This window comes from Actinophytocola sp. (genome assembly GCF_036402745.1).
Classification (GTDB): domain Bacteria; phylum Actinomycetota; class Actinomycetes; order Mycobacteriales; family Pseudonocardiaceae; genus Actinophytocola.
Genome location: NZ_DASWSJ010000078.1, coordinates 57,672 through 102,587 on the forward strand (window position 1 = coordinate 57,672; position 44,916 = coordinate 102,587).

At 71.8% G+C, this 44,916-nt stretch carries 51 protein-coding genes (1 of these 51 cut by a window edge); 19 read left to right on the top strand and 32 right to left on the bottom strand.

The features are described from left to right. Positions 1–779 carry the 3' end of an LCP family protein gene (locus VGD70_RS07610; RefSeq protein WP_331079523.1) on the top strand. 2,488 nt of this gene lie to the left of the window's left edge, so only the last 779 of its 3,267 coding nucleotides appear in the window; the start codon falls outside the window, past its left edge; the stop codon is at positions 777–779. A gap of 84 nt (positions 780–863) precedes the next feature. Next, positions 864–1,529, top strand: a complete 666-nt coding sequence (phoU, locus tag VGD70_RS07615) for a phosphate signaling complex protein PhoU (RefSeq protein WP_331079525.1) — start codon at positions 864–866, stop codon at positions 1,527–1,529. Between the two features lie 56 nt (positions 1,530–1,585). Here the strand turns inward: phoU and VGD70_RS07620 are convergent, their stop codons facing one another. The 11 genes from VGD70_RS07620 to VGD70_RS07670 form a co-directional block, all read right to left on the bottom strand. Continuing rightward, entirely contained in the window at positions 1,586–2,380 is a 795-nt protein-coding gene (locus VGD70_RS07620; RefSeq protein ID WP_331079527.1) for an ESX secretion-associated protein EspG, read from the bottom strand. Then, on the bottom strand, positions 2,380–4,005 hold the full coding sequence (locus VGD70_RS07625; protein ID WP_331079529.1) for a hypothetical protein: 1,626 nt from the start codon (positions 4,003–4,005) through the stop codon (positions 2,380–2,382). The genes VGD70_RS07620 and VGD70_RS07625 overlap by 1 nt, the downstream gene beginning before the upstream one ends. A gap of 20 nt (positions 4,006–4,025) precedes the next feature. Next, positions 4,026–4,595, bottom strand: coding sequence for a DUF3558 domain-containing protein (locus VGD70_RS07630; RefSeq protein ID WP_331079531.1), 570 nt, complete (start codon positions 4,593–4,595; stop codon positions 4,026–4,028). 12 nt (positions 4,596–4,607) lie between these two features. Further along, on the bottom strand, positions 4,608–4,979 hold the full coding sequence (locus VGD70_RS07635) for a hypothetical protein (RefSeq protein WP_331079533.1): 372 nt from the start codon (positions 4,977–4,979) through the stop codon (positions 4,608–4,610). A 146-nt stretch (positions 4,980–5,125) separates the two neighbouring features. Then, on the bottom strand, positions 5,126–6,253 hold the full coding sequence (locus tag VGD70_RS07640; RefSeq protein WP_331079535.1) for a hypothetical protein: 1,128 nt from the start codon (positions 6,251–6,253) through the stop codon (positions 5,126–5,128). 109 nt (positions 6,254–6,362) lie between these two features. Further along, entirely contained in the window at positions 6,363–7,142 is a 780-nt protein-coding gene (gene pstB, locus VGD70_RS07645) for a phosphate ABC transporter ATP-binding protein PstB (RefSeq protein WP_331079537.1), read from the bottom strand. A gap of 22 nt (positions 7,143–7,164) precedes the next feature. Beyond that, positions 7,165–8,250 carry a phosphate ABC transporter permease PstA gene (gene pstA / locus VGD70_RS07650; RefSeq protein ID WP_331079538.1) on the bottom strand — a complete coding sequence of 362 codons (1,086 nt, stop codon included), beginning with the start codon at positions 8,248–8,250 and terminating at the stop codon, positions 7,165–7,167. Continuing rightward, a complete protein-coding gene (gene pstC / locus VGD70_RS07655) occupies positions 8,250–9,158 on the bottom strand; it encodes a phosphate ABC transporter permease subunit PstC (RefSeq protein ID WP_331079540.1) in 909 nt (302 codons plus the stop codon). Before pstC ends, pstA begins: the two co-directional genes overlap by 1 nt. Before the next feature lie 193 nt (positions 9,159–9,351). Continuing rightward, the gene (pstS, locus tag VGD70_RS07660) at positions 9,352–10,461 is read right to left on the bottom strand and encodes a phosphate ABC transporter substrate-binding protein PstS (protein ID WP_331079542.1); all 1,110 of its coding nucleotides are present in this window, start codon (positions 10,459–10,461) and stop codon (positions 9,352–9,354) included. A 219-nt stretch (positions 10,462–10,680) separates the two neighbouring features. Beyond that, the gene (mshD, locus tag VGD70_RS07665; protein WP_331079544.1) at positions 10,681–11,547 is read right to left on the bottom strand and encodes a mycothiol synthase; all 867 of its coding nucleotides are present in this window, start codon (positions 11,545–11,547) and stop codon (positions 10,681–10,683) included. 15 nt (positions 11,548–11,562) lie between these two features. Then, a complete protein-coding gene (locus VGD70_RS07670; protein WP_331079545.1) occupies positions 11,563–12,294 on the bottom strand; it encodes a response regulator transcription factor in 732 nt (243 codons plus the stop codon). Positions 12,295–12,467: 173 nt separating this feature from the next. On the opposite strand from VGD70_RS07670, the gene VGD70_RS07675 reads away from it, so the two are divergent. The 7 genes from VGD70_RS07675 (at position 12,468) to VGD70_RS07705 (ending at position 17,126) form a co-directional block, all read left to right on the top strand. Then, a complete protein-coding gene (locus tag VGD70_RS07675) occupies positions 12,468–13,160 on the top strand; it encodes an alpha/beta hydrolase (RefSeq protein ID WP_331079547.1) in 693 nt (230 codons plus the stop codon). Positions 13,161–13,177: 17 nt separating this feature from the next. Then, the gene (locus tag VGD70_RS07680) at positions 13,178–14,068 is read left to right on the top strand and encodes a DUF2993 domain-containing protein (protein ID WP_331079549.1); all 891 of its coding nucleotides are present in this window, start codon (positions 13,178–13,180) and stop codon (positions 14,066–14,068) included. Then, positions 14,065–14,490, top strand: coding sequence for a thioredoxin family protein (locus VGD70_RS07685; RefSeq protein ID WP_331079551.1), 426 nt, complete (start codon positions 14,065–14,067; stop codon positions 14,488–14,490). Before VGD70_RS07680 ends, VGD70_RS07685 begins: the two co-directional genes overlap by 4 nt. Before the next feature lie 212 nt (positions 14,491–14,702). After that, positions 14,703–15,146 carry a DUF4395 domain-containing protein gene (locus tag VGD70_RS07690; protein ID WP_331079552.1) on the top strand — a complete coding sequence of 148 codons (444 nt, stop codon included), beginning with the start codon at positions 14,703–14,705 and terminating at the stop codon, positions 15,144–15,146. Then, positions 15,143–15,985: a sulfurtransferase gene (locus VGD70_RS07695; protein ID WP_331079554.1), complete on the top strand. Its 843-nt coding sequence runs from the start codon at positions 15,143–15,145 to the stop codon at positions 15,983–15,985. Before VGD70_RS07690 ends, VGD70_RS07695 begins: the two co-directional genes overlap by 4 nt. A gap of 27 nt (positions 15,986–16,012) precedes the next feature. Beyond that, positions 16,013–16,324, top strand: coding sequence for a DUF1416 domain-containing protein (locus tag VGD70_RS07700; RefSeq protein WP_331079556.1), 312 nt, complete (start codon positions 16,013–16,015; stop codon positions 16,322–16,324). A gap of 163 nt (positions 16,325–16,487) precedes the next feature. Further along, positions 16,488–17,126: an FABP family protein gene (locus tag VGD70_RS07705; RefSeq protein WP_331079558.1), complete on the top strand. Its 639-nt coding sequence runs from the start codon at positions 16,488–16,490 to the stop codon at positions 17,124–17,126. Positions 17,127–17,335: 209 nt separating this feature from the next. On the opposite strand, the gene VGD70_RS07710 is transcribed toward VGD70_RS07705, so the two are convergent. Together VGD70_RS07710 and VGD70_RS07715 are read right to left on the bottom strand one after the other, a co-directional pair. Next, positions 17,336–17,959: a maleylpyruvate isomerase N-terminal domain-containing protein gene (locus VGD70_RS07710; protein WP_331079560.1), complete on the bottom strand. Its 624-nt coding sequence runs from the start codon at positions 17,957–17,959 to the stop codon at positions 17,336–17,338. Continuing rightward, positions 17,956–18,801, bottom strand: coding sequence for an aminodeoxychorismate lyase (locus VGD70_RS07715; RefSeq protein WP_331079562.1), 846 nt, complete (start codon positions 18,799–18,801; stop codon positions 17,956–17,958). Before VGD70_RS07715 ends, VGD70_RS07710 begins: the two co-directional genes overlap by 4 nt. 111 nt (positions 18,802–18,912) lie before the next feature. Here VGD70_RS07715 and VGD70_RS07720 point away from each other — a divergent pair, with 111 nt between their 5' ends. Genes VGD70_RS07720 through VGD70_RS07735 form a run of 4 tightly spaced genes read left to right on the top strand, consistent with a single transcriptional unit; the run spans position 18,913 to position 21,897 of the window. Beyond that, positions 18,913–19,293, top strand: coding sequence for a transcriptional repressor (locus tag VGD70_RS07720; protein ID WP_331079615.1), 381 nt, complete (start codon positions 18,913–18,915; stop codon positions 19,291–19,293). Continuing rightward, complete coding sequence (locus VGD70_RS07725; RefSeq protein WP_331079564.1) at positions 19,290–20,396, top strand: folate-binding protein; 1,107 nt, start codon at positions 19,290–19,292, stop codon at positions 20,394–20,396. Before VGD70_RS07720 ends, VGD70_RS07725 begins: the two co-directional genes overlap by 4 nt. A 15-nt stretch (positions 20,397–20,411) precedes the next feature. Further along, positions 20,412–21,263, top strand: a complete 852-nt coding sequence (locus VGD70_RS07730) for a 3-keto-5-aminohexanoate cleavage protein (RefSeq protein WP_331079566.1) — start codon at positions 20,412–20,414, stop codon at positions 21,261–21,263. 58 nt (positions 21,264–21,321) lie between these two features. Beyond that, a complete protein-coding gene (locus tag VGD70_RS07735; protein WP_331079568.1) occupies positions 21,322–21,897 on the top strand; it encodes an aerial mycelium formation protein in 576 nt (191 codons plus the stop codon). Here VGD70_RS07735 and VGD70_RS07740 read toward each other — a convergent pair. Next, positions 21,894–22,784, bottom strand: coding sequence for a hypothetical protein (locus VGD70_RS07740; RefSeq protein WP_331079569.1), 891 nt, complete (start codon positions 22,782–22,784; stop codon positions 21,894–21,896). The two genes, VGD70_RS07735 and VGD70_RS07740, sit on opposite strands and share 4 nt — an antisense overlap. Before the next feature lie 220 nt (positions 22,785–23,004). Here VGD70_RS07740 and VGD70_RS07745 point away from each other — a divergent pair, with 220 nt between their 5' ends. Then, positions 23,005–23,184: a DUF3073 domain-containing protein gene (locus VGD70_RS07745; protein WP_331079571.1), complete on the top strand. Its 180-nt coding sequence runs from the start codon at positions 23,005–23,007 to the stop codon at positions 23,182–23,184. Positions 23,185–23,192: 8 nt separating this feature from the next. Here VGD70_RS07745 and iolD read toward each other — a convergent pair whose 3' ends face one another. The 6 genes from iolD to VGD70_RS07775 all read right to left on the bottom strand — a co-directional run bounded on the left by iolD (position 23,193) and on the right by VGD70_RS07775 (position 29,881). After that, positions 23,193–25,076: a 3D-(3,5/4)-trihydroxycyclohexane-1,2-dione acylhydrolase (decyclizing) gene (gene iolD, locus VGD70_RS07750; RefSeq protein ID WP_331079573.1), complete on the bottom strand. Its 1,884-nt coding sequence runs from the start codon at positions 25,074–25,076 to the stop codon at positions 23,193–23,195. After that, on the bottom strand, positions 25,073–25,855 hold the full coding sequence (locus tag VGD70_RS07755) for an ATP-binding cassette domain-containing protein (RefSeq protein WP_331079575.1): 783 nt from the start codon (positions 25,853–25,855) through the stop codon (positions 25,073–25,075). The genes iolD and VGD70_RS07755 overlap by 4 nt, the downstream gene beginning before the upstream one ends. After that, positions 25,852–26,919: an ABC transporter permease gene (locus tag VGD70_RS07760; RefSeq protein ID WP_331079577.1), complete on the bottom strand. Its 1,068-nt coding sequence runs from the start codon at positions 26,917–26,919 to the stop codon at positions 25,852–25,854. The genes VGD70_RS07755 and VGD70_RS07760 overlap by 4 nt, the downstream gene beginning before the upstream one ends. Positions 26,920–26,929: 10 nt before the next feature. Next, entirely contained in the window at positions 26,930–27,940 is a 1,011-nt protein-coding gene (locus tag VGD70_RS07765) for a sugar ABC transporter substrate-binding protein (RefSeq protein ID WP_331079578.1), read from the bottom strand. Between the two features lie 70 nt (positions 27,941–28,010). Beyond that, the gene (locus VGD70_RS07770) at positions 28,011–28,880 is read right to left on the bottom strand and encodes a TIM barrel protein (RefSeq protein ID WP_331079580.1); all 870 of its coding nucleotides are present in this window, start codon (positions 28,878–28,880) and stop codon (positions 28,011–28,013) included. Beyond that, positions 28,877–29,881 carry a Gfo/Idh/MocA family protein gene (locus VGD70_RS07775; protein WP_331079582.1) on the bottom strand — a complete coding sequence of 335 codons (1,005 nt, stop codon included), beginning with the start codon at positions 29,879–29,881 and terminating at the stop codon, positions 28,877–28,879. The genes VGD70_RS07770 and VGD70_RS07775 overlap by 4 nt, the downstream gene beginning before the upstream one ends. A gap of 79 nt (positions 29,882–29,960) precedes the next feature. Between VGD70_RS07775 and VGD70_RS07780 the strand changes: the two genes are divergently transcribed. Together VGD70_RS07780 and VGD70_RS07785 are read left to right on the top strand one after the other, a co-directional pair. Further along, complete coding sequence (locus VGD70_RS07780; protein WP_331079584.1) at positions 29,961–30,950, top strand: LacI family DNA-binding transcriptional regulator; 990 nt, start codon at positions 29,961–29,963, stop codon at positions 30,948–30,950. A 233-nt stretch (positions 30,951–31,183) separates the two neighbouring features. Then, positions 31,184–31,858 (top strand): response regulator, encoded by a 675-nt coding sequence (locus VGD70_RS07785; protein WP_331079586.1) that lies wholly within the window; start codon positions 31,184–31,186, stop codon positions 31,856–31,858. Between the two features lie 201 nt (positions 31,859–32,059). Here the strand turns inward: VGD70_RS07785 and arfB are convergent, their stop codons facing one another. From arfB to VGD70_RS07815, 6 genes are all read right to left on the bottom strand, one after another. Then, positions 32,060–32,485 carry an alternative ribosome rescue aminoacyl-tRNA hydrolase ArfB gene (gene arfB / locus VGD70_RS07790; protein WP_331079588.1) on the bottom strand — a complete coding sequence of 142 codons (426 nt, stop codon included), beginning with the start codon at positions 32,483–32,485 and terminating at the stop codon, positions 32,060–32,062. A gap of 5 nt (positions 32,486–32,490) precedes the next feature. Further along, complete coding sequence (locus VGD70_RS07795; protein ID WP_331079589.1) at positions 32,491–33,321, bottom strand: hypothetical protein; 831 nt, start codon at positions 33,319–33,321, stop codon at positions 32,491–32,493. Continuing rightward, positions 33,318–33,833, bottom strand: a complete 516-nt coding sequence (locus tag VGD70_RS07800; RefSeq protein ID WP_331079590.1) for a SigE family RNA polymerase sigma factor — start codon at positions 33,831–33,833, stop codon at positions 33,318–33,320. The genes VGD70_RS07795 and VGD70_RS07800 overlap by 4 nt, the downstream gene beginning before the upstream one ends. Positions 33,834–33,889: 56 nt before the next feature. Further along, complete coding sequence (gene purM / locus VGD70_RS07805) at positions 33,890–34,969, bottom strand: phosphoribosylformylglycinamidine cyclo-ligase (RefSeq protein WP_331079592.1); 1,080 nt, start codon at positions 34,967–34,969, stop codon at positions 33,890–33,892. Positions 34,970–34,979: 10 nt separating this feature from the next. Continuing rightward, positions 34,980–36,479: an amidophosphoribosyltransferase gene (purF, locus tag VGD70_RS07810; protein ID WP_331079616.1), complete on the bottom strand. Its 1,500-nt coding sequence runs from the start codon at positions 36,477–36,479 to the stop codon at positions 34,980–34,982. Positions 36,480–36,589: 110 nt separating this feature from the next. Next, a complete protein-coding gene (locus VGD70_RS07815; RefSeq protein ID WP_331079593.1) occupies positions 36,590–37,318 on the bottom strand; it encodes a maleylpyruvate isomerase N-terminal domain-containing protein in 729 nt (242 codons plus the stop codon). Between the two features lie 108 nt (positions 37,319–37,426). On the opposite strand from VGD70_RS07815, the gene VGD70_RS07820 reads away from it, so the two are divergent. Together VGD70_RS07820 and VGD70_RS07825 are read left to right on the top strand one after the other, a co-directional pair. Beyond that, positions 37,427–37,744: a hypothetical protein gene (locus VGD70_RS07820; RefSeq protein ID WP_331079595.1), complete on the top strand. Its 318-nt coding sequence runs from the start codon at positions 37,427–37,429 to the stop codon at positions 37,742–37,744. Beyond that, the gene (locus tag VGD70_RS07825) at positions 37,741–39,708 is read left to right on the top strand and encodes an alpha/beta hydrolase (protein ID WP_331079597.1); all 1,968 of its coding nucleotides are present in this window, start codon (positions 37,741–37,743) and stop codon (positions 39,706–39,708) included. Before VGD70_RS07820 ends, VGD70_RS07825 begins: the two co-directional genes overlap by 4 nt. Positions 39,709–39,978: 270 nt before the next feature. On the opposite strand, the gene VGD70_RS07830 is transcribed toward VGD70_RS07825, so the two are convergent. From VGD70_RS07830 to VGD70_RS07850, 5 genes are all read right to left on the bottom strand, one after another. After that, positions 39,979–40,356 carry a sterol carrier family protein gene (locus tag VGD70_RS07830; RefSeq protein WP_414637909.1) on the bottom strand — a complete coding sequence of 126 codons (378 nt, stop codon included), beginning with the start codon at positions 40,354–40,356 and terminating at the stop codon, positions 39,979–39,981. Beyond that, positions 40,353–41,165 carry an ESX secretion-associated protein EspG gene (locus tag VGD70_RS07835; protein WP_331079601.1) on the bottom strand — a complete coding sequence of 271 codons (813 nt, stop codon included), beginning with the start codon at positions 41,163–41,165 and terminating at the stop codon, positions 40,353–40,355. Before VGD70_RS07835 ends, VGD70_RS07830 begins: the two co-directional genes overlap by 4 nt. Before the next feature lie 72 nt (positions 41,166–41,237). After that, positions 41,238–42,602: a hypothetical protein gene (locus VGD70_RS07840; protein ID WP_331079603.1), complete on the bottom strand. Its 1,365-nt coding sequence runs from the start codon at positions 42,600–42,602 to the stop codon at positions 41,238–41,240. Positions 42,603–42,638: 36 nt separating this feature from the next. After that, positions 42,639–43,013 carry a hypothetical protein gene (locus tag VGD70_RS07845; RefSeq protein WP_331079605.1) on the bottom strand — a complete coding sequence of 125 codons (375 nt, stop codon included), beginning with the start codon at positions 43,011–43,013 and terminating at the stop codon, positions 42,639–42,641. 133 nt (positions 43,014–43,146) lie between these two features. After that, a complete protein-coding gene (locus VGD70_RS07850; protein WP_331079607.1) occupies positions 43,147–43,755 on the bottom strand; it encodes a DUF3558 family protein in 609 nt (202 codons plus the stop codon). Between the two features lie 47 nt (positions 43,756–43,802). Between VGD70_RS07850 and VGD70_RS07855 the strand changes: the two genes are divergently transcribed. Continuing rightward, positions 43,803–44,363 carry a type VII secretion system-associated protein gene (locus tag VGD70_RS07855; protein WP_331079609.1) on the top strand — a complete coding sequence of 187 codons (561 nt, stop codon included), beginning with the start codon at positions 43,803–43,805 and terminating at the stop codon, positions 44,361–44,363. 279 nt (positions 44,364–44,642) lie between these two features. Here the strand turns inward: VGD70_RS07855 and VGD70_RS07860 are convergent. Next, the coding region (locus tag VGD70_RS07860; protein WP_331079611.1) for an EAL domain-containing protein at positions 44,643–44,916 on the bottom strand (274 nt) is incomplete at its 5' end.

Here is a 44,916-nt window from a genome sequence, read left to right on the forward strand (position 1 = left end):
CACTCAACTTCGTGCGTGCCAGGCACGTGCAGGGCGACCTCACCTCCGACTACGGCCGGATCAAGCGCCAGCAGCGGTTCCTGTCCTCGTTGCTGCGCAAGGCGATGTCGACCGAGGTGCTGCTGGATCCGGGCAAGCTCACCGGTTTCGTCAACGCGTTCTCCAAGTCGACCTTCGGCGACAACATCGGCGTGGACCAGCTGATGGTGCTCGGCCAGTCGATGCAGGGCATCGAGGCCGGCCGGGTCACGTTCATCACCGTGCCCACCGTCGGCGAGGCCAACGCGAACGGCAACGAGGACCTGGTGGTGGAGGACAACAACGCGTTGTTCACCGCGATCCGCGAAGACAGCCCGCTGCCCGGCGAGGCGCCGGCGAAGCAGGTGCAGGCGGGACTGCGGCAGCAACCGGTCGACCCCAGCACGGTCAAGCTCCAGGTCCTCAACGGCGGCAACCCGACCGGGGGCATCGCCGGTGACACCGCACGCGCGCTCGGCGACCTTGGCTTCAAGATCGTCTGGGTGGACGCTGCGCCGGAGAAGGTGGACCACACGATCATCAAGTACGCCAAGGAAGGCGCGGCCGCGGCGGGCACCGTGAAGGCCGCCGTGCCGGGCGCGGAGCTGGTCGAGGACCCGTCGATGGGCAACGCGGTGCAGCTGGTCATCGGCCCTGGTTTCGACGGGAAGGTGGTCGCGCCCAAGGGTGGCGCCGCGCCACCGCCGAAGCTGCCGAAGAACCTGTCGACGATCAACGCGGGCGACGTCTCCTGCGCGTGACCAGGCATCAATTGTGGCCTTGGGTTCACCCCGGATTCACTTATCGATGCGGTGCGTGAACGGCGGCGCCCGTAGGCTTGCGCCATGCGTGAGGCCTACCAAGTCGAACTCGGTCAGCTCGCCGACGAGCTCGCCGGCATGTGCTCGATGGTCGCGACGGCGATGGAGCTCGCCACGCGATCGCTGCTCGACGCGGACCTCGGCCTGGCCGAACAGGTCATCGGCGACGACGCGAAGGTCGACGACGCACGGTCGGCGTGCGAGGAGCACGCGTACGCGCTGCTGGCCCTGCAGGCGCCGGTGGCCACGGATCTTCGCAGTGTGCTCGCCGCCATCCACGCGGCCGAGAGCCTCGAGCGGATGGGCGACCTGGCGCTGCACGTGGCCAAGGCGGCGCGGCGGCGGCACCCGCAGCCGGTGCTGCCCGAGCAGGTGCGCCCGTACTTCGCGGAGATGGGCCGGGTCGCGGTCGAGCTGGCCCGCGAGGCCGAGCAGGTCATCCTCAGCAAGGACGTCCAGCAGGCCCACTCCCTCGAGCAGGCCGACGACGAGATGGACGACCTCCACCGCCACCTGTTCTCGGTGATCATGGACCGCGACTGGCCGCACGGCGTCGCCGCCGCGGTGGACGTCACGCTGCTGGGCCGGTTCTACGAGCGCTTCGCCGACCACGCGGTCTCCGTGGCGAAGCGAGTGGTCTTCGTGGTGACGGGCCGCATGCCCGGCGCAAGCCACGACGAGGTCGTCTGACTGTCGTTGGTCCTGACGGCCCGCGCCACCCACCACCCGATCGTCTGACCCCGCCGCTACCGGCGGGGGGCGACCGACTCGATCATCTCGCCCAGCTGGTGGGTCAGGCGGGTCGAGTCGGCCGGGGAGATCGTGCTGCGGATCGAGCCGTCCTCGGCCGGCGGGTGGGACAGGTTCAGGTAGCGGCCCGCGTCGGTGTCGAGCCACATCAGGCCGCCCGCACGGGTCTCGCGGCCAGACGACCGGTCGCGGCCGCTCACCGCGAAGAAGCCCGTACCCGTGCGCGGTCGCGCGAGGTAGCTCTCCGCGATCCGCAACTGCTGGTCCGACGAGCCCCGCAGGGACCGCACCGGGCCGAACAGGTTCTGCTGCTCCTCGTCGCCGCGGCGGTGCCGGCCCGTGGGCTGGCCCTGGCTGGTGATCGTGACCGACTGACCCGGGCCCGCCTGCGCCTTGGGCAGCAGGCCCACCAGGGTGAGCGCGAGCGAGGTCGGGCGGATCAGCTCGAAGCGCAGGCTCTGCGCCTCCTTGACCGCCAGCACGCCGGTGTCCCCGGTGGCCGACGCCCGCGCGTAGATCTCCTTGTCCTTCGCCACCGTGCCCATCACGGCGATCGCGATCACGTGGTCCGACAGCGTCCGCATCGCGAGCTCGAGCTCGGGGTCAACCGTGCCGTCGTGGATCAGGCCCCGCCTGGCCAGGTCGAGGAACACCGCGCGGGCGATGCGCACCCGGTCCTCCTGCAGCTGGCCCACGCTCGGGATCTCGAACGGGAACAGCCGGATGTTCACTCCGAGCAGCTGCGCCACGATGTCCGCGGCGGCCAGCGAGAGCGAGAACGACCGCGCCATCACTCACCGATCACGGGCGGAGCCGTCATCTGGTCGGTGCCGAACACCGCGTCCGGGTCGCCCTCGACCAGGAACGACGGCCGCTGGTGCTCCTCGTCCTCCGACCCCTCGCCGCGCTGGCCGCCCATGCCACCCATGCCGCCGGCACCCCGACCGCCCGCCGCGCCGCCACGCATCGCCGCGCTCTCCGCCGCGAGCGCACCGGTGCCGCCGGCGCCCATGCCGCCGGCCGGCCCCATGCCGCCGCGACCGCCCACGCCGCTGCCCCCGGCGCCGCTACCGCCGCCGTAGCCGCCGGAGCCACCGCCCGAGCCGAACCCGGAGCCGCCCGGCCCGAACCCGCGCCCGCCGCCGAAGCCGCGGCCACCGCGCTCCAGGTCACTCGCCCCCGGCATGCCGCCCATGCCGATCGGCATCGGCGCGCCACCGGGGATGTTCGAGCTGCCGCCGGGGCCCTGGCCGCCACCACCAGGGCCGGAGCCGGGTGGCGGCGGGAACGAGCCGCCCGGGAAGTCGCCGCCGCCGCTGGGGTTCGTGCCGCCGGGACCGCCCGGGATGGGCACGTTCGGGTTGCCCCCGGTGCCGCTCCCGTTCCCGTTGCCGCCGCCCGGCACGTTGCCGTCCGGGTTGCCCGGCGGCGGGTTCGTGATCTGCGGGTTGTTCGGGTTGTTGGTGGTGCCCGGGTTCCGCGTCTGGTTGATGGTGCCGTTCGTCCCGTTGGGGTTGAGGTTCTGGTTGCGCTCCAGCGAGCTGATCCGGTCGATGCCGATGGGGTTGATCTTGCCGCTCCCGCCGCCCATCTGCGGCGGCGGCGCGAACGCGGGCATCGTGCTGGCCGTAGCGAGGTTGCTGTCGTAGGTGGTGACCACGCGCGCGGCCTGCTCGTGAGCGTTCTGCTGCGCGTTGTACTGCACCATGTAGTTGGCGTACTTGGTCGCCGCCAGCATCGGGTTGGTGGTGGACTGCAGGTCCCGGTTCGCCGCGGCCACGTCGAACTGGACCGGCTCGGGCATCGCGCGGCGGGCCTCGGCCAGCGCGGCGGCCTGGATGTTGGTCTGGGTGCCGGCGAGCTGCGCGCTCTGGCCGGCGCCGCCCACCCAGTTGCCGACGTCGGCCATGAACGTGCGCGCCGCGTTGCCGGCGGTGCCCTGCCACTCGGACTCGCTCTTGTTGATGGCCGTCGCGACGCCGGTCTGGAAGCGGGTCATCGCGTTGCCCGCCTCGATCCAGGTGTCGCCCATCTCGCCGACGCCGTCCGGGTTGACGCCGTCGGTGACCATGGTCTTGAGCTCGGGATGCGGGTTGGCCATGTAGTTGGAGCACATCATCATCGGCGGCTGCCGGGTGTCCACACCCTGCGCGAGCTCGGTGGCCTGCGCGTTGAGCTCCTGGTTGTAGGCCTGGTTGACCCGGCCCTCCCGGGTGAACTTCGCGATCAGCTGCTCGAGCCAGTTCCCGCCGGCCTCCTCGGCGTCGGCGTTCTGCTCGGCGTTCTGCTGGACCTCGTCGCCGGTGTCGGAGGTCTCGCCACGGTCGATGTAGTAGCGGCTGTTCGGGTCACGGGTCGGGTCGTAGTGCCCGTCCGAGCCGTGGTCCGACGGGTGGGTCAGGCTTCGCCGTGTCATCGCGTGCTACTCCCGGTACCTCAGGGCAGTTTCGGTTCGACGAGTCGTGCGGCCTGGTTGGCGACCGCACAGCCGCGGGTCATGTCTCCATTGGCCACGCCGGAGACATCCACCCTGGACGTTTCAGAGACCGCAAGGGCGATCGAGCAGGTGCTCACGCCGCCGGTGTACTGCACGGCGTCGTGCGAGCCGATGGTCAACGGCTGGGCGCCGCTCTTCGACTGCACGTCGGCGAGACCGAGGTCGTCGAAGATCGAGACACCGACCGTGTGGCTGCCGGAGGCCTGCCACATGCACACCCGCGCGGAGCCGATCGTGTCCTCCTGGCCCGGCCCGAGCTGCAGGCCGGCCTGCTCCTGCTGGGTGAGCAGGTCACAGGGCTGCAGCGGCTGGGTGCCGTCGCCACCGCCGGCCCCGGTGCTCGACTGGGTCGGGTCGGTCGGCTCGGCGCCGTCAGTGGGGATCGACGGTGCGCTCGTGTTCTGACCCTGGGGAGTGGGCGTGGCGTCGCCGGGAGTCTTCTCCGAGCAGCCGACGAGCCCCGCCAACAGCACGGCCATCACCGGGACGAGCAGAACCGAACGCCTCACTGTGTGCCTTTCTCACGCCTGTCCGTATCGGGTGGCGATGCCGGTGTCCGTGCCCTTGTAGTTCGCCATCGCGTCGTTGATGCCCTTCTCGGCATCGTTGAGCGACAGGCGGAACTGGCGCAGCATCGTGATGAAGCCCTGCTGGTCGTCGGCCACCTGTTTCAGGTACGGCTTCATGGTGGCGGCACCGTGGCTGGACCCGAGCGGCGCCTCCTGCTGCAGCACGTTCAGCCGGAAGTCCTGGGAGTCGATCCAGTCGCGCATCTCCGTGATGGCCTGCAGTAATGCCTGGCCACCGCGCTCGCTGACCGCGAACGACCCCTCCGAAGCAGCTTTGGCGAAGCTCCTGGCCCCGGCCACGATCCCCGTGACCGCGGCGTGCATTGCGGCTCCGCCCCCGCCTCCCGCGTCGAGCATGATTTCGGCCCCTGTTCTTACCGCCCACACCTCACCCGCACGGTACCAATGGGCATCCGTGCGGGACCTCATTGTGACGCAAGTTGGACCATGTGGGTTCCCACTTGTGAACGCTAGCCGGTCACCGGGAGCAACTTCTCCGCCAGCCCGCGCAGCTTCTCCCCGGCGGCGGCCTCCCGCACCTCCAGTACGACGTGCGGCGCGCCGTCCTCGGCCGGCAGCATCCGCAGCTCGACGGTGATCCGGTCGTCGACCACGTGCGCGGGGTGGCCGGCCAGCGCGGGCTGCCCCGGCGGGACGGCGTCGGGCACCTGCCGGATCCGGGCGCTCGTGAGCCGGTGGCTCTTCGGATTGCTCAGGGTGCAACCACCGTCGTCGCCGATCACGACGTGACCGGGATCGGCCGCACCATGGAACGCGCGGGCCAGCGCCGTGCACAGGACCAGTCCCTGCACCGGACGGGGCAGGTCCGGCAGCGGCACGCCGGCGACGGGCTCGGTCGGGACGTAGGGCACGAAGCCGTCCGCGCCCGGCACCGGGGTGGGCGGCCCGTCCGTTGTGAGCTTGGGCACCAACGAGCCGAGGATCCGCCGGATCGTCGTGTCCAGATCCGGCCGGACATCGGTTCGCGGGGTCAGCGCGGCGAACAGCAACGGGTGGGGCTTCGCGTCTGTCGCTGCGGCGGGCAGCACCGCCACCACCGCGCTGGCCGACCCCTTCTGGACGGCCATCGCCGCGGGCCGGCCACCGACCGTGTCGGTGTAGGAGAGGTCGTTGGACGACTTGTTCCCCATCGACAGCGTCAGCCCCAGCGTCTCGCTGTCCACGACGCAGGTGGAGCCGAGCTCATCACTCTGGATCCGGCGGCCGACCTCGCCGCCGAGGGCCTCACGCCATTGTTGCGGAGTGAGCGCCTGGCACAGCGCCTGCGCAGAGGTCTCCCACGGGACGTAGCCGATGCCGTCGCCGTAGGTGATTCGCACCGGCCGCAATCCCGAGTCGGCCGGGACGGGTGCCGGGGCGGACGTCCGGGGCGGGCTGGTCCGTGAGGGCGGCGCGGGGTCGCCGCCGGTGCAGCCACTGAGCAGAGTGGCAGCGAGCGCCAGGCCGGTCGCGCGGCGGACGGTGCCGAAGACCGCGACGGGTGGCCGGAGTGCGGCCGCGACCTGCGGCAGCGTCGTGTTGGCGATCTTGTCGAGGTCCCCTACCGAGGTCGCGAAACCGGGTCCTGGCTGTGTCATCTCGAATCCCCTCAGTTGCCCGAATCCAAGGGGGTTCGACGGGGAGCACGCGCGGTCGGTGCCTTCGCGGGTGCACACCACCCGATCGCAGCAGGGCGGTGCGGGCGGGTCAGCCGAAACGGCCGGAGATGTAGTCCTCCGTCGCCTTCTGGGTGGGGTTCGAGAAGATCTTCTCGGTCGCGTCCATCTCGACCAGTTTGCCGGGCTGGCCCACGCCGGCGAGGTTGAAGAACGCCGTCTGGTCGCTCACCCGCGCCGCCTGCTGCATGTTGTGGGTGACGATGACGATCGTGTAGTCCTTCTTCAGCTCGCCGATCAGGTCCTCGATCGCCAGGGTGGAGATGGGGTCCAGCGCCGAGCACGGCTCGTCCATCAGCAGGACGTCGGGCTGGACGGCGATGGCGCGCGCGATGCACAGGCGCTGCTGTTGCCCGCCGGACAACGACGAGCCCGGCTTGTTCAGGCGGTCCTTGACCTCGTTCCACAGGTTGGCACCACGCAGCGAACCCTCGACGACCTCGTCGGCGGTCTTCTTCGACATGCGCCGGTTGTTGAGCCGCATGCCCGCGATCACGTTGGCGTGGATGGACATCGTGGGGAACGGGTTGGGCCGCTGGAACACCATGCCGATGTTGCGCCGGACCTGCACCGGGTCGACCGCGTTGCCGTAGAGGTCCTCGCCGTCGAGCGCGATGCGGCCCTCGATGCGGGCGCCGGGGATGACCTCGTGCATCCGGTTGAGCGAGCGGATCACCGTGGACTTGCCGCACCCGGACGGGCCGATGAAGGCGGTGACCGCGCGCGGCTCGATGCCCATCGAGACGCCCTCGACCGCGAGGAAGTCGCTGTAGTAGATGTTCAGGTTCGAGATGTCGAGTCGCTTCGCCATCGTCCTTGTCGCGTCTTCCTCGTTAACGGCCGGTCTTCGGCGCGAAGATCCGGGAGATGAGCCGGGCGATCAGGTTGAGCAGCATGACGATGATGATGAGCGTCAGCGCCGCGGCCCAGGCCCGGTCGTAGTTGATCGTGGTGATGCCGTTGGGCGCGAGACCCTGGCTGTACTGGCGGAACACGTACACCGGCAGCGTCATCATCCGGCCGTCGAACAGGTCGTAGTTGATCGAGTCGACTACCCCGACCGTGATCAGCAGCGGCGCGGTCTCGCCGATGACCCGGGCGATCGACAGCATGACACCGGTGACGATGCCGGCCGCCGCCGTGCGCAGCACGACCTTCGTGATCGTGAGCCACTTCGGCACGCCCAGCGCGTAGGCCGCCTCCCGCAGCTCGTTCGGCACCAGCTTGAGCATCTCCTCCGACGCCCGCACGACGACCGGGATCATCAGCACCGACAACGCGATCGAGCCGACCACCCCCATCCGCACGCCGGGGCCGAAGAAGATCGCGAACAGCGCGTAGGCGAACAGGCCGGCCACGATCGAGGGGATGCCGGTCATGACGTCGACGAAGAACGTGATGCCGCGGCCCAGCCGGGTCGGCCCGTACTCCACGAGGTAGACCGCGGTGAGCAGGCCGATCGGGACGGAGATCAGCGTGGCGAACAAGGTGATCTCGAGCGTACCGATGATCGCGTGGTACGCCCCGCCCGCGTCCATGCCGCCGAACACGCCGCGCATGGTGTAGGAGAGGAAGTAGCCGTCGAACCGCTTGAGGCCGTACTGCAGCACCGTCAACAGCAGACTGATCAACGGGATGACGGCGAGCCCGAACGCGCTGTACATCAACGTCGTGGCCAACCGGTCGCGAGCCGCCCGGCTTCCCTCGACGGCGCCGGCGACCACGAGGATCACCACCGCGAAGAGGATCACACCGAGGAACGCGGCGAGCGGGATGCTGAACGCGGCGAAGAGCGCCAGGAGCCCGGACATGGCCGCCAGCGACAGCACGAGCAGGGCGAGCGGGGCGAGCTTCGGCAGCTTGCCGTGGCTCAGCTTCTTGGAGCCGGCGAGGTCCGGCGGATCCTGCAGGGTGGTCATCAGTTGGCCCCCGAGAACTCGCGCCGCCGCGACACGATCCATCGCGCGATCATGTTGACGACGAGCGTGATGACGAACAGCACCAGGCCGGTGAAGATCAGCACGTTGACGCCGATGCTGGTCGCCTCCGGGAACTTCAGCGCGATGTTGGCGGCGATGTTCTGCTGCTGGCCGGCCTGCAGGAGGAAGACCGAGTAGGCGAGACCGGGCGAGAGAACCATGGCGACGGCCATCGTCTCGCCGAGCGCGCGGCCGAGGCCGAGCATCGTGGCGCTGATGATGCCGGAGCGCCCGAACGGGAACACCGACAGCCGGATCATCTCCCAGCGGGTGGCGCCCAGCGCGAGCGCCGCCTCCTGGTGCAGCAACGGGGTCTGGAGGAACACCTCACGAGACACCGCGGTGATGATCGGCAGGATCATCACCGCGAGCACGATGCCCGCCGTGAGGATCGTGCGCGGCGGGCTCGCCACGGGACCCGCGAAGAGCGGGATGAAGCCGAGGTTGTCGCTCAGCCACTGGAAGACCGGGAACATCTTCGGCATGAGCCACAAGGCGCCCCACAGGCCGTAGACCACGCTGGGGATGGCCGCGAGCAGGTCGATCACGTAGCCGAAGACCTGGGCCAGGCGGCGCGGCGCGTAGTGGGAGATGAACAGCGCGACCCCGATGGCGATCGGGGTCGCGATGAGCAGTGCGATGAGGGCGGCCAGCACGGTGCCGAAGACCAGTGGGCCGACGTAGCCGAGGAGCGAGACCCCCTGATCGATGAACGGGACCTTCGCGGCGAGCTCGTCGGCCGGCGTGCTGATCGCCGGCCACGCTTGGACGACGAGGAACGCGGCGACCAGAGCGAGGATGACGAGGATGAGCGTGCCGGCTGCCCGGGCGGCGCCCGAGAAGATCACATCGCCGGGCCGCCGCGGTGCTCGTTGTTTGGGAGCCGGTCGCGGCGGCGTTTCACGCTTGGCGGCAGGTTCGCCCGTTGTGGTCACGAGGCAGACTCCGTGGACGGGAAGGGACGGGCGGCGCTGGATGGGCGACCGCTCGTGAGCGGCCGCCCATCCGGCGAGTGAACCGTAACAAGGTGCTGGTCTTGCCTCAGCCGCCGTTGCCGACGGTCTGGAGCGAGGCCTCGACCTCGGTCCGGATCTTGCTCGAGATGGGTGCCGAGCCGGCCGCGTCGGCGGCGGCCTTCTGGCCGGCATCGCTCGCGATGTAGCCCACGAACGCCTTGATCAGGTCGGCCTTGCCGGCGTCGGAGTACTTCTGGCAGATGATCGTGTAGGTGACCAGCAGCAGCGGGTAGGCGCCCGCGGTGGTGGTGTCCCGCTTGATCTTGATGGCCAGGTCGCCCGCCGGGACGCCGGCCTCCTTCGGGGACTCCTCGACGACCTTCGCCGCGCCCTCCGCGGACGGCGCGACCCACTGGTCGCCGACCTTGATCTTGGCGACGCCGAGGCTGCCGGCCTTGCTGTGGTCGGCGTAGCCGATCGTGCCCTGGCCACCCTGGACGGTCTGGACGACACCCGAGGTGCCCTGCGCGGACTGGCCACCCTTGAGCGGCCACGTGCCACTCGCCTTGTGCGGCCACGCCGCCCCGGCGGTGACGGACAGGTAGTCGGTGAAGTTCTTGGTGGTCCCGGACTCGTCGGACCGGCTGACCGGCGTGATCTGCGTGTCGGGCAGGTTGGCGCTCGGGTTGTCCGCCTTGATCTTCGGGTCGTTCCACTTGGTGATCTTGCGGTCGAAGATGCCCGCGATCGTGGCCGGCGCGAGCTGCAGGTCGGACACGCCCTGGAGGTTGTAGATCACCGCGATGGGGCTGATGTACAGCGGGAGGTTGAGCGCGTCGCTGCCACACCGCGTCTTGGCGGTGGCGCGCTCCTCCGCGGTCAGCGCCGCGTCCGAACCGGCGAAGTCGATCGCTCCCTCACCGAACTGGGTGCGGCCGGCGCCGGAGCCCGCCGGGTCATAGCTGACGGTGACGTCCGGGTTCGCCGAGCCGAAGCCGGCGATCCAGGCCTGCACGGCGGATTCCTGGGCGCTCGAGCCGGCGCCGGCGAGCTTGCCGGACAGGTTGCTCTGCGTCTGCGAGCCGCCGTTGCCCCCGGTACTGGACGAACCGGCAGGGTCGTTGCCGCACGCGGTCAGTGCCAGTGCACTGGCAGCGACGATGGCCGCGATGCGGCCGTAGCGGATGCGCTTCACTGGGTCCTCTCGAGGTAGGTCGATGTCACGAGATCGGTACGCCCGCCGCGGGATTCCCGGGCGGCACGGAACTCACGTGCGCTGCTGAATGGCGGCACAAGCGCGGACGCTAGGGAAGAGGGGTGGACAGACCCGGGTGTTCAGGTGAACAGCAGGTGAACAACACCGGATTGTGACTTTTGTTGCGTTGAGTAACGGTCACGCGCGTCACGCGGTCAATCACCGCTGGTAGGCAACGTCCGTCTCGGCCACGGTGAACCCCAGTCGGGTGTACAGCGCGACGGCCGCGGAATTGTCCGACTCGACGTACAGGATCGTCTCGCCGAGACGCTGTTCCCGCAGGTGATGCAGGCCCACGAGGGTGAGCGCCCGGCCCAGCCCGCCACCCTGGGCGGCCGGGTCGACGCCCACGACGTAGACCTCGCCCACCCCGCCCGGGTGAACCTTGGTCCAGTGGAAGCCGACGACGTTCTTGCTCTCGTCGACGGCGAGGAAGAAGCCCTCCGGGTCGAACCAGCCCTCCCGCTCGGTGGCGGTGAGCTCGTCGACGGTGAGCTGACTCTGCTCGGGATGCCAGTCGAAGGCGCGGCCGTTGACCGCGACCATCTCGGCCTCGTCCTGGCCGGGGACGAAGGTGCGCACGGTGACGCCGGCGGCCCACTCCGGCTCCGGCAGCGCGACCGCGTTGTCGAGCCGCATCCTCAGCAGCTCCCGCACCCGGGCCAGGCCCGTGCGCTCGGCGATCCGGACCGCCGCCGGGTGGTCGCCGTGCGACCAGATGCGCAGCTTCTCGCCGGCCCGCTCGAGGACCGCGTCGACCATGCGGGTGCCGTGGCCGCGGCGCCGGTGCGCGGGATGCACGATGAGCTCGGCGACCTGGTTGCCGAACGCGTCACCGGCGGTGTCGAGGTGCGCGTAACCGACGAGCTCGCCGTCCTCGTGCGCATAGAGGTGGAGGCCGTCGCGGAACTCCCTGGGCAGCGGCCCGTCCTCGTCGACCTCCGGCCGGCCGTCCTGCGCCATCGCCGCGCGGAGCAACGCCCGGACGTCGTCCCCGGGGTCGGACTCCTGCCAGCTGATCCGCACGCCACCGACCCTACGTCAGAGCGCGTTGACCGAGTCCTCCTCGACGGCCAGCGACTCGGGGTGGCCGGCGGTCGGCTTCGGGGGCTGGACGAACTTGTAGCCCACGTTGCGCACGGTGCCGATCATCTGCTCGTGCTCGGTGCCGAGCTTCGCGCGCAGCCGCCGCACGTGCACGTCCACGGTCCGGGTGCCGCCGAAGAAGTCGTAGCCCCACACCTCCTGCAGCAGCTGCGCCCGGGTGAACACCCGGCCGGCGTGCTGCGCGAGGTACTTGAGGAGCTCGAACTCCTTGTACGTCAGGTCCAGCGGCCGGCCGCGCAGCCGGGCCATGTAGGTCGCCTCGTCGATCACCAGTTCGCCGAGGCGCAGCGCGCCGTCGGCGCCGGGGGCGCCGGCCGGGCCGCGCGAGGTGAGCAGCCGCAGGCGGGCGTCCACCTCGGCCGGACCGGCGGTGGGCAGGAGGATGTCGTCCACCCGCCACTCCGGGTTGACCGCGACGAGGCCGCCCTCGTTGACGACGGCGACCACCGGCACGCTGTCGCCGCCGCTCGTGAGCAGCCGGCACAGGCTCTTGGCCGCCGCGAGGTCGACGCGCGCGTCGACCAGGACGACGTCCCGTGACCCCGCGTCGAGCAGTGCCGTCACCTCGGGCGCCTGGGTGCGCACGTGATGGGGCAGCAACATGAGGGACGGCACGACCGAGCCCGGCGTCGGGTCCGCGGTGAGCAGCAGCAGGTCGAGGCTCATGGGGGGCCCGCCTCTCTGGGTACGCTCCGTGGCTTTCCCGGAGAATAACCGGTGTGCCTGTGAAATGTCCTGGTCGTGACGCATGTGTCACACGAGTGCACCAGCGGACCAGCGACGATGTGAGGCTGACGGGACTCCTGTTGCGTCGGAAACATTCCCGTAACGAGACCGCGGTGGTCGTGGGACACGGCTTCACCAACCACGTCCGCAAGCCGTTCGTCGAGCGGATCCTGCACCGGCTCGCCCGGCGACACACGGTGGTCGCGCTCGACTTCCGCGGGCACGGCCGCTCGGGCGGGCGGTCCACCGCCGGGCCGGCCGAGGTCCTCGACCTGGACGCGGCGGTCCGGCTGGCCCGCGAGCTCGGCCATCCCCGCGTCGCCACGCTCGGCTTCTCGATGGGCGGCTCGGTCGCCTTGCTGCACGCGGCCACCGGCGCCCACCGGCCGGACGCGGTGGTCGCGGTCAGCGCCGCGGCCCGCTGGTGGACCCGCGACACCGACGCCATGCGCCGGCTGTTCTGGCTGGCCGAGCTGCCGCACGGGCGGCTCGCGATGCGTGCCGTGCGGGTGCGGCTGGCCCCGCCGAGAATGGGGATGACAATGGGGATACCGGCGAGCCCCATCGAGGTGGCGCACCGGATCGCCCCCACCCCCTTACTGCTGGTGCACGGCGACCGGGATCATTACGTGGGCGTGGACCATCCGCTGGCAGTGCAACGGGCCACCGGTCAGCACGCGGAGCTGTGGCTCGAGCGCGGCATGCGACACGCGGAGACCGCGACGAGCCCGGAACTGGTCGACCGGATCGCGGCCTGGCTGGCCCGCGAGAGCCGAACGAAGGAATCGGAGCGAACGGCGGCATGACACCGAGGACGGCAGAGATGGCGGCACCCGGCCAGCCCAGCGCGCCCAAGCGGCGACGGCGGACCCGCAGGATCGTCATCAGCCTCGTGGTGCTGATCGCGTTGCTGGTCGCCGCCGACTTCGGCGCCGCGGCGGTGTTCGAGTACCAGGTGTCCAAGCGCGCCCGCGAGCAGTTCCACCTCACCGACGACCCGTCGGTGAAGGTGCACGGCTTCTCCTTCCTGGCCCAGGCGATCTCCGGCGAGTACGGCCACGTGGCGATCGACGCCAAGGGCGTGCCGGTCCAGGACACGCTGCGCGACCTCGAGGTGCACGTCGACCTGATGGGCGTCATCGCGCCGCTCGGTGACCTCGTGTCCGGCAAGCTCCAGGGTGTGCGGGTGCGCGAGGTCGAGGGCCAGGTCCGGGTCAAGGCCTCCGACATCACCCGGGCGCTCCTGCAGAACGAGAACCCGCTGGTCTCCTCGATCACCAACCTCACGATCGATCCCATCAGCGAGCAGGACGCGCAGACCGACCCCGACAAGCGCACCGACGCGGAGCAGGCCGCCGCCGAGCGGGCCGCGGAGCTCGAGACCGACAACGACACCAAGGCCGGCGCGCGGATCTGCGCCACCGCGGACCTGGGCGGCGAGGAGACCGACTTCTGCGCCTACGGCCTGATCACGCTGGTGGAGGCCAAGGCGCACTTCGTGCCGTCCCGGCTGGAGCTGACCAACAGCGTGCTCGGCACGGGCCAGCTCCCCGACGCGTTCGAGGCCGGTATCACGGGGTGGCTCAAGCAGCTCTCGCTCGACCCGGGCCAGCTCCCGTTCACCGTCACACCCACGGCCGTGAACGTCGAACCGGGCGTACTGTCGGTGAAGGGCAAGGCCTTCGACGTGGTTCTCGGCGGGAGTGGTGGATGACCGGTGCGCTGGTGCTGATCGGCACGCTCGTGCTCGCGAGCGCGCTGGGTCTGGCATTGCGTGCCCGCAACGGCCGGATCAGGACCGCCGGTCCCGCCGAGGTCACCACCGGGCTCCCCGAGGACATCCGCAACGCACTCGCCCCGAACGCCGCGGTCACCCTCGTGCAGCTGTCCACCACGTTCTGCGCGCCGTGCCGGCAGGCCCGGGTGCTGCTGGCCGATCTGGCGGCCCGCACCGACGGGCTGCACCACACCGAGCTCGACCTCACCGACCGGCCGGACCTGGCCCGGGAGCTGTCGGTCCTACGCACGCCCACCACGCTCGCCATCGACGGGCGCGGCACCGAGCTGCTGCGGGTCGGCGGCGTGCCGAGGCGGGACGCGCTGCTCGAGGCGCTTCGACCGCATTTGTCCGAATGACCGTCATCCCATCTGGTGGACGTTCCGCCCAGCACCAGAGATGCGCCGGTAGTGTGCTGGTCGTGTACACCTTGCTGACCAGGCGTCGCGCGGTCGACTACTGCCGCGTCGACTCGAGCCTGTGTTTGGCAGCTGACTGACCGGGCGGACCCCTTTCTCGGCCTTCCGCCCGTGCTGGTTCCCCAACCCAGCCGTGCAGTCAGGAGGCCGTCGTGTCCGCAGGTCCCTCGTCCGTCGATCCCCGAGGTCCGCGCTTCGCCGCGTGGGTCACCACCGTCGTGCTCGCCGTCGCGCTGCTCACGGGCTGGTGGCCGCTGCTCGCCGCGCAGGCCGTCGTGTTCGCGATCGGCGCGTTCGCCGGGTTCGGCGTGGCGCCGTACTCGCTCGTCTACCGCCACCTGGTCGCGCCCCGGCTCGCGCCGACCGACGAGCGTGAGGACACGGCCCCGCTGCGGTTCGCCCAGGGCGTCGGGTTCGGCTTCGCGGTGGTGGGCACCCTCGGTTATGTCACCGGGCTCACCACCCTCGGCATCGTGGCCACCGCGTGCGCGCTGGCGGCGGCGTTCCTCAACGCAGCGTTCGCGTTCTGTCTCGGCTGCGAGACGTATCTGTTGATCCGCCGATTCATCCCAACGAAGGAGAGAGCGCTCCAATGAGCCGCGAAGACGTGTTGGTCACGGCCGAGTGGGCCGAAGAGAACCTCGGGACCGCCGGGGTGGTGTTCGTCGAGGTCGACGAGGACACCTCCGCGTACGGCGGCGGCCACATCCCTGGTGCGGTGAAGATCGACTGGAAGACCGAGCTGCAGGACCCGGTGCGCCGGGACTTCGTCGACCGCGCCGGCTTCGAGAAGCTCCTGTCCGCCAAGGGGATCGCCAACTCCGACCGCGTGATCCTCTACGGCGGCAACAACAACTGGTTCGCCGCCTACGCGTACTGGTACTTCAAGCTCTACGGCCACGACGCGGTGCAGCTGCTCGACGGCGGCCGCAAGAAGTGGGAGCTCGACGGCCGTGCGCTGTCCTCCGACGCGGTGACCCGCGACGAGACCAGCTACACCGCGCAGGAGCAGAACCCGGCGATCCGGGCGTTCCGCGACGAGGTCATCGAGGCCATCCACAACAAGAACCTCGTGGACGTGCGGTCGCCGGACGAGTTCTCCGGCAAGCTGCTCGCGCCGGCCCACCTGCCGCAGGAGCAGGCGCAGCGCGGCGGGCACATCCCGTCGGCGATCAACGTGCCGTGGAGCAAGGCGGCCAACGAGGACGGCACGTTCAAGTCCTCCGACGAGCTGCGCGACCTCTACAAGGAGGCCGGCATCGACGAGGGCAAGGCCACCATCGCCTACTGCCGCATCGGTGAGCGGTCCTCGCACACGTGGTTCGCGCTGCACGAGCTCCTCGGGTACCCGGACGTGAAGAACTACGACGGCTCGTGGACGGAGTACGGCTCGCTGGTCGGCGTGCCGGTCGAGATCGGCCCCGGCGCCCACTGACGTCCGGCTTTCGGCGAAGGAGAAGGAATGAGCAACGACGGCTGCGGCGCTCCGGAGCAAGGTCTGGAGCTGCCGCCCGGCATCGATCTCGCCAAGGAGATCGTGCTCGGCGGCAAGGTGACCGCCGACGGCGCCCCGGTGAGTGGCGCGTACGTGCGGCTGCTGGACGCCAGCGGTGAGTTCACCGCCGAGGTGGTGTCCTCAAAGGACGGTGACTTCCGGTTCTTCGCCGCGCCGGGCCAGTGGACGGTGCGCGCGCTGCACCGCGGTGGCAACGGCGAGACCCGGGTGACCGCGGACGGGCCGGGGCTGCATCCGGTCGCGGTGGCGGTCGGCTGAGACCCATCACCAGAACGCGGGGCGGTCGTGCATTCGGCCGTCCCGCGTTCGCATATCCTCGCCGGGTGGAACTGTTCTGGACCGCCCTGCTGATCATCACGGCTCTCGCCGGCACCGCACTCCTGGGCCGCACGGCCTACCGTCTGCACACGGGGTCGGGCCGATGACCGACGCGGAAGGCAACCCGATTCCCGGCAGCGGTGACGCGGCGCTGCGGGCGGCGGCCGAGCGGGCCGCGACCACGCGTGAGCGCAACCTCCCACAGTGGGAGGACCTCCCGATCCCGAACGACACGGCCAACCTCCGCGACGGCGCGAACCTCAACGACGCCCTGCTGCCGATCCTGCCGCTCATCGGTGTCTGGCGCGGCGAGGGCGAGGTCGTGTACCCGACGATCGAGCCCCAGCACTTCGGCCAGCAGATCACCTTCGCCCACGACGGCCGGCCGTTCGCCTTCTACGAGTCCCGCGCGTGGCTGCTGGACGCGGACGGCAAGGTCATCCGCCCGGCGGCACGCGAGGTCGGCTGGTGGCGCCCGCGGGCCGACGAGACCATCGAGGTCCTCCTCGCCCACGCGACGGGCATCGTGGAGATCTTCTACGGCGAGCCGCGCACGCAGACGTCCTGGGAGCTGGCGACCGACGTGACGATGCGCACGTCCTCGGCGAAGGACGTCTCGGGGGCGAAGCGCCTGTACGGCCTGGTGAACAACGGCGACCTGGCCTACGTCGAGGAACGCGCGATGGTGGGCCAGCCGCTACAGCCCCACACGTCGGCGTACCTGCGCCGCATCGCCGGCTGACGGAACTCGGCTGCCCCCGGGCGACCTCTCATCGGGGCGGGCTCGGCGAGTGCTATCGCAAACACCGAAGGATATGGGTGTCCGCCTTCGCCTGGGGGTCCCCTGGTTTCACACTACCCGCGAGGACCGACAGGTTCGGCTGGTCGGGGCTTGGCTGTGGACAACCTCGCGCACTGTGGACAACTCCGGGCCCAGCGGAGCGGCGAAGATCAGGGGCGCGGTTCGCCGTACCAGCGCCACTTCGTCAGGCCGTCGTGGCCAGGGAGGTCGCCGCGGCCCGTGGCCCACAGCAGGGTCGGCCACGGGTCGGTGTCCGTCGGCGCGTTCGGGAACAGGCGGGTCAGTACGCGGGCGCAGAGGCCGGCCGGCGGGGTCCATGCCAGGCCTAGGCCGTCGGCCAGGTCGTGGGTGTGGGCCAGGGTCTCGACGATGCCCATCGCGGCGAAGCCCTCGGGGTCGGAGATCCCGAAGCCGTGGTGCGCGCGGACCGACGGCGGGCGGGTGGCCACCATCGCCACCAGCAGCGCGCCGCACGCCTCCAGCACCTGCAGCAGCCCCGCCGGCCCCGCCGACCGGTCGGCGCGCACCGCGTTGTGCGGGCCTCCCGGACGACGGGCCTCCCAGAGGAACGGCACGTCACCGGTGAGTGGGGGCGTGCGCGGGGCCAGCAGGACGGCGTACTGGAACAGGTCATCGGCGAGGTGCTCGACGGTCTCCCAGCACGTCCACTCCAGCGAGCCGGCCTTGCCGTCCCAGTCCGCCGAGGACGCCCGCAGCAGGGTGGCGATGGAGAGCTGGACCGCGTGGTCGAGGTCCCCGGCGGTGACGGTCACCGGTATTCGGACTCGTAGAGCGCGTTCAGCTCCCCGTGCAGCCGCGTGGCGTCGGGCAGGGCCACGCCGTCGAGCGTGTGCACCCGGGTGATCTTGCGGACGCTCGACGCGAGGAACAGCCCGTCCGCCTCGGCCAGCTCGGCGACGGCCAGCGGCTCGACCTTGGTGACCCAGCCGGCCTGCTCGGCCGCCCGGAACAGCGCACCCTGCGTGGTGCCGCGCAGGACCCCGCTCGAGGGCGGCGTGGTCCGCAGCGTCCGACCCTGGGCGATGACCACCGTCGAGGTGGGGCCCTCCAGCACCGACCCGTCCGCCGCGACGAAGATCGCCTCCTCGGCGTCGTGTGCCTCGGCGTAGCGGATGGCGGCCATGTTCACCGCGTAGGACAACGACTTCGCACCCAGCAGCAGCCACGGCGCCCGCGCCACGATCTCCGGCTCGTACCCGCGGTCCAGCGTCACCGCGCGCACCCCGGTCTCCCGGTTGCGCAGCGTCTTCTCGCCGATCGGCAGGCCCAGCGCGAACCCGGTCGGCGTGCCGTCGCCGAACTCCGGGCCACGCGTGTAGACGAGCTTGAGCGCCATCTCCGAGCCGCCCTGCCACGCGTCGAGCACCGCCCGCACGCACCGCTCCCACGCCGCGCGGTCCAGCGGCGGCAGCTCCAGCATCGCGGCCGAGTGTGCGAGCCGGTCCAGGTGCGGACCCAGCTCGCGCGGTTTGCCGTCCACCACCAGAATCGTCTCGAAGATCCCGTCCCCGCGGATCAGGCCCAGGTCGTCGACCCGGATGTGCCGTCCGTCGGGGTCGGCCAGCGTTCCGTCCAGCATCGCAAGCACCCGCATACGGGCAGCCTACTCAGCCGCGCGCCTACGATTTACGGCGTGGAGACCGCGAGCGTGCGCAACATCGAGGCGGAACGGGCCCAGCTCCGGGACACCCTGCACCGCCGCGGCATGCGCATGACCCCGCAGCGCCAGCTCGTCCTCGACGCGCTGCTCGAGCTCGAGCACGCCACGCCCGAGCAGGTCTGCCAGCGGGTCCAGCGCAGCACCCCGACGGTCAACATCACCACGATCTACCGCACGCTCGAGCTGCTGGAGAGCCTCGGCATCGTGCGGCACACCCACCTCGGCCACGGCGCGCCCAACTACTCGGTCCACGAGCATCGGCACGTCCATCTGGTCTGCCACCACTGCGGCAACGTGATCGAGACACCGTGCGAGGTCATGGAGGAGCTGCGCGGAACACTGCGTGCCCGCCACGGGTTCGAACTGGATGCCAGCCATCTCGCGCTGTCCGGCCTCTGCCGCAACTGCTCCGGGGAGAACTCGTGACCGACTCGCCCATCCTCGACGTCCCCGGCGCGGTGCCGGCCCCGGACGGTTCGCCGGACCAGGGCGTGCCGTGGCACTTCGGCGACCCGTTCGCCGAGCAGCGGGCCGCGGCACGCAAGGTCGCGGTCGTCGACCGGTCGCACCGCGAGCTCATCGCGGTCACCGGCCCGGAACGGCTGGCGTGGCTGCACCTCGTCATCTCCCAGCACGTCACCGAGCTCGCCGACGGCGCCGGCACCGAGGCCCTGGTGCTGGACAGCCAGGGCCGGGTCGACGCGCACATGGTGCTCGCCCACCTCGACGAGACCGTGTGGCTCGACACGGAGGCGGGTGCCCACGCCACCGGCGCCCGCGGTGGGCGGCAGTCGCTGCTCGAGTACCTCGAGTCGATGGTCTTCTGGTCCAAGGTGGAGCTGCGGGACGCGACGGCCGAGCGCGCGGTGCTGTCCCTGGTCGGCCCGGACACCGACGACCTGCTGACCCGGACGGGGCTGCCGGCGCCGGCCGGGCCCTACGCGGTGGCCGGCGCCGAGGGCGTCATCGTCCGCCGCATGCCGGTGGGTGTCGACCTGCTCGTGCCGCGCGACTCGCTCACCGGCTGGTGGGACCGCCTCACGTCCGAGGGCGCCCGCCCGATGGGCAGCTGGGGCTACGAGGCGCTGCGGGTCGAGGCCATCCGCCCCCGGATGGAGCTCGACACCGACGACCGCACCATCCCGCACGAGGTCGGCTGGGTCCACGTCGCCGCGCACGTGGCCAAGGGCTGCTACCGCGGCCAGGAGACCGTGTCGAAGGTGCACAACGTGGGCCGGCCGCCGCGCCGGATGCTGCTGCTGCACCTCGACGGCTCGCCCGAGGTGCAGCCGGAGACCGGCGACCCGGTGCTGCTCGGCGAGCGGACCGTGGGCCGGGTCGGCTCGGTCGCCCGGCACCACGAGCTCGGCCCGATCGCGCTGGCGCTGGTCAAGTCCTCCGTGCCGCTCGACGCCGAGCTGCACGCCGGCGCCGAGGACCGGGTGGTGCAGGCCGCCATCGACCCCGACTCCGTGCCCGAGGCCACCCCGGGCCTGGGTCGAGAGGCCGCCCGGCGGCTGCGCGGCTGACTACCATCTGGGGCCATGGCAGCAGCGAAGCGCCCCGGTGGGCACGGCACCCTGATCACGGTCGCGCCGACGGGCGCCGAGCACACCAAGGCCGACGTGCCCAACCTGCCGGTCACGCTGGAGGAGCTGGTCGCCGAGGCCGTCGCGTGCGAGGCCGCCGGCGCCGCGATGATCCACGTGCACATCCGCGGCGCGGACACCACGCCGACGCTGGACCCGCAGCGGCTCAAGGACACGGTCGCGGCGTTGCGCGAGCAGACCGACCTCGTCGTGCAGCTGTCGACAGGCGGCGCCGTGGCCGACCCCGAGGAGGACCGGCTGCGCGTGCTCGACGCCATGCCGGACTCGGCCTCCTGCACGATGGGCACGGTCAACTTCGGCGACGACGTGTTCCTCAACCGCTGGGAGTTCGTGGTCGAGCTGCACAAGCGGATGCGGGAGCGGCGGATCGTGCCGGAGTACGAGATCTTCGACATCGGCCAGCTCGCGAGCCTGGCCCGGCTGCTGGACCAGCACGGCCTGCCGGCGGGCGGGCACGTGCACGTCGACCTGGTGATGGGCGTGCCCGGCGGCATGCCCGGCGACACCGAGACCCTGGCCGCGGCGCTGCGCGCGATCCCCGCGGGCGCCACGTTCTCGGCCACGGGCGTCGGGCGCACGTCGTTGCCGGTGATGCTGGCCTCGCTGTCCGCGGGCGGGCACCTGCGGGTCGGCATGGAGGACACGGTCTCCTACGCGCGCGGGGAGCGGGTGCGGGACAACGCGCAGCTGGTCGAGCGGGCCGCGCAGCTCGCGTCGGTGGCCCAGCGACCGCCACTGTCGGCAGCCGAGGTGCGGACGCTCATCGGGGTTGCGCAAAGCAACTGACTCGCGGTTGAGACATCCAGGTTGGCGACAGACCCCTCCGTACCGGAGGATGGACGGCGTGATCGAAGTCCGACCAGGTGGTCGCAGGCGTATCGACCGGGTGCTCGCGCCGGACTACGTGGCCCACCTGACGCAGCTCGACCTGACCGAGGTACGCGCGCGCCGCGACGACGCCGCGCAGGAGGAGACCGACCTTTCCTACCTGCGCAGGCTGCTGCACGGGCGGATCGACATCGTGAAGGCGGAGCAGAAGCGCCGCGAAGAGGGCGGCTCGAGCTCGGTGGTGGAGCGGCTGGTGGAGATCCTCTCGGACAACGCGGTCGGCCGGGCGCCGGTCGGTTCGGGCCGCCACCAGCCGCTGGAGCCCTCCCGCGCGGAGGCCCACCGGCGCCACGTCGAGGCACTCGTGTCCGACGCGGACCTGTCCGACGTCAGCTCGCTGCCGGACGAGCGGCTGGACCTGGCGCTGCGGACCTACTCGGCGGAGGAGGCGTCGGTGTCCCAACGCCGGCGCGAGGTGCAGAAGGTCGTGGACCTGCTCAACGACGAGATCGGTGGCCGCTACCGCGCGGGCAGCGCCTCGGTGGACCGCCTCTTGGCCGCCGAGCGCGGCGAGGACCCCGACGACCGTTAGTTGAACCGCTCGCGCACGGCGAGGTCGCTCCAGAAGTCACGCAGGCTCTCGAAGCGGGCGGCGATCTCCTCGACGTCCTCGCGCTCCAGCGCCTCCACGATCGCGTTCACGTCCGCGGCCGACGTGTCCTCCACCAGCTCCTCGTCGTCGAGCAGCTGGACGAGGCCGCCGTAGTCGAGCTCCACCGCCGAGTGCGGGTGGAAGTGCTCCAGCCACCGCCCGGTGTCCTCGAGGACCTTCGTCGGCCCCTGGTCGCCCAGCACCCGCTCGGCCAGCGAGTGCGCCTTCGCCACCCGCCGCCGGGCGTCGGCCATCGCCACCCGCCAGCAGACCTGCCGGCGCGGGTCCTCGCGGGTCGCGACCACGATGTGCCGGTGCTGCGGGTCGACGAGGGTGAACCACGGCAACGGCACCGTCCACGTCGTCGACACGATGTGCACCGCCCCGCCCGGCAAGTCCGACAGGACCGCGGCCGCCTTCTCCCGCACGCTGTCCGTCGACGCGGTCAGCGCCACCGCCCGCAGCGCGGGATGCGACGAGGTGAGGAAACCGACCAGCGCGGCGGCCGAGCGGGCCCGCACGTCGAGCGGGCACACGAGCGGCCCCGGCCCGACGGTCGCCTGGTCGATCGGGACCTCCGCCGGGTCGAGCACCAGCACGTCCCGCAGCGCGCGGGGCGAGGGCTCGCCGTTGGCGAGCTCACCGGGCAGAAGCGTGGGCGGCACGGACAGCTGTGATCTGAGCCACATGTCCCGCTCGCGCTCGCCGACGGTGGCGTGGTCGAGGTGGTTGGTGTCCAGTGCCTCGCGGAGGCGGCCGGCGACGGCCTCGTCGAACGCGGACAACGGTTCGTACACCCTGAGGTAGGCGACGAACGGTCGAGGCACGAGAGGCATCGTGTCACGAACCGCGCAGCGCCCGGCTACGGGGCGATCACGGGACCCGGCGATACGGCCGAAGGAACCAACGGAAAGCCTCCGGCGAAGGCCGTGCCCCTTCGCACAGAACCGGGTCGGCACGGTACGGTAGTTACAGGAACCAAATGTCGAGATCTGCGGGGCCGCCGATTCCCCCGGCCGCCCCGTCACTGTGCGAGGGGGTCGAGCCATGGGGCGCGGCCGGGCGAAGGCTAAGCAAACCAAGGTAGCCCGAGAGCTCAAATACAGCACTCATCACACCGACTTCGAAGCGCTGCAACGCGAGCTGTCCAACCAGCCGCCGACCAGCAGCAACGGTGAGGACCCTTTCGACGAGGAAGCCTACGAGGACGACGACTACCGTCGTTGACGTCAGACTCAGAGGCGGCCCAGGTAGCGAACCTGGTCCGTCTTTGCCTTGTCCATCGCCTCACGCGCGTCGGTGACTTCGGCGTACGCCGAGTGCTCCGGAACGCCGACCTCCCACCACGCTCCGGCGTCCGTCCAGGCGGACGGGTGGGTTCGGACGACCACGACGGCCACCCGGCCTGCTCGTGCGTGTTCGCGCGCCTGCCGGTAGGCGGCGCGCAGGTCGGCGGGGTCCACGACGGACAGCACCGCGCAGCCCAGCGACGCCGCGTGCGAGGCGAAGTCCACTCTGGGCGGTTGCGCCTGTAGCGAACGCACGTCGGCGTACAGGTTGTTGAACCCCGGCGCGCCGTTGCCCCGCTGCAGCCGGTCGATCACGGCGTAGCCGTCGTTGTCGCACACCACCGCCACGAACCCGTGGCCGGCGAACGCGGCGGAGAACAGCTCGGAGTTGAGCATCAGGTACGAGCCGTCGCCGAGCAGGGTCGTCACGACTCCGCCGCGCCGGGCCATCGCCGCGCCCCACGCGCCGGCGATCTCGTAGCCCATGCAGGAGAAGCCGTACTCGACGTCCATTCCGGACTCGGTGGCCCGCACGGCCCGCCAGCCGCCGATCAGCTCGCCGGGCAGCCCGCCGGACGCGGTCATCACGTAGTCGCCGGCGGTGCTCTCCTCGTTGACCACGCCGACCACCTGCGCGTACGTCGGCGGCCCGGCGGTCGGCTCGCGGAGCCCGTCGATGTAGGCGTCCCAGCGGGACCGCTCGGCGGCGGCCCGGTCCGACCAGGACGCCGAGACCCGCCACGAGTCGAGCAGCCCGGCCAGCTCGCCGAGCGCCTCGTCGGCGTCCGCGACCAGCGCCAGCGCGCCGTGCTTGACCGCGTCGAACCGCGCGGTGTTGACCGACACGAGCCGCACGTCCGGCGCGAACACCGACCACGACGCCGTCGTGAAGTCCTGCAGCCGGGTGCCGACGGCGAGCACCAGGTCGGCCTCGGCGGCGAGCCTGTTGGCCGACGACGAGCCGGTGATGCCGAGCGGGCCGGCGTGCAGCGGGTGGTCGTGCGGCACCAGCGTGCGGCCGGCGGTGGTCTCGGCGATCGGCACCCCGTGCCGCTCGGCGAACGCGAGCGCACTGTGCGTGGCGCCCGAGTACCGCACCCCGCCGCCGAGCACGAGCAGCGGCCGGTTTGCCGACCCGACCGCGTCGACGACCCTGCCCAGCGCGTGCCGGTCCGGCCGCGGCCGCACGAGGTGGTGCACGACCGGCTCGAACAGCGCGGCCGGGAACTCGAAGCTCTCGGCCTGCACGTCCTGCGGCAGCGCCAGGGTCACCGGCCCGCACTCGGCCGGGTCGGTGAGCACCCGGGCCACCTGCGGCAGCGTGGCGATCAGCTGCTCGGGCCGCACGATCCGGTCGAAGTACCGGCTGACCACGCGGAAGGCGTCGTTGACCGTGGCCGTCGCGTCGGCGAAGTGCTCGACCTGCTGGAGCACCGGGTCCGGCGCGCGGTTGACGAAGGTGTCGCCGGGTAGCAGGAGCAGCGGCAGCCGGTTCGCGTGCGCGACACCGGCCGCGGTGACCATGTTCAGCGCGCCGGGCCCGATCGAGGACGTGGCCACGCAGACCTGGCGGCGGTGGGTCGCCTTCGCGTAGCCCACCGCCGCCAGCGCCATGCCCTGCTCGTTGTGACCGCGCCACACCGGGAGCTCCTCCTGCTCGCTGAGCGCGGTCCCGAGCCCGAGCACGTTGCCGTGCCCGAAGATCGCGAACACGGCCGGGAACAGCGGCGCCACCGTGCCGTCCAGCAACACGGTGCGCTGCGCCCCGAGCCAGCGGACGAGGGCCTGCGCGGTCGTCAGCGTCCGCGACGATGGTCCGCTCCCGCTCACGAGGCGGTGACCTCCCTCAGCTCGTGCTGCAACGCCTCCAGTTCGGCCCCGCCGGCCATCTGCCGGGTCAGCTCCTCCAGCGTGATGTCCTTCTTGTCCGTCGAGCCGAGGCTGCGGCCGCGCTTGAGGATGAGGAACCGGGTGCCGACCGGGTAGGCGTGGTGCGGGTTGTGGGTGATCAGCACGACGCCCAGGCCACGCTCGGCGGCCTGCGCGACGTACCGCAGCACCACCCCGGACTGCTTGACCCCCAGCGCCGCGGTCGGCTCGTCGAGGATCAGCACCTTCGCACCGAAGTAGACCGCCCGCGCGATCGCCACGCACTGCCGCTCGCCGCCGGACAGCGTGCCGACCGGCTGCTCGACGTCGCGCAGGTCGATGCCCAGCTCGGCGAGCGCGGTGCGCGCGGTCTCCTTGCCCTTCCTGCGGTCCAGCCGCTGCAGCGGCCCGGCGCCCACGGTCGGCTCGGAGCCGAGGAAGAAGTTGCGCCACACGCTCATCAGCGGCACCACGGCCAGGTCCTGGTAGACCGTGGCGATGCCGTGGTCGAGCGCCTGGCGCGGCGAGTCCAGCCGCACCTCGGTGCCGTTGACCAGGAACCGTCCGGTGTCGTGCTGGTGCACGCCGGCGAGGATCTTGATCAACGTGGACTTGCCGGCGCCGTTGTCGCCGAGCACGCAGGTGACCTCGCCCGCGTTGACCACAGTGGACACGTCGCGGAGCGCGATCACGCTGCCGTAGTTCTTGCCGATGTTCTCGACCTCGATGAGTGCGGTCATCGCCGGACCCTTTCCGCTCGCCGCCGGAACGTGTTGTTCACCAGCACCGCGCCGAGCAGCATGATGCCGAGGAAGAGCATGAACCAGTCGCTGTTCCAGTTCGCGAACACGATGCCCTGCCGGGCCATGCCGAAGATCAGCGCGCCGATCGCGGCGCCGATCGCCGACCCGAAACCGCCGGTGAGCAGGCAGCCGCCGATCACCGCGGCGATGATGAACTGGAACTCCAGGCCGATGCCCTGGTTGGCCTGCACCGTGGTGAACCGCAGGATGTTGATCGTGCCGACCAGCCATGCGGCGAGCGCGGTGCCCATGAACAGCAGGATCTTCGTCCGCGCCACCGGCACGCCGACCGCCCGCGCGCTGATGGCCGCGCCGCCGACCGCGAAGATCCAGTTGCCGAACTTGGTGCGCGTCAGGAGCCACGCGGCGAGCGCCGCGAACCCGATCCACCACACGATGGAGATCTGGAACGGCGTGCCGGCGATGGCGAAGGTGGACGCGAACACGAACCCGGCGGACTCGTAGCCGGGGGCGCCGCGCATGCCGCTGACCTGCACCGAGTCGGTGATCAGCCGGGTGACGCCGAGGTTGAGGCCCTGCAGCGCGAGAAACGTGCCGAGCGTGACGATGAAGCTGGGCAGCCCGGTGCGCACCACCAGCCAGCCGTTCAGCGCACCCACGCCGAGCGCGAAGACCAGCGACAGGAGCAGCGCGAGCCACACGTTGAGCCCGACCTGGGTCGCGAAGATCGCGGTGACCAGCGCGGTGGACGCCGTCATCACGCCCGCGGACAGATCGAACTCGCCGCCGATCATCAACAGCGCCACGGCGACCGCCATGATCCCGAGCGTCGCCGAGTCGTCGAGCCAGGTGGCGACGCCGCCCGTCGTGAGGAACTTGTCGGCGACGATCGAGAAGAAGACGAACACCACGAGCGCGCCGAGCAGCGCGCCGATCTCCGGCCGCACCACCAGCTTGTTCAGTAACCCCGGCGAGGCCATGCGTTCGTCGACGGCCGCTGGTTCCGGGTTGGGTTCGGTTGTCGTTGTCGTTGTCGTCATGTCGGGCTCCTCAGCGCGTGCCGCGTTCGGTGTACGGACGCACCAGGTCCGCGTTGGACTCGTCGACGAAGCCAGGCCCGGTGAGCACCGACTGCCCGCCGCCCAGCGTGTTCCCGTTCTGCCGGTACAGCTTCAGCATCATGATCGGCAGGTAGCCCTGCTCGTACTGCTGCTGGTCCACGGCGAACAGGATGCGGCCGGCGCGGACGGCGTCGACCACGCCGGTGTTCAGGTCGAACGTGGCGATCTCGGCGTCCGAGCGCGCGCCCTGCGCGGCGGTGACCGCGCGGTCGGCGACCTGCGAGGACAGCGTCAGCACCCCGTCGACGTCCGGGTTGGTCTGCAGCGCGCCGCGGATCCGGGCTTCGATGTCGGTGGGGTTGCTGATGTCCACCTGGAGGTTCTCGACCTGGCCGCCGAAGCCGTCACGCGCGCCGTCGCAGCGCTCGTTCAGCCCGGAGTTGCCGGCCTCGTGGATCACGCAGAGCAGGTGTTTCTTGCCGGCCTGCTTGAACCGCTCGCCCGCGGCCCGGCCGGCGATCTTCTCGTCCTGGCCGACGTGGGCGATGGCGCCGAACTCCTTGCTGCGGGTGGCCCCGGAGTTGATCGTGACGACCGGGACGCCGGCCTTCACCGCGGCCTCGATGGACGACTTGAGCGCGTCCGGGTTGGCCATCGACACGACGATCCCGGTCTTGCCCTGGGCCACCGCGTTGTCGATGAGCTTGGCCTGCGCGCCGGGGTCGCCGTTGGACACGTAGGTGACCTTGACGCCGAGCTCGTGGCCGGCCGCCTCGGCGCCGTTCTTCACCACGCTCCAGAAGGCGTCGCCCTCGCTGCCGTGGGTGATCACCGCGAAGTCCAGCGGCGCGTTGGGGTCGAACACGCCGCCCCCGCCACCACCGCCGGGCGACGTGGTCTCGGACTCGGCGGTGGGCCCGGTGCACGCGGCGAGCACCATCGCGAGTGCCGCCAGTGCGGCGGCGAGGAGCGCGGGCGTTCGTCGCCCTCGGTCAGACATCGTTGTCTCTCCCGTCTAACGGCCGTGTCGTGTCCTCGGTGAGTGTCCTCGGTCTGTCCCCAGTCTGTCCTCAGCGGACGGAATCCAGGAAGGCCAGGCTGCGGGCGGTGGCCTGGCGCGGCAGCTGGTCGGCGCCGGTGTCGTCCGCGGGCAGCGCGGTGTCCTGCTCGAGGACGTACCAGCCGTGGTAGTCGTTGTCGCGCAGCAGCTTCAGCAACGCGGAGAGGTCGACGTCGCCGTCGCCGAGCGGCACGTAGATGCCCCGCGCGACGGCTTCGGTGTAGCTGATCCGGCCGTCCCGCACCTGGTCGGCGAGGTCGGCGCGGACGTCCTTGAGGTGCACGTGGCCGACCCGGTGCGGGTGCCGGCGGACGAGCTCGACGGGGTCGGTGCCGCCGATCAGCAGGTGTCCGGTGTCCACGCACAGCGGCAGGTCGGAGTCGGCGAGGAAGCGCTCAACCTCGGCGGACGTCTCGACCTGGGTGCCGACGTGCGGGTGCAGCACGGTCCGCAGGCCGCTGCGGACCGCGCGGTCGCGGATGAGGCCGGCGGTCTCGACGAGCGTGTGCCACTGCGCCGGGCTCAGCGGTGGGCGCTCGTCGTAGCCGTCCTGCCCGGTGGCCGCGGCGAGGACCAGGACGTCGGCGCCGGCCTCGGCGAGCAGCTCCGCCTGCGCCCCCGCCTGGTCCACTGTGGACTCCTGGTCGGCCTTGACGTGCAGCGCGATGGCGAGGAAGCCGCCGACGAGACCCAGGCCGTGCGCGCCGAGCAGTCGGCGCAGCTCCTCGGGCACGGTGGGCAGGTAACCGGGTGGGCCCAGCTCGGTCGCGGTGACGCCGAGTGACGCCATCTCGTCGAGCACCGTGGCCGGGTCGAGCATCCGGCCCCAGCCGGGCACCTCGCAGACGCCCCAGGAGATCGGGGCCGCGGCGATCCTCATGGTGGGCTCCCCCCGTCCAGGCGCACCGGGATGCCGGTGCGGCGTGACCGCTCGCATGCCTCGGCCAGACGCAGGCTGACCAGGCTGTCCCGGGCGGGCGACGGGTTGTCCGCGCGGCCGCCGAGGACGTCGACGAACACCTGCATCTCGTTGAGGTAGGCGCGCCGGAAGCGTTCGGGGAAGCCGGGGTACGCGTCGTGGTCGACGCGCGGTCCGTCCGGCTCGAGGGAGTTGAGCGGGGTGCGCGGGTCGAGCCCGACGGCGACGGAGTCCTTGCCGCCGAGCACCTCGATGCGGTGGTCGTAGCCGAGCGGGTCGTGCCGGCCGCCGGTGAGGACCGCGTGCGCGCCGCCCGCGAAGCGCAGGAGCACGACCGCGTTGTCGACGTCGTCGGCCTGCGCGAAGGCCGGGTCGACGAGGACCGAGCCGGACGCGTAGACCTCGGTGACCGGCTCGCCGACGAGCCACGGGACGGCGTCGAGGTCGTGGATGAGCAGGTCGCGGAAGATGCCGCCGGAGGTGGGCAGGTAGCCGAGGTCGGGCGGGTTGGCGTCGAAGCCGGTGGCACGGACGTGGTAGATCGGGCCGAGCTCGCCGGTGACGATCCTTCTGCGCAGCTCGATGACCGCCGGGTCGAACCGGCGCTGGAAGCCGACCAGGACGGGGATCCCGGCGGCCTCGATCTCCGCGACGAGCACGGTCATCTGGTGGAGGTCGGCGGCGATGGGCTTCTCGCACAGCGCGGGCCTGCCCGCGGCGAGGCAGCTGCGGACCATCGCGGGGTGGGTGTCGGTCGGGGTGGCGATGAGGACGCCGTCGGTCTCCTCGAGCAGCTCGGTGACGTCCTTGGCCGCGCGGGCCTTGTCGAGGCTCGTCGCGGCGTGGGTCGCGCGGCCGTCGACCGGGTCGTAGAGCAGCACCTCGTCGACCGTGCCCAGCGACGCGAGGTGCGCCGCGTGCATCGTCCCGATCCGGCCGACCCCGGCCACGCCGATGCGCATTCGGTCCCACTTCCCGATTAGAGCGCTCTAACGGCCCCATCCTGTAATGTCCGTCACACCCGTGTCAAGGAGTGCGACTGTGGGGCGACCGACGATCGAGGACGTGGCGGCGCGGGCCGGCGTGTCGCGGGCGCTGGTCTCGCTGGTCATGCGTGGTTCGCCGAAGGTGAGCGACCAGCGGCGGGCGGCCGTGCTGAAGGCGGCGGAGGAGCTGGGCTACTCGCCGCACGCGATGGCGCGGTCGCTCGCGAGCCGCACCTCGCACGTGCTCGGGGTGATGGTGTCGGACCTGCACAACCCGTTCTGGGCCGAGGTCGTCGACGGCGTGGACTCCTACGCCCGCTCGGCCGGCTTCGAGCTGGTGATCAACACCGGCGGCCGCCGGCCGACCCGCGAGCGCCAGGCGCTGACCGGCCTGCTGTCCTTCCGCCCGGCGGGCATCGCGTTGCTGGGCCCGGTCCTGCCGGCCGCCTCGATCGCCGCGGCCGCCGTCCACACGCCGGTGGTCCTGGTGTCCCGCTCCTCCCGCCAGCCCAGCGTGGACACGGTGAACGACGACGGCCAGGCGGGTTCGGGAATGGCGGTGGACCACCTGGTCTCGCTGGGCCACAAGGAGATCGCCCACATCGACGGCGGCGGCGGTTCCCAGGCGGCCCCGCGCCGGACCGGCTACCTCGCGGCGATGCGCCGCCACGGCCTGACCCCGCGGGTGGTCCGCGGCGAGTACACCGAGGCCGCGGGCACCCGCGCGATCCGCGACCTGCTGGCGTCGGCTCCCCCGACCGCCGTGATGGCCGCGAACGACCTCAACGCGGTGGGCGCGATCTCCGCCCTCGAGGCGGCCGGCCTGGCGGTGCCCGCCGACGTGTCGGTGGTCGGCTACGACAACACCTGGCTGGCCGCCCTGCGCCACGTGTCGCTGACCACGATCGACCAGCCCCGCGCGGAGATGGGCAGGCTGGCCGCGGAGGCCCTCGTCCAGCGGGTCCGCGGCGAGCGCAAGGACCCCGCCCGCCACCTGCTCCGCCCCCGCCTGGTCATCCGGGCGACGACGGACGCCCCGCGCTAGCCGATGTTCGCGGCGGCCATGCCGGCCCGACCAGCGCGTCGGGTGCGGCGGCACGGCGACTGGCACCCCGTCCGCGCGTGAACGCCGGTGCCGGCTTGCGGGCGCGGCGGTCGTTGTGGTCGTTGTGTTCACGAGCCGCCGCGGGGGCGCGTGAGCGACACTGGGTCCGTGGCGCACCGTGGCTCGTTGTCCGGCCGGCTGCCGGGCTGGCGGCTGCCGATCGGGGCGCTGCCGTGATCAGGGTGTTGGTGGTCGACGACGACTTCATGGTGGCGAAGGTCCACAGTGGTTACGTCGCGCGGACCTCCGGCTTCGAGGTGGTCGGCGTGGCCCACACGGGCGCGGACGCGCTACGGGCGGTGGACGACCTGCGCCCGGACCTGGTGCTGCTGGACATCTACCTGCCGGACATGGACGGCGTGTCGGTGCTCCGCGCGCTGCGGTCCACCCCGGGCCCGGACACGGACGTGATCGTGATCAGCGCGGCCACCGACGTGGACACGGTCCGCGCGGCGATGCGGGGTGGGGTGCTGCACTACTTGATCAAGCCGTTCTCGTACGCGGCGCTGTACGACCAGCTGCGCCACTTCGCGTCGTTGCATGCCCGGCTGGCCGAGCTGTCGGAGGCGGGCCAGTCCGATGTGGACCAGGTGTTCGGCGCCCGCCCGAGCGGCGCGTCCGCCCTGCCGAAGGGCTTGACGGCGGAGACATTACGACTCGTCGCGGCGGAGCTCCGCGCGTCCGACCCGGACCTGTCCGCGGCGGAGTGTGCGGCGCGGACCTCGCTGTCCCGGGTGAGCGCGCGCCGGTACCTGGAGCACTTCGTGACGACCGGCCAGGCGGAGGTCCGCCTCCGCTACGGCGGCACCGGCAGACCCGAACGCCGCTACTACTGGCTGTCCACCTGACCATTTGGCCCATCGGCCCAGCTCGAAGCCCGCCCGATCTTCGAAGCCCGCCCGATCGAGTGAACCTTGTCCGCATCGCCCCGACGACGAGCAGCCCCCACCCGCTCCGGGGGCACCCCTCACGTCCAGTCTACCCGGTATAAGGCCAGGTCAAAGGGTGCGCGCGGGGCTGTGGACAACTTCGGGTCGCGAGTGGAGAGTTCAGTCGTCGGGGCGGGCTCGGCGGCCTCGTTTGGTTTCGCTTCGGCGGCGTTTGTCGGCCAGGCGGCGTTCTCTGGAGCCTCGGGTGGGCTTGGTCGTCCGGCGGGCAGGTGGGGGCGGCTCGGCGGCGGCGCGCAGCAGCGCGGTCAGGCGCTCGCGGGCGGCGGCCCGGTTCTGCAGCTGGGCTCGGTGCTCGCTTGCCACGACGGTGAGCACGCCGTCCACCAGGCGTGACGACAGGCGCGCGAGCAGCCGGTCGCGGAGCCAGGGCGGCACGGACGGCGAGCCGGCAACGTCGAACGACAGCTCCACGCGGGAGTCCGTCGTGTTGACGCCCTGGCCGCCCGGGCCCGAGGACCGGGAGAAGCGCTCGCGCAGCTCGCCGGCCGGGATCACGAGCTGGCGGGTCACCTCGAGGTCGGGCACGGCAGTCACCCCACGTAGCGCAGGCCGGGTTCCACGACGATCCTCGACAGCACGTCGTCGCTCACGATCGGGGGGCCGGACGGCGGCTTGCCCACCGCGCGTTGCCGGTCGGACACGTTCGCCGCGATCGCGGTGACCGCGGTGCCGTCCGCGTGGATCGCGAACGCCATGCGCAGCTTCTCACCCGTGTCGTAGTTCGTGAAGCCCGCCACGATGACGCTCACACCGTCCAGAATGGACGCCTGGCAACCGGTGTAATGCGGCCGCACGTCCGAGCAGCCGGCGGCGACATCCGGGAAAGCGGCGACATCCGGGCTCGACCCGGGCAGCCGCCCCTCGACGGTCACGTACAGCGAGCCCTCCCGGCCGGACCCGATCAGGTCGGCCCGCAGCTCGTAGGCGGACCCGACCAGCGCGAACCGGGCAGAGGTCGGCTGCAACCCGGCCGGCAGCAGGTTCGCGGCCTTGAACGCCGCGGTCAGCGTCTGCGCCGAGACCGGCTCGGCCGAGGGCATCGACGGCGGGCTTTCCGTGGTGGTCAGCGCCGACGACGGCATCCCCGCGGACGGGGGCGGCGGGGTCGTGGTGACGGTCCGGCTCGCGGCCGGCGGCACGTTGTGGTCCGGCTCGTCGTCACCGACCAGGCCGGACACCAGCACCGCGGCAACGACCGCCACGACCACCCCGGCGACCGCGCCGCCCGCCTCGAGCCGCCGCCTGGCGCGGAGCTTGCGCCGACCCTGCCGGAAGACCTCGTCGCGGTCGATGCGCAGCGGAGGCTCGCCGACCAGGGCGCGGCCGAGCAGCGACTTGATGTCCTCGTCGTCCTGGGTCACGGCTCACCCGCCCCCAAGCCCTCGGGCGCCACGGTCAGCAGCCGGCGCAGTGACGCCAGCCCTTTGGCCGCCTGGCTCTTGATCGTCCCCTCGCTCTTGCCGAGCGCCACCGCGGTGTCCGCGACCGACAGGTCCTCCCAGTACCGCAGCACCACGACCGCGCGCTGGCCGGCCGGCAGCTGGGCCAGCGCCCGCCGCACGTCGACCGCGTCCTCGACCCCGGCACGTGGCGGCAGCTCGATCTCCGGCACGTCGCCGACCACGGCCTCCCGCCGCCGGTACGCCCGCCGGGACTCGTCGATGGCCGCCCGCACCATGATCTTGCGGGAGTACGCGTCGACGCTGCCGTCGCGCCGGATCCGGGACCACGCGACGTAGATCTTGGTCAGCGTGGTCTGCACGAGGTCCTCCGCCCGATGCCAGTCACCTCCACACAGCAGGTACGCGGTCCGCCGCATGACGACGGCGCGGCTCTCGAGGTACTCCCCGAACTCCGTATCGCGGTCGTGCACGAACCTGCGTTCCTCTCGTCCTCCCGTGGTACGGCGCGGGGGGCGCTCCGGTTGCCCTAGAACCGAGGATGATCGCCGATCAGCTCCGCGCGAGCGGCGTCGGGGTCGCCGAGCGGGCTGATCTCGCCGAGCACCCACGCCGGGACGTGCCGCGCGGTGAGCACGGCCAGCGCCCGGTCGACGTCCTCCGGCGCCACCACGGCCACCATCCCGACGCCCATGTTCAACGTGCGCTCCATCTCCACCCGCTCGACCCGCCCACGCTGCCCGATCAGCGAGAACACCGGCGCGGGCGTCCAGGTGCCCCGGTCGAGCGTGGCCCGCAGCCCCGGCGGGATGACCCGGGCGACGTTGGCCGCCATGCCGCCGCCGGTGACGTGGGCGAACGTGCGCACCTCGGCCTCGGCGGTGACCGCGAGGCAGTCCTTGGCGTAGATCCGGGTGGGCTCGAGCATCTCCTCGCCCAGCGTGCGGCCGAACTCCTCGACCTGGCCCTCGAGCGGCATCCGGCCGATCTCCAGCAGCACGTGCCGGGCCAGCGAGTAGCCGTTGGAGTGCAGCCCCGAGGACGCCATGCCGATGACGACGTCGCCCGGCCGCACCCGCTCCGGCCCCAGCACGGCGTCGGCCTCGACCACGCCGACACCGGTGGCGGACAGGTCGTAGGCGCCGTCGGCCATCAGGCCCGGGTGCTCGGCCGTCTCGCCGCCGAGCAGGGCACAGCCCGCCTGCACGCAGCCCTCCGAGATGCCCTTGACCAGCGCGGCGATCCGCTCGGGGACGACCGTGCCGACGGCGATGTAGTCCTGCAGGAACATTGGCTCGGCACCGCACACCACGAGGTCGTCGACGACCATGGCGACGAGGTCGATGCCGACCGTGTCGTGCACGTCGAGCGCCTGGGCGACCGCGATCTTGGTGCCGACGCCGTCGGTGGACGCGGCGAGGACGGGCTCCTTCCAGCGGTCGAGCCTGAGCTTGAACAGGCCGGCGAACCCGCCGATGCCGGCGAGCACCTCGGGTCGGACCGCCTTCTCGGCGAACGGCTTCAGCTGCTCAACCGCCTGCTCACCGGCCTCGATGCTCACCCCCGCGGCAGCGTAGGTCGCGTGCGGGGTGTTGCTGGTGTCGGTCATGGTTCCCGGTTCAGGGTCGCTGGAGTGCGTCCTCCGCACCATATCCGGCACGCACGACAGGAGCGGCAGAGCCCGCGACGCCCTTCTCCAGCCCCTCCAGCAGGTGCTTGCCGATGAGTGCCTCGTCCGGCAGCGCGATGGGGTACTTGCCGTCGAAGCAGGCCATGCACAGCCGGCTGCGCGGCTGCTCGCTGGCCGCGACGAGGCCGTCGAGCGAGACGTAGCCCAGCGTGTCCGCGCCGATCGAGCGGCGGATGCCGTCGAGGTCGAGGCCGTTGGCCACGAGCTCGGCGCGGGAGGCGAAGTCGATGCCGTAGAAGCACGGCCAGCGCACCGGCGGCGACGCGATCCGCACGTGCACCTCGACCGCGCCGGCCTCGCGAAGCATCCGGACCAGCGCGCGCTGGGTGTTGCCGCGCACGATCGAGTCGTCGACGACGACCAGCCGCTTGCCGCGGATGACGTCCTTGAGCGGGTTGAGCTTGAGCCGGATGCCGAGCTGGCGGATGGTCTGCGAGGGCTGGATGAACGTGCGACCGACGTAGGCGTTCTTGACCAGGCCCGACCCGTACGGGATCTCCGAGCCCTGCGCGTAGCCGATGGCGGCGGGTGTGCCGGACTCCGGCACGGGGATGACGAGGTCGGCCTCGGCGGGTGACTCGTGGGCGAGGCGGCGGCCGATGTCGACCCGGGTGGCGTGCACCGAGCGGCCGGCGATCGTGGTGTCCGGCCTGGCCAGGTAGACGTACTCGAACAGGCAGCCCTTGGGCTCGGGGTTGGCGAACCGGGACGAGCGCAGCCCGTTGTGGTCGATGGCCAGCAGCTCACCGGGCTCGACTTCGCGGACGAAGGTGGCGCCGACGATGTCGAGCGCGGCCGTCTCGCTGGCCACGACCCAGCCGCGTTCGAGCCGGCCGAGGACGAGCGGCCGCACGCCGTGCGGGTCGCGGGCGGCGTAGAGGGTGGTCTCGTCCGCGAACACCAGGCAGAACGCGCCCCGGACGTCGGGCAGCAGGTCGAGGGCGGCCTGCTCGATGCCGCGATCGGCGGCCGAGGCCGCGAGGAGCCCACAGAGCAGGTCGGAGTCGGTGGTGGCGCCGTTGTTGGTGCGGATGCCGGCCTCGCGGGCCCGCTCGCGCAGCTCGGCGGTGTTGACCAGGTTGCCGTTGTGCCCGAGGGACAACCCGCCGCCGACCGCGGTGTTGCGGAACGTCGGCTGGGCGTTCTCCCAGGTGGTGGACCCGGTGGTGGAGTACCGGCAGTGGCCGACCGCGATGTGGCCGTGCAGCGAGGACAGGGTCTGCTCGTCGAACACCTGGCTGACGAGCCCGAGGTCCTTGAAGACGACGATCTGCCGGCCGTCGGACACGGAGATGCCCGCGGCCTCCTGCCCACGATGCTGAAGCGCGTAGAGGCCGAAGTAGGTGAGCTTGGCGACTTCCTCGCCCTTGGCCCACACCCCGAAGACGCCACATTCCTCGCGGGGCTCGGGTTCCGGTTGGTCGTACATGTCGGCGTACTGGTCGGTGACCACCGAGAATGCTCCCCTGCGGACGGTGTCAGGTAACCCCCAGTGTAGGTGGAGTTTCCCCGGGGCAGCGCGACGCGCCCACGTGGCGGTCAGCTCATTCTCAGTGCGCGGAGCACGCTCTGATCACCCGTTCCGGTGAGCTGCATGCGGTTCCACAGCTGGTAGAGCAGGTTCGTGGTGCGGCCGTTCAGGTGAGCGTCGGCCGGCTCGTCCCGGGCGGCCGCCCGGACCTGGGGTGCCTCACCGGGGACCAACCGGACGAACCACCGCTCCGGACCGTCCGTACAGGACACGGTCGCGCTGCCCGCGGTGGTCGGCGGGGAGTCGAGCAGCAGCCGCGCGGCGAGGAGCGTGCCGAGCAGCTCGTCGATGGCGTCCGCGGCCTGCTCACGGTCGGTGGGCGCGAGGGTCCGCAGCGCGGCCTGGGCGTCCCACCGGCGCAGGTTCAGCTCGTGCGCGGCGCGCCGTTGCCACACCCACGCGAGGTCGGGTGCGGCGGGCGAGAACGTCCACACCGGACGGTTGCCCGGCGTTGTGGCGAGGACCTCGGCGGCCGCGGCGAGCTGCTCGTCGAGGAACGCGATCGGGTCGGCCGGCGGCTGGGCGGGCCCGGGCCGGAGCTGGACCATGCTGCCGCTGGTGAGGTAGCGGGAGACCTGGGCGAGGAACCGGCCGACGTGCACGGTCAGCTCGGTGAACGTCCATCCGGGACACGAGGGCACGTCCGCGTCGAGGTCGGCGCGGCCGACGGCGTCCCGGAACCTGGCCGCCTGCGCGGAGAACACCTCGATCCACCTGGGCGGCGTCAACACCGGCATGGGGCTCCTTCCGGTTCGTGCGCACTTGCACATAGTGCGCGGCAAAGCACCCTACGCAGCCGTTCCGTTGGGTAGCTTCGGTGCGCACCCCAGTATTGGAGGGCGATCGTGGCCGGTGGATTCCAGGTGGACCCCGCGACCCTGCGTGGCGCGTCCCGCGACGTCTACGCCGGATCGGACTCGGTCGGCGACGCGGCCGCACTGCTGTCGGTGGCCCAGCTCGTCCCCGCCGCGCTGGGCGAGGTTCCCGCGGCCGACGAGCTGGCCAGGGCGTTCGCGACGTTCGTCGGCGAGCACGGCGACGACCTGCGGCACGGCTCGGTGTGGGTCGACGACGCGGCCGACGGGCTGGTGTCGAGCGCGGAGGACTACGAGCGGCGCGACGACACCGCGGCCACCGATCTCACCGCGGCGGGCCCGGCATGATCGACCCCGAGGTTCTCTACGGGCAGCTGGCCAGCGGTGACGCGGGTCGGATCGCCACCGCGGGCGAGCCGATCTCTGCCGCGATGTCGGCGCTGACCAGGGCACGGTCGTCGATGGACGCCGGCGGCTCGACGGCCGCGTCGGGCTGGCAGGGCGCGGCGGCCGACAGCTTCGCCGCCCGGTCCGCCCTGTCGGGCTCCGCGACGTCGGCCGCGTACGCGCGGCTGGAGCAGGCCGCCGGCGTGGTCGACGCGGCGGCGGGCGCGTACCGGACGATGCGCGGCGCGGCGGACAACGCGATCGAGGCGTGGCGCGCGCGTCCGTCCGGCCTGGACAACGCGGCGCTGTCGGCGCTGGCCTCGCGGGTCAACAACGCGCTGACCACGGTCCGCGACGGGTACGAGCAGACGTTGCGTGCCTACGCCGGGTCGCTGGCCGGGCTGCGCCCCGCGTTCGCGGAGACCGCGGGTGGGGACGCGGCGTGGCCGCGGACCACGCCGCAAGCGGGGTTGACGGTGCCGCGGCCGGGGTCGGACCCGCGGGCGGTGGCCGCGTGGTGGGCGGGGCTGTCGGAGACCGAGCGCGACCAGCTCCTCGCGATGCGGTTCGACTCGCTCGGGCAGCTGCGCGGGTTGCCGGCCGAGGTGCTGGACGACGCGAACCAGCGGCGGATCGAGGTCGACCAGGCGCGGTTCGGGGCCACGAGGGCGGACCTGGACGCGCAGATCACCCAGCGGGCCGACGCGTTGGGGTTGGACCCGGCCGACGAGGGCTCGTTGCGGGCGGACCCGTCGCTGGCGGACCTGCTGGACCAGCGCCAGGGTGTGAACCGGCAGCTGGACAACGCGGCGGCGGCCGGCGCGCGGGTGACCGACGCCCGCGCGCTTGCGGCCGGCATCCCCGACGACGTGTACGTGCTGGCCTACGACCCGGTCGGGCCGGGCGCGCAGGACGGTCTGCTCGCGGTCGCGTTCGGCAATCCCGACCTCGCGGACAACCTCGCGGTCACCGTGCCGGGCGTGGGGACGACGTTGGGCAACGGGTTCCCGAACGGGCAGGCCGCGGAGCTGCGCGCGTCGATGGACGCGGCGGCCCCGTCCTCGCGCAACGCGACGATCGCGTGGCTGGGCTACGACGCGCCGGCATGGGACCTGAACGTGACCTCACCGGACAACGGCCGCGCCGGCGGCGTTTCTCTGGTGTCCGATGTGGACGGTTACCGGGCGGCCGCCGAGGCGGCGGGTCACGATCCGCACGTGACGGCGCTGGGGCACAGCTACGGCAGCCTCGCCGTCGGGTACGCCGCCATGGGCGGCCTGGCGGCGGACGACATCGCGTTCCTGGGCTCGCCGGGCGTCGGTGCGTCCAGTGTGGACCAGCTGTCGCCGGGCGCCGGGCACGTGTGGGCAGGCGCGACCGAGCACGACCCGATCGTGCAGGGAACGAGCGGCGACTGGTTCACCGAGGACGGCTCGTCGACGACGCCGTACGACGACGCGTTCGGCGCGAACCAGTTCGGCGCGGCGTCGCAGGAGAACCTGGCGGGGGCGCACAGTGCCTACTACGCGGACGGTTCGGAGTCGCTGCGGAACCTGGGCAACATCGCGACGGGGAACTACGCGGAGGTGACGCAGCCGCGCTGGCAGGACTCGCCGCTGCCGCCGTCGCTGCCCGGCTCGGACCTGCCGGTGGTGGGCCCGGTGATCGACGGGGTCGCGAACGTGGGCGTGCAGACGGTGGACATCATCGAGGACGTGAGCGGCGGCCTGTGGAACGCGGGCGCCGACGCGGTGTCCGGCAACTGGGACGCGGCGTGGGACGAGCTCCGCGACACAGGCGCGGAACTGCTGAACGACGCGGGCGACGTGATCGTCGGAACGACAGGCGACCTGGTGGAGGGCGGCCGAGACCTGGTGGAAGCGGGCCGCTCCCTGTACGACAACACGCTGGGCCGCCTGTTCTGACCCCGCGTGGCCGCCGGCCCCCCGGATTCCAGCGTACCGACGAGGCCCGACAGTTCCGATCGCGAGAACCGCCCCCTGTGGACACCCCATGCCGCCCCGAACAAACCCCGCGCGCGCGCACGCGCGTGCAGAACGCAAGAAACGCAAGCCCCCACCCACTCCGGGGGCACCCCTCAGTGCCAGTCTATCGGTTCGTGCCGACAATCCAGGGTGCGCAAGGGTTTCTGTGGACAACTCGGGCCATTGTGGACAACTGGGAGCGGCGTCGGCTCAGAGGCGGAGCAGCGGGAGGTACTGCGTCAGGTCCGCTCTGTTGCCGCTCGCGGTGATCTTGCCTGCGGTCACCGCGTCGTGCCACGACAGCTGGCCGGTGGCCAGGTCCAGCCACGTGCGGGGGTCCATCTCCACCACGTTCGGGGGCGTGCCCCGGGTGTGGCGGGGGCCTTCGATGCACTGCACCGCCGCGAAGGGAGGCACCCGGACCTCCACGCTGCGGCCGGGAGCGACCTGCGCCAGGGTCCGCAGGCTCAGCCGGACGGCCGCCGCCAGTGCCGGGCGCGGGGGTTGGTCCGCCGCGCCGGTGAGCCAGGGGTGGACGGCGAGCACGGCGGCACGAAGTTCATGCGGGTCAACGGGTCTCGTGCTCAGGAGCCGGCCTCGCGGACGATCTCGCCGAGCATCTCCTCGACGTAGTGGGTGAGGTTGCGGGCGTCGGCGGGCGAGATGGTGGTCCACAGGGTGCCGTCCTGCGCGGGGCGGCGGATCTGCACGTAACGGCCGTCCTCGGTGTCGAAGAAGGACACCACGCGCTCGGCTCTTCGGCGCCGGCCGAACTTGTCGCGGGCCGCGGCGCCGAAATTGCCCATGCCGGACACGTCCTTGATCATCTCCGCCAGCGCGAGGGCGTCGTCCTGGCGGAGGCCGTGGGAGAGCAGCTCCTTCTGGAAGCCCTCGCGGGTGCCGCCGGCCGCGTTGGCCGCGGACTCGAAGTCCTCGGTACGCAACGTGACCGAGTGGCCCGGGCCGGCCTGCGCGGTGGGCAGCGCGGCCAGCGCGGCGGCCGGCAACCCGGTGGCCGACGCGCGGCGCAACGTCACCTGGCCGTCGCTCAGCTCGGCGACGGCCGCGAGCTCGTCGGTGGCCGCGGCAAGCGCCCGGACGTTGCGGCCCGCGTACGCCCGCGCGTCCACCTCGCGGTCCGGCTTGGCCAGCAGCGTCAGAATGTCCTCGATGTCCGGGTGTACCTCGACCGGCCGGCCGAGACCGCGCCCCTCGAGGTCGGCCCACGCCCGCTGCTCGAGCTGCGCCCGCTCCTCGGACGTCTTGCCGGGCGACGGCACCTTGACCACCAGCGGCAGCTGGCCGAGCCGGAGATGCTCCCACAGCACATCGAACTCGAGTGCCGACAGGATGATCGGTTCGGTCTCCCGCTCGCCGATCGAGAACGTGCTGGTCACACAGCCAACCTTACTCAGAGAAACCGGGGCGGGATGCCGCGTGCGCGACACCCCGCCCCGACTCAGGACCAACTACTGCTGCGGTGTCGACTCACCGATCACCGTGGGAGCCACCCGCCGCTCATCACCGAACACGTCGTCGGTCTCCAGCAGGTAGTCCGGCGCGAAGTGCTCGTCGTCGTCCTCGCCCTCCGCACGCCGGCCGCCGCCGCCCATGGCGCCCGACGAGCCGCCCCGGCCACCGGCCGCACCAGCGGCACCCGGGCCGCTGCGGACCACGCCGTTCTCCCCGGGCACGCCGGCCATGCCGCCGCGACCGAGCTGCGAGGCCGCCCGCGAGCCGTCCGGCTCGATGGCACCGGCACCGCCGAGACCGCCGCTGCCCGGCAGGCCGCCACGCAGCGGCACGCCCTTGCGAGCGATGTCGCCGGCGTTGCCGGGGCCGTTCGGGCCACCGGTGAGCGGACCGCGGTTGCCGCCGTTGGGCAGGTTGGGGTTGCCGCCGTTGTTGAACGTGGGCAGCAGCGTGTTGTTCGACCAGCCCGGGTTGTTCGGGTTGAACGGCGGCTGGTTGATGCCGGGACCGGGCTGGCCGGGCGGGCCACCGAGCGGCGGGCCGGGAGGCAGCACGCCGGAAGGCGTGGTGATGGCAGGCGGGGCCGACACCTGGCCACCCGTGGGCAACTGGCCGGCCGGCACGTGCGTGCCACCGCCGGTCGGTGTGAGGCTGCCGCCGCCGGAGCCGCCGCCCGTCGGGACGGTGTAGCCGTGCGTCGTGGTGGTCTGGGTGCTTCCGTGCCCGACGGTGGTGACGTGCGAGTTCGTCGGCTGGACGTGACCGGTGGTGCCACCCTGCGGGGGCGGGGTGGACACGACGACGTCCGGCGGCGCGACGAACGTGCCGAGCGTGTCGCGGTTCCAGGTGCTGCTGCTCTCGTAGGTCTGCATGGTCTCGACCGCGCGCTGCTGGGCCTCGCTCTGCGTGGCCTCCTGCGCCTCGTGGTCGGCGGCCTGCGAGGCGACCTGGATCGCGGGCCCGGGGTTGCCGGTGAGCACGGCGGCGCCGGCGGCCACCTTGTCCCACGCGGACGGCGCCGGGGTGGTCACGGAGACCGGCTCGGGCATCTTGTTCCGCGCGTCGGAGATGTAGCCGGCCTGGTTCTCCGAGGAGATCCGCATGACGGTCGAGCCGGTCTCGGCGTCGCCGGCCCACGCGGCGAGCGGGGTGAGGCCCGACTGCGCGCTCTCCGCTGCCTGGCCCTCCCAGGACGCGCCCAGGTTCGTCAGCTTGGTGTTGAGCGCCTCGTCGACCCGGCTGAGCTCGTCGGTGAGGCTCGTCCAGTAGGCCGTCTGCGGCTCGGAAGCGGCCGACCCCGGGCCGCTGTTGATCATGTCGTAGAGCTCAGGGTGCTCGAAGCCCCGCCATCGGTAACCCATGGAGATCAATCCCTTGAACGCGGACGGATGATCGGCCTAGTCGTACTTGCCCCAGCGGGCGGTGTTCGTCCCCTCGATCGCGAGGTAGTCGGCGTGGGCGGACTCCAGCGACTCGATCGCGTTGCGAAGCTGCTCCTGGTAGCCGGTGAGGCATGCCATGGCCGAGTCGGCTCCGCCGCCGTTGGTGCGCTCGGTGAACTGCATCGCCGTCTCGCCGCTGACCGGGTCCCCCGCCCAGTCGCGGACCGGCAGGCCGCCGAGCTCCTGGACCTTGCGCGACACCCGGTCGTGCGCCTCCCGGAATGCCGACAGCGCGTCGGGAATGGCGGCTGGCTCGATGCTCAGGCGCTGAGTGCCCGTGAAGGTGGGACCCGCAGGGGCGGCCCCGGAACCACCGTCCTGTAGATACACGGTTCGTCTCCCTCAGTCTGTGCAATTGCGACGACTGTATCTCCGATGCGGCGAGCCGTGGAGTGGTTCCCACAAGCAACCGTCCAACATCGAAAAGTTTCCTCTGAGACGCTGCCGGGCCGCGACCATGACGTCAGCCGAGGGCGGCGATTGTCGCGGTGGCGATGGTGGGGAGGGTCTGGCAGAGCTTGTTCTGCGGGGTGACCGGCTGTTCCGTCGGGCTGCCGAGGCCGTAGGAGATGAAGACGAACTGGCCGTCGTGCACGTCGAGGACGCCGAAGCAGTTGGCCGGTTGCCGCGGCTTGAGCACCGACAGCGGGAAGCCGGCCGCCACGGCGGTGCTCACCTCGGCGTTGGCGGTCTCGACGAAGGACGTGGCGCCCTCGTCGGTGACCGCGATGAGCGTGAGCGACATGTTCTTCTGGATGCCGCCGGCGAAGCAGTCCTTCGCGCCGGGGAAGAGGCTCGAGTCGCCGCCGACCGGCGGGCGGTCGCCGTCGAGGCCGTAGTCGCGCACCGGGAGCTTGGCGACGACCTTGCAGATGTCGACGGCGGTGAGGTCGATCTCCTTGGGCCGGTGGACGGGCGCTCCGGTCGTTGTGGTTGTTTCCTCCGGTTGGCCAGTCGTCGTTGCCGGGGTGGTGGTCGTCGTCGGGTCGCCGGCCGTCGGCTGTCCCGGCTCGGCCGTCGAGCAGCCGGCGACGAGGAGGAGCGACGCGAGCGCGATCCGCAGGGTCCGCATGCCTGGCAACCTACCGATTGGGCCGATCGGACCTACGATGTGGAGTCATGCCGGACCAGTTGACGCCGCCCGAGATCACCCCGGAGATGCGGGCGAGCGCGCAGGCGAACCCGAACACGTGGCTCTACGTCATCGACCCGGCCTTGGACGCGGACGCGGATGTCCCGCCCTGGGGCGTCGTCGGGGCGTACCCGGTGAACGCCGACGGCGAGATCGACGCGACGTTCGTGCGCAACACCGCCTACCGCCCGTCGCCGACCGCGCTGCGGATGCCCGAGCCGGCGAGCGACCTGGAGCGGACGCTGCAGCTGATCCGGTCCGGGCACGTGGAGCAGTCGACGCTGCCGGCCGCGGTGCTGCGGGCGTCGCTGCTGCTGTACGCGGCGTCGCCGGCGGACCGCTCGGTGACCGGCTTCCCCGCCCGCCAGGGGACGGTGATGGTGCCGGCGTGCACGTCGGTGGCCCACGTCCCGACCGCGTGGCCGGGCTGGCGCGAGGTCTCGGGCCGCGACCTGGTCCCCTTGCTGCACGGCCACCCGCTGGTGATCAACCCAGCGGGCCCGATCACGGCGATGATCCCGGCCACCCACCTCGCGGCAGCGCGCTGAACCTTCCACTCGCGGCCCGAAGTTGTCCACAGGCCCGCGCATACCCTTTGACCTGGCCTTATACCGGGTAGACTGGACGTGAGGGGTGCCCCCGGAGCGGGTGGGGGCTGCTCGTAGTCGGGGCGGGGCTGCTCGTCGTCGGGGCGGCGGGGACAAAAAGTTCACCCGATCGGGTTCGGGCTCCTGGCGGCGGCCGCGACGGTGGTTCGCGGGGGTGGTGCGCGGAATCGGCTCAGCGACGCACGACCAGCAGGGACGCGGCCAGGCGGCGTGGTCGGGTCAGGTGAGCCAGTGGGCGATTTCTTCCGGCGGGCCAGGTTTCGCGTACAGCCAGCCCTGGGCCGAGTCGCAGCCGATGGCTTGTAGGCGGTCGGCCTGGTCGCGGGTCTCGACGCCCTCCGCGATCACGTCAAGCTTCAGGCTGTGGGCCAGCGACACCAGCGCGGTCACGATCTGGGCGTCCACCGAGTCCGGCTCGTCCGCGCGCAGGCCCTCGACGAACGAGCCCGCGATCTTCAGCGCGTGCACCGGCAGATGCCGCAGGTACGCGAGG

Excerpts from the sequence above, each read along its gene's own strand:
- phoU (WP_331079525.1), top strand. The coding sequence starts at position 864 with ATGCGTGAGGCCTACCAAGTCGAACTCGGTCAGCTCGCCGACGAGCTC.
- VGD70_RS07620 (WP_331079527.1), bottom strand. The coding sequence starts at position 2,380 with ATGGCGCGGTCGTTCTCGCTCTCGCTGGCCGCCGCGGACATCGTGGCG.
- VGD70_RS07625 (WP_331079529.1), bottom strand. The coding sequence starts at position 4,005 with ATGACACGGCGAAGCCTGACCCACCCGTCGGACCACGGCTCGGACGGG.
- VGD70_RS07635 (WP_331079533.1), bottom strand. The coding sequence starts at position 4,979 with ATGCACGCCGCGGTCACGGGGATCGTGGCCGGGGCCAGGAGCTTCGCC.
- VGD70_RS07640 (WP_331079535.1), bottom strand. The coding sequence starts at position 6,253 with ATGACACAGCCAGGACCCGGTTTCGCGACCTCGGTAGGGGACCTCGAC.
- pstB (WP_331079537.1), bottom strand. The coding sequence starts at position 7,142 with ATGGCGAAGCGACTCGACATCTCGAACCTGAACATCTACTACAGCGAC.
- pstA (WP_331079538.1), bottom strand. The coding sequence starts at position 8,250 with ATGACCACCCTGCAGGATCCGCCGGACCTCGCCGGCTCCAAGAAGCTG.
- VGD70_RS07670 (WP_331079545.1), bottom strand. The coding sequence starts at position 12,294 with ATGAGCCTCGACCTGCTGCTGCTCACCGCGGACCCGACGCCGGGCTCG.
- VGD70_RS07680 (WP_331079549.1), top strand. The coding sequence starts at position 13,178 with ATGGCGGCACCCGGCCAGCCCAGCGCGCCCAAGCGGCGACGGCGGACC.
- VGD70_RS07685 (WP_331079551.1), top strand. The coding sequence starts at position 14,065 with ATGACCGGTGCGCTGGTGCTGATCGGCACGCTCGTGCTCGCGAGCGCG.
- VGD70_RS07695 (WP_331079554.1), top strand. The coding sequence starts at position 15,143 with ATGAGCCGCGAAGACGTGTTGGTCACGGCCGAGTGGGCCGAAGAGAAC.
- VGD70_RS07700 (WP_331079556.1), top strand. The coding sequence starts at position 16,013 with ATGAGCAACGACGGCTGCGGCGCTCCGGAGCAAGGTCTGGAGCTGCCG.
- VGD70_RS07705 (WP_331079558.1), top strand. The coding sequence starts at position 16,488 with ATGACCGACGCGGAAGGCAACCCGATTCCCGGCAGCGGTGACGCGGCG.
- VGD70_RS07715 (WP_331079562.1), bottom strand. The coding sequence starts at position 18,801 with ATGCGGGTGCTTGCGATGCTGGACGGAACGCTGGCCGACCCCGACGGA.
- VGD70_RS07720 (WP_331079615.1), top strand. The coding sequence starts at position 18,913 with ATGCGCATGACCCCGCAGCGCCAGCTCGTCCTCGACGCGCTGCTCGAG.
- VGD70_RS07730 (WP_331079566.1), top strand. The coding sequence starts at position 20,412 with ATGGCAGCAGCGAAGCGCCCCGGTGGGCACGGCACCCTGATCACGGTC.
- VGD70_RS07745 (WP_331079571.1), top strand. The coding sequence starts at position 23,005 with ATGGGGCGCGGCCGGGCGAAGGCTAAGCAAACCAAGGTAGCCCGAGAG.
- VGD70_RS07755 (WP_331079575.1), bottom strand. The coding sequence starts at position 25,855 with ATGACCGCACTCATCGAGGTCGAGAACATCGGCAAGAACTACGGCAGC.
- VGD70_RS07760 (WP_331079577.1), bottom strand. The coding sequence starts at position 26,919 with ATGACGACAACGACAACGACAACCGAACCCAACCCGGAACCAGCGGCC.
- VGD70_RS07765 (WP_331079578.1), bottom strand. The coding sequence starts at position 27,940 with ATGTCTGACCGAGGGCGACGAACGCCCGCGCTCCTCGCCGCCGCACTG.
- VGD70_RS07770 (WP_331079580.1), bottom strand. The coding sequence starts at position 28,880 with ATGAGGATCGCCGCGGCCCCGATCTCCTGGGGCGTCTGCGAGGTGCCC.
- VGD70_RS07775 (WP_331079582.1), bottom strand. The coding sequence starts at position 29,881 with ATGCGCATCGGCGTGGCCGGGGTCGGCCGGATCGGGACGATGCACGCG.
- purM (WP_331079592.1), bottom strand. The coding sequence starts at position 34,969 with ATGACCGACACCAGCAACACCCCGCACGCGACCTACGCTGCCGCGGGG.
- purF (WP_331079616.1), bottom strand. The coding sequence starts at position 36,479 with ATGTACGACCAACCGGAACCCGAGCCCCGCGAGGAATGTGGCGTCTTC.
- VGD70_RS07815 (WP_331079593.1), bottom strand. The coding sequence starts at position 37,318 with ATGCCGGTGTTGACGCCGCCCAGGTGGATCGAGGTGTTCTCCGCGCAG.
- VGD70_RS07825 (WP_331079597.1), top strand. The coding sequence starts at position 37,741 with ATGATCGACCCCGAGGTTCTCTACGGGCAGCTGGCCAGCGGTGACGCG.
- VGD70_RS07840 (WP_331079603.1), bottom strand. The coding sequence starts at position 42,602 with ATGGGTTACCGATGGCGGGGCTTCGAGCACCCTGAGCTCTACGACATG.
- VGD70_RS07850 (WP_331079607.1), bottom strand. The coding sequence starts at position 43,755 with ATGCGGACCCTGCGGATCGCGCTCGCGTCGCTCCTCCTCGTCGCCGGC.
- VGD70_RS07855 (WP_331079609.1), top strand. The coding sequence starts at position 43,803 with ATGCCGGACCAGTTGACGCCGCCCGAGATCACCCCGGAGATGCGGGCG.